This window comes from Streptococcus parasanguinis (assembly GCF_000963275.1).
GTDB classification, from domain to species: domain Bacteria; phylum Bacillota; class Bacilli; order Lactobacillales; family Streptococcaceae; genus Streptococcus; species Streptococcus parasanguinis_B.
Genome location: NZ_JYOW01000001.1, coordinates 1,556,296 through 1,613,966, shown reverse-complemented (window position 1 = coordinate 1,613,966; position 57,671 = coordinate 1,556,296). Strand labels below are relative to the sequence as shown.

59 protein-coding genes and 2 tRNA genes (2 of these 61 only partly in view) are annotated in these 57,671 nt (G+C 42.7%); 50 read left to right on the top strand and 11 right to left on the bottom strand.

The features are described from left to right. The 18 genes from asp1 to rsmA all read left to right on the top strand — a co-directional run. Nucleotides 1-95: the 3' portion of an accessory Sec system protein Asp1 gene (gene asp1 / locus TZ97_RS07810; protein ID WP_045759955.1), read on the top strand. It extends 1,495 nt beyond the left edge of the window; only the last 95 of its 1,590 coding nucleotides appear in the window; its start codon lies beyond the left edge, outside the window; the stop codon is at nt 93-95. Continuing rightward, nucleotides 88-1,632, top strand: a complete 1,545-nt coding sequence (gene asp2, locus TZ97_RS07805) for an accessory Sec system protein Asp2 (RefSeq protein ID WP_045759954.1) — start codon at nt 88-90, stop codon at nt 1,630-1,632. The genes asp1 and asp2 overlap by 8 nt, the downstream gene beginning before the upstream one ends. After that, nucleotides 1,629-2,099: an accessory Sec system protein Asp3 gene (gene asp3, locus TZ97_RS07800; protein ID WP_045759953.1), complete on the top strand. Its 471-nt coding sequence runs from the start codon at nt 1,629-1,631 to the stop codon at nt 2,097-2,099. Before asp2 ends, asp3 begins: the two co-directional genes overlap by 4 nt. A gap of 25 nt (nt 2,100-2,124) precedes the next feature. Then, complete coding sequence (secA2, locus tag TZ97_RS07795) at nt 2,125-4,509, top strand: accessory Sec system translocase SecA2 (protein ID WP_080934963.1); 2,385 nt, start codon at nt 2,125-2,127, stop codon at nt 4,507-4,509. Between the two features lie 11 nt (nt 4,510-4,520). Next, nucleotides 4,521-6,035, top strand: a complete 1,515-nt coding sequence (gtfA, locus tag TZ97_RS07790; protein ID WP_045759951.1) for an accessory Sec system glycosyltransferase GtfA — start codon at nt 4,521-4,523, stop codon at nt 6,033-6,035. After that, nucleotides 6,019-7,374, top strand: a complete 1,356-nt coding sequence (gene gtfB / locus TZ97_RS07785) for an accessory Sec system glycosylation chaperone GtfB (RefSeq protein ID WP_045759950.1) — start codon at nt 6,019-6,021, stop codon at nt 7,372-7,374. The genes gtfA and gtfB overlap by 17 nt, the downstream gene beginning before the upstream one ends. Continuing rightward, nucleotides 7,367-7,558: an accessory Sec system protein Asp4 gene (gene asp4, locus TZ97_RS07780; protein WP_003003066.1), complete on the top strand. Its 192-nt coding sequence runs from the start codon at nt 7,367-7,369 to the stop codon at nt 7,556-7,558. The genes gtfB and asp4 overlap by 8 nt, the downstream gene beginning before the upstream one ends. 1 nt (nt 7,559) lies before the next feature. Then, on the top strand, nt 7,560-7,784 hold the full coding sequence (gene asp5 / locus TZ97_RS07775) for an accessory Sec system protein Asp5 (RefSeq protein WP_003012425.1): 225 nt from the start codon (nt 7,560-7,562) through the stop codon (nt 7,782-7,784). Between the two features lie 367 nt (nt 7,785-8,151). Beyond that, nucleotides 8,152-9,045, top strand: coding sequence for a TDT family transporter (locus tag TZ97_RS07770; RefSeq protein WP_045759949.1), 894 nt, complete (start codon nt 8,152-8,154; stop codon nt 9,043-9,045). A gap of 85 nt (nt 9,046-9,130) precedes the next feature. Beyond that, on the top strand, nt 9,131-9,808 hold the full coding sequence (locus TZ97_RS07765) for a CPBP family intramembrane glutamic endopeptidase (protein WP_045759948.1): 678 nt from the start codon (nt 9,131-9,133) through the stop codon (nt 9,806-9,808). 78 nt (nt 9,809-9,886) lie between these two features. After that, complete coding sequence (gene rnpA / locus TZ97_RS07760) at nt 9,887-10,228, top strand: ribonuclease P protein component (protein WP_003002960.1); 342 nt, start codon at nt 9,887-9,889, stop codon at nt 10,226-10,228. Between the two features lies 1 nt (nt 10,229). Continuing rightward, the gene (locus tag TZ97_RS07755; RefSeq protein WP_037608124.1) at nt 10,230-11,045 is read left to right on the top strand and encodes a YidC/Oxa1 family membrane protein insertase; all 816 of its coding nucleotides are present in this window, start codon (nt 10,230-10,232) and stop codon (nt 11,043-11,045) included. A gap of 15 nt (nt 11,046-11,060) precedes the next feature. Further along, nucleotides 11,061-12,008, top strand: a complete 948-nt coding sequence (jag, locus tag TZ97_RS07750) for an RNA-binding cell elongation regulator Jag/EloR (RefSeq protein ID WP_003008903.1) — start codon at nt 11,061-11,063, stop codon at nt 12,006-12,008. 75 nt (nt 12,009-12,083) lie between these two features. Next, nucleotides 12,084-12,713, top strand: a complete 630-nt coding sequence (locus TZ97_RS07745; protein ID WP_003008901.1) for a hypothetical protein — start codon at nt 12,084-12,086, stop codon at nt 12,711-12,713. 147 nt (nt 12,714-12,860) lie between these two features. Beyond that, nucleotides 12,861-12,995 (top strand): 50S ribosomal protein L34, encoded by a 135-nt coding sequence (gene rpmH, locus TZ97_RS07740; RefSeq protein WP_003003086.1) that lies wholly within the window; start codon nt 12,861-12,863, stop codon nt 12,993-12,995. Between the two features lie 125 nt (nt 12,996-13,120). Then, nucleotides 13,121-13,891 carry a TatD family hydrolase gene (locus TZ97_RS07735; RefSeq protein ID WP_045759947.1) on the top strand — a complete coding sequence of 257 codons (771 nt, stop codon included), beginning with the start codon at nt 13,121-13,123 and terminating at the stop codon, nt 13,889-13,891. Beyond that, nucleotides 13,863-14,447 (top strand): ribonuclease M5, encoded by a 585-nt coding sequence (gene rnmV / locus TZ97_RS07730; RefSeq protein WP_176745535.1) that lies wholly within the window; start codon nt 13,863-13,865, stop codon nt 14,445-14,447. The genes TZ97_RS07735 and rnmV overlap by 29 nt, the downstream gene beginning before the upstream one ends. Nucleotides 14,448-14,500: 53 nt before the next feature. Then, on the top strand, nt 14,501-15,376 hold the full coding sequence (gene rsmA / locus TZ97_RS07725; RefSeq protein ID WP_045759945.1) for a 16S rRNA (adenine(1518)-N(6)/adenine(1519)-N(6))-dimethyltransferase RsmA: 876 nt from the start codon (nt 14,501-14,503) through the stop codon (nt 15,374-15,376). Nucleotides 15,377-15,421: 45 nt separating this feature from the next. Here rsmA and TZ97_RS07720 read toward each other — a convergent pair. Together TZ97_RS07720 and TZ97_RS07715 are read right to left on the bottom strand one after the other, a co-directional pair. Beyond that, nucleotides 15,422-15,511: transfer RNA gene (locus tag TZ97_RS07720), tRNA-Ser, on the bottom strand. Between the two features lie 4 nt (nt 15,512-15,515). Beyond that, nucleotides 15,516-15,598: transfer RNA gene (locus TZ97_RS07715), tRNA-Leu, on the bottom strand. A 247-nt stretch (nt 15,599-15,845) separates the two neighbouring features. On the opposite strand from TZ97_RS07715, the gene rsgA reads away from it, so the two are divergent. The 16 genes from rsgA (at nt 15,846) to glnA (ending at nt 35,684) form a co-directional block, all read left to right on the top strand. Next, the gene (gene rsgA, locus TZ97_RS07710) at nt 15,846-16,724 is read left to right on the top strand and encodes a ribosome small subunit-dependent GTPase A (protein ID WP_031573894.1); all 879 of its coding nucleotides are present in this window, start codon (nt 15,846-15,848) and stop codon (nt 16,722-16,724) included. Between the two features lie 14 nt (nt 16,725-16,738). Then, entirely contained in the window at nt 16,739-17,398 is a 660-nt protein-coding gene (gene rpe / locus TZ97_RS07705) for a ribulose-phosphate 3-epimerase (protein WP_045759944.1), read from the top strand. Further along, the gene (locus tag TZ97_RS07700; RefSeq protein WP_045759943.1) at nt 17,391-18,023 is read left to right on the top strand and encodes a thiamine diphosphokinase; all 633 of its coding nucleotides are present in this window, start codon (nt 17,391-17,393) and stop codon (nt 18,021-18,023) included. The genes rpe and TZ97_RS07700 overlap by 8 nt, the downstream gene beginning before the upstream one ends. A 1-nt stretch (nt 18,024) precedes the next feature. Next, nucleotides 18,025-19,275 carry a DNA recombination protein RmuC gene (locus tag TZ97_RS07695; RefSeq protein ID WP_003012406.1) on the top strand — a complete coding sequence of 417 codons (1,251 nt, stop codon included), beginning with the start codon at nt 18,025-18,027 and terminating at the stop codon, nt 19,273-19,275. Further along, entirely contained in the window at nt 19,262-20,206 is a 945-nt protein-coding gene (locus TZ97_RS07690; protein WP_045759942.1) for a 3'-5' exoribonuclease YhaM family protein, read from the top strand. Before TZ97_RS07695 ends, TZ97_RS07690 begins: the two co-directional genes overlap by 14 nt. A 135-nt stretch (nt 20,207-20,341) precedes the next feature. Continuing rightward, nucleotides 20,342-21,157: a pur operon repressor gene (gene purR / locus TZ97_RS07685; RefSeq protein ID WP_045759941.1), complete on the top strand. Its 816-nt coding sequence runs from the start codon at nt 20,342-20,344 to the stop codon at nt 21,155-21,157. A 23-nt stretch (nt 21,158-21,180) separates the two neighbouring features. Further along, on the top strand, nt 21,181-21,747 hold the full coding sequence (locus tag TZ97_RS07680; protein WP_045759940.1) for a hypothetical protein: 567 nt from the start codon (nt 21,181-21,183) through the stop codon (nt 21,745-21,747). A 205-nt stretch (nt 21,748-21,952) separates the two neighbouring features. After that, nucleotides 21,953-22,366: a 30S ribosomal protein S12 gene (gene rpsL, locus TZ97_RS07675; RefSeq protein WP_003003125.1), complete on the top strand. Its 414-nt coding sequence runs from the start codon at nt 21,953-21,955 to the stop codon at nt 22,364-22,366. A gap of 19 nt (nt 22,367-22,385) precedes the next feature. Beyond that, nucleotides 22,386-22,856 carry a 30S ribosomal protein S7 gene (gene rpsG / locus TZ97_RS07670; protein ID WP_003003105.1) on the top strand — a complete coding sequence of 157 codons (471 nt, stop codon included), beginning with the start codon at nt 22,386-22,388 and terminating at the stop codon, nt 22,854-22,856. Between the two features lie 412 nt (nt 22,857-23,268). After that, nucleotides 23,269-25,350 carry an elongation factor G gene (gene fusA, locus TZ97_RS07665; RefSeq protein ID WP_003003071.1) on the top strand — a complete coding sequence of 694 codons (2,082 nt, stop codon included), beginning with the start codon at nt 23,269-23,271 and terminating at the stop codon, nt 25,348-25,350. A 279-nt stretch (nt 25,351-25,629) separates the two neighbouring features. After that, nucleotides 25,630-26,640 carry a type I glyceraldehyde-3-phosphate dehydrogenase gene (gene gap / locus TZ97_RS07660; RefSeq protein WP_003003093.1) on the top strand — a complete coding sequence of 337 codons (1,011 nt, stop codon included), beginning with the start codon at nt 25,630-25,632 and terminating at the stop codon, nt 26,638-26,640. A 234-nt stretch (nt 26,641-26,874) separates the two neighbouring features. After that, entirely contained in the window at nt 26,875-31,665 is a 4,791-nt protein-coding gene (locus tag TZ97_RS07655) for an endo-beta-N-acetylglucosaminidase (RefSeq protein ID WP_045759939.1), read from the top strand. A 204-nt stretch (nt 31,666-31,869) separates the two neighbouring features. Further along, nucleotides 31,870-33,069, top strand: a complete 1,200-nt coding sequence (locus tag TZ97_RS07650) for a phosphoglycerate kinase (protein WP_003008876.1) — start codon at nt 31,870-31,872, stop codon at nt 33,067-33,069. Between the two features lie 268 nt (nt 33,070-33,337). After that, nucleotides 33,338-33,871 carry an FUSC family protein gene (locus TZ97_RS07645; RefSeq protein WP_003008874.1) on the top strand — a complete coding sequence of 178 codons (534 nt, stop codon included), beginning with the start codon at nt 33,338-33,340 and terminating at the stop codon, nt 33,869-33,871. Nucleotides 33,872-33,938: 67 nt separating this feature from the next. Then, nucleotides 33,939-34,298 (top strand): MerR family transcriptional regulator, encoded by a 360-nt coding sequence (locus TZ97_RS07640; RefSeq protein ID WP_003008872.1) that lies wholly within the window; start codon nt 33,939-33,941, stop codon nt 34,296-34,298. Between the two features lie 39 nt (nt 34,299-34,337). Next, nucleotides 34,338-35,684 carry a type I glutamate--ammonia ligase gene (gene glnA / locus TZ97_RS07635; protein ID WP_003016943.1) on the top strand — a complete coding sequence of 449 codons (1,347 nt, stop codon included), beginning with the start codon at nt 34,338-34,340 and terminating at the stop codon, nt 35,682-35,684. A gap of 252 nt (nt 35,685-35,936) precedes the next feature. Here glnA and rnjA read toward each other — a convergent pair whose 3' ends face one another. Continuing rightward, nucleotides 35,937-37,619 (bottom strand): ribonuclease J1, encoded by a 1,683-nt coding sequence (gene rnjA, locus TZ97_RS07630; protein WP_003003107.1) that lies wholly within the window; start codon nt 37,617-37,619, stop codon nt 35,937-35,939. A 3-nt stretch (nt 37,620-37,622) separates the two neighbouring features. Continuing rightward, nucleotides 37,623-37,853, bottom strand: a complete 231-nt coding sequence (locus TZ97_RS07625) for a DNA-directed RNA polymerase subunit epsilon (protein WP_003008866.1) — start codon at nt 37,851-37,853, stop codon at nt 37,623-37,625. A gap of 292 nt (nt 37,854-38,145) precedes the next feature. Between TZ97_RS07625 and tsaB the strand changes: the two genes are divergently transcribed. The 10 genes from tsaB (at nt 38,146) to TZ97_RS07575 (ending at nt 45,420) form a co-directional block, all read left to right on the top strand. Beyond that, the gene (gene tsaB, locus TZ97_RS07620; RefSeq protein WP_045759938.1) at nt 38,146-38,829 is read left to right on the top strand and encodes a tRNA (adenosine(37)-N6)-threonylcarbamoyltransferase complex dimerization subunit type 1 TsaB; all 684 of its coding nucleotides are present in this window, start codon (nt 38,146-38,148) and stop codon (nt 38,827-38,829) included. Continuing rightward, the gene (gene rimI / locus TZ97_RS07615) at nt 38,829-39,263 is read left to right on the top strand and encodes a ribosomal protein S18-alanine N-acetyltransferase (RefSeq protein ID WP_302852133.1); all 435 of its coding nucleotides are present in this window, start codon (nt 38,829-38,831) and stop codon (nt 39,261-39,263) included. Before tsaB ends, rimI begins: the two co-directional genes overlap by 1 nt. Beyond that, nucleotides 39,253-40,263, top strand: coding sequence for a tRNA (adenosine(37)-N6)-threonylcarbamoyltransferase complex transferase subunit TsaD (tsaD, locus tag TZ97_RS07610; RefSeq protein ID WP_045759937.1), 1,011 nt, complete (start codon nt 39,253-39,255; stop codon nt 40,261-40,263). The genes rimI and tsaD overlap by 11 nt, the downstream gene beginning before the upstream one ends. 138 nt (nt 40,264-40,401) lie before the next feature. Beyond that, complete coding sequence (locus TZ97_RS07605; RefSeq protein WP_045759936.1) at nt 40,402-41,367, top strand: hypothetical protein; 966 nt, start codon at nt 40,402-40,404, stop codon at nt 41,365-41,367. A gap of 19 nt (nt 41,368-41,386) precedes the next feature. Beyond that, nucleotides 41,387-42,334, top strand: a complete 948-nt coding sequence (locus TZ97_RS07600; protein WP_045759935.1) for a hypothetical protein — start codon at nt 41,387-41,389, stop codon at nt 42,332-42,334. 55 nt (nt 42,335-42,389) lie between these two features. Then, nucleotides 42,390-42,935 (top strand): hypothetical protein, encoded by a 546-nt coding sequence (locus TZ97_RS07595; RefSeq protein WP_045759934.1) that lies wholly within the window; start codon nt 42,390-42,392, stop codon nt 42,933-42,935. Between the two features lie 47 nt (nt 42,936-42,982). Continuing rightward, a complete protein-coding gene (locus TZ97_RS07590; RefSeq protein WP_052690154.1) occupies nt 42,983-43,396 on the top strand; it encodes a hypothetical protein in 414 nt (137 codons plus the stop codon). 251 nt (nt 43,397-43,647) lie between these two features. Continuing rightward, entirely contained in the window at nt 43,648-44,343 is a 696-nt protein-coding gene (locus TZ97_RS07585) for an AzlC family ABC transporter permease (RefSeq protein WP_045759933.1), read from the top strand. Next, nucleotides 44,330-44,656: an AzlD domain-containing protein gene (locus TZ97_RS07580; protein ID WP_235287923.1), complete on the top strand. Its 327-nt coding sequence runs from the start codon at nt 44,330-44,332 to the stop codon at nt 44,654-44,656. The genes TZ97_RS07585 and TZ97_RS07580 overlap by 14 nt, the downstream gene beginning before the upstream one ends. A 101-nt stretch (nt 44,657-44,757) precedes the next feature. Continuing rightward, nucleotides 44,758-45,420: a hypothetical protein gene (locus TZ97_RS07575; RefSeq protein WP_045759932.1), complete on the top strand. Its 663-nt coding sequence runs from the start codon at nt 44,758-44,760 to the stop codon at nt 45,418-45,420. 35 nt (nt 45,421-45,455) lie between these two features. Here the strand turns inward: TZ97_RS07575 and TZ97_RS07570 are convergent, their stop codons facing one another. The 5 genes from TZ97_RS07570 to larA form a co-directional block, all read right to left on the bottom strand. Then, nucleotides 45,456-46,628 carry a BaiN/RdsA family NAD(P)/FAD-dependent oxidoreductase gene (locus tag TZ97_RS07570; protein WP_045759931.1) on the bottom strand — a complete coding sequence of 391 codons (1,173 nt, stop codon included), beginning with the start codon at nt 46,626-46,628 and terminating at the stop codon, nt 45,456-45,458. Nucleotides 46,629-46,763: 135 nt separating this feature from the next. Then, complete coding sequence (gene larD / locus TZ97_RS07565; RefSeq protein WP_024056458.1) at nt 46,764-47,477, bottom strand: D/L-lactic acid transporter LarD; 714 nt, start codon at nt 47,475-47,477, stop codon at nt 46,764-46,766. Nucleotides 47,478-47,497: 20 nt separating this feature from the next. Beyond that, the gene (gene larC, locus TZ97_RS07560; RefSeq protein ID WP_045759930.1) at nt 47,498-48,817 is read right to left on the bottom strand and encodes a nickel pincer cofactor biosynthesis protein LarC; all 1,320 of its coding nucleotides are present in this window, start codon (nt 48,815-48,817) and stop codon (nt 47,498-47,500) included. Beyond that, complete coding sequence (gene larB / locus TZ97_RS07555; protein ID WP_045759929.1) at nt 48,814-49,584, bottom strand: nickel pincer cofactor biosynthesis protein LarB; 771 nt, start codon at nt 49,582-49,584, stop codon at nt 48,814-48,816. The genes larC and larB overlap by 4 nt, the downstream gene beginning before the upstream one ends. Nucleotides 49,585-49,592: 8 nt before the next feature. Further along, nucleotides 49,593-50,867 carry a nickel-dependent lactate racemase gene (gene larA, locus TZ97_RS07550; protein ID WP_045759928.1) on the bottom strand — a complete coding sequence of 425 codons (1,275 nt, stop codon included), beginning with the start codon at nt 50,865-50,867 and terminating at the stop codon, nt 49,593-49,595. Nucleotides 50,868-51,027: 160 nt separating this feature from the next. Between larA and TZ97_RS07545 the strand changes: the two genes are divergently transcribed. From TZ97_RS07545 to TZ97_RS07535, 3 genes are read left to right on the top strand one after another with little or no spacing between them, the layout of a single operon-like run. Then, entirely contained in the window at nt 51,028-51,693 is a 666-nt protein-coding gene (locus TZ97_RS07545) for a Crp/Fnr family transcriptional regulator (protein WP_045759927.1), read from the top strand. A gap of 1 nt (nt 51,694) precedes the next feature. After that, on the top strand, nt 51,695-52,543 hold the full coding sequence (gene larE / locus TZ97_RS07540; protein ID WP_045759926.1) for an ATP-dependent sacrificial sulfur transferase LarE: 849 nt from the start codon (nt 51,695-51,697) through the stop codon (nt 52,541-52,543). A 3-nt stretch (nt 52,544-52,546) separates the two neighbouring features. Then, nucleotides 52,547-53,071 carry a DUF924 family protein gene (locus TZ97_RS07535; RefSeq protein WP_045759925.1) on the top strand — a complete coding sequence of 175 codons (525 nt, stop codon included), beginning with the start codon at nt 52,547-52,549 and terminating at the stop codon, nt 53,069-53,071. Between the two features lie 455 nt (nt 53,072-53,526). On the opposite strand, the gene TZ97_RS07530 is transcribed toward TZ97_RS07535, so the two are convergent. Next, on the bottom strand, nt 53,527-53,892 hold the full coding sequence (locus TZ97_RS07530) for a hypothetical protein (RefSeq protein WP_045759924.1): 366 nt from the start codon (nt 53,890-53,892) through the stop codon (nt 53,527-53,529). An 11-nt stretch (nt 53,893-53,903) separates the two neighbouring features. Then, nucleotides 53,904-54,548, bottom strand: coding sequence for a hypothetical protein (locus TZ97_RS07525; protein WP_052690151.1), 645 nt, complete (start codon nt 54,546-54,548; stop codon nt 53,904-53,906). A gap of 813 nt (nt 54,549-55,361) precedes the next feature. Here TZ97_RS07525 and TZ97_RS07520 point away from each other — a divergent pair. From TZ97_RS07520 to TZ97_RS07510, 3 genes are all read left to right on the top strand, one after another. Next, nucleotides 55,362-56,216, top strand: a complete 855-nt coding sequence (locus TZ97_RS07520) for an Rgg/GadR/MutR family transcriptional regulator (RefSeq protein WP_045759923.1) — start codon at nt 55,362-55,364, stop codon at nt 56,214-56,216. 74 nt (nt 56,217-56,290) lie between these two features. Next, nucleotides 56,291-56,671, top strand: a complete 381-nt coding sequence (locus tag TZ97_RS07515; RefSeq protein WP_235287921.1) for a PqqD family peptide modification chaperone — start codon at nt 56,291-56,293, stop codon at nt 56,669-56,671. Beyond that, on the top strand, nt 56,661-57,671 hold the 5' portion of the coding sequence (locus TZ97_RS07510; protein ID WP_045759921.1) for a radical SAM/SPASM domain-containing protein. The gene runs 39 nt beyond the window's last position; 1,011 of the gene's 1,050 nt are visible here — the first part of the coding sequence; its start codon is at nt 56,661-56,663; its stop codon lies off the right edge, out of view. The genes TZ97_RS07515 and TZ97_RS07510 overlap by 11 nt, the downstream gene beginning before the upstream one ends.

Here is a 57,671-nt window from a genome sequence, read left to right as displayed (position 1 = left end):
AAGCCTTGGTCTACTCGATCGAAAAAATTCAAGAATACACCGGTCAACGCTTGATCGAGAAATGGGAAGGATGGATGAAAGAACGTCATGGATAAAAAATTACAAATACCCCATATTCTCCAAATCGGCTCAAGCAGTTGGCAGGATCAAGTGGAGCTTCCTGCTGGACTAGGCTGGCACTTTTTTCAAGCTACCACTCTTCCATCGCTCAAAGAGTATATGGAAGAAGAGGAAATCTCCAAATTCAAAGCCCTGATTCTGGAAAAGCCAGAAGATTTATTAGCTTTAGGAGAAGACCTGGCTTATTTCCAGCCGTATACTGTTTTTTATGATCAAAGCCATGAACTAGAGGCGCCTTCTGACGAATTGGCCCACCTCTTAAGACTCAAGCAAGCAAGACCCTGGGATTTCTCAAACAAGCATCAATTTCTCTATGTCTTAGAGCGCTTTTTATACGACAATCAATATGGAGATGCCTTTACGGTTCGTGACCTGCGAGTGAGACCTGATTTTGCTGGCCGGCAAACGGTGCTGGGGCAACATTTTCTTCAGCTAGATGGATCATACGGTGAAGAGTTTACACCGATTGCTCAGTGGGTCTACAACTACGTGTATGATGCTAGCCGTCCTATCAATTTTTGGTTGGAATATGAAAAAGATCCAAGCTGTCAGCTGCAATTGCGGATCCAATTTTACCGCTTTGGTGCTCTGGGAGAGTGGGTCAAAGATGCAGTCTTTTCAGAAGAAGAGATGGAGCAACCACTAGAATTGGATGGAGCAGAACCTTATTACCTAGCCTTTTCGCTGGAAGCAAAAGGAGAAGGGACGCTTACGATCGGAGCCCTACATAAGCGCTTGTCACATGGTCCTTTAGGAGAGATGACAGTAGGAGCTAAGACGCTACGGGACCACAAACGCCAAGAAATTTTTGCTTATTTCCATCCTGGCGATCTGAAGCCACCTTTAAACATTTACTTTTCTGGGTATCGTCCGGCCGAAGGATTTGAAGGGTTTGGGATGATGCGTGCGATGGGGAGTCCCTTTATTCTCTTTTCTGACCCAAGACTGGAAGGTGGATCCTTCTATATGGGCTCAGAAGAATTGGAAAGTCAAATCACTGCCTTTATTGATCAGCACTTGGACTTGCTCGGCTTTGAGCCAAAAGATATGAATTTCTCAGGCTTGTCCATGGGGACCTTTGGTGCCCTTTACTATGGTGCTCTTTATTCTCCTCATGCGATCTTGGTCGGAAAACCCATTGTCAACCTGGGGGATGTCGCTGCCAACCTGAAATTTAAACGTCCAGATGAGTTTGGAACATCCCTAGACATGATGCAGTTGATCATTGGTCAAGTGTCGCAAGAAGGGATCGGTCAGCTCAATCAACGCTTCTGGGACCGGTTTGACCAGGCAGATTTCAAGGATACGATTTTAGCCCTTGCCTATATGAGGGATGATGACTATGACCAGCAGGCTTATCCAGATATTTTAGAGGCCTTGTATGAATTGCCGGTTCGTATTATCAGTACTAGCCGCGCCGGTCGACACAATGATGCGAGTGGTCCGATCATTGAGTGGTTTGTGACCCAGTACAAAGAAATCATGGAAAGAGACTTTGGAAGAAACCAATGATAAAAATAAAAGAAAATGAAAGCAGACGAATCTACTGGGGCGATACCGTTCTGGCAGATTATCTTTGGGGGTCGACCATTCAAGCGACTGACCAAGGAAGCGTTCAGTTTCAGAACCCCCTCATGCCATCTGGTCAAGTACTGAAAACTTGGCATTCGCAGACAAATTTTGGCGCAACTCGTCAAATTCCTAGTCTGCCCCTGCTCAAAAGAGAGCAAGATTATGAATTGGTTATCACGATGGAAGCGACTCCGGCTCATACCGTTATGGTAGAAATCGTCTTCAAAGATCGCTTTGGAGAGGTCGTTGCCCGTCGAGTAACCGCAGAAGGTCGCTTGCTGTTTACCTATCCAGATCAAGCTTACGCCTATGAAGTACGCTTGCTCAGTGCAGGTTTGCAAGAGTTTACCTTCCACTATTTCACGATTCAACCAATATCGTCTGAGGGAGCAGAAGTTCTCGAATAGACGAACATCACTGCAAAAAAAGAGGATTACATTGGATTACGTTAAATTAAGAAACATCAAAAAAATCTTAAAAGAAGTCAATAGCTGGAAGGATGACATGGCCCGCTTGACGGATCGACAACTACAGGAGAAAACTGTGGAATTTCGGGAACGTCTAGCTAAGGGTGAGACCTTGGATGATCTCTTGCCGGAAGCATTTGCGGTTGCGCGTGAAGCTGATAAACGGGTCTTGGGCATGTTTCCTTATGACGTGCAAGTCATGGGAGGTATTGTCCTCCACCAAGGCAATGTCGCTGAAATGAATACTGGTGAAGGGAAGACCTTGACGGCAACTATGCCGGTTTATCTCAATGCCTTAGAGGGCAAAGGGGTCATGGTTATTACGACCAATACCTATCTGGCAACTCGGGATGCAGAAGAGATGGGACAGGTCTACCGCTTTTTGGGCTTGACTGTTGGAGTTCCCTTGAAACAATCAGAAGACGAAGAATTAGATCCAGAAGTCAAACGGGAGATTTACCGGTCAGATGTCATTTATACGACCAATACCAGTCTAGGCTTTGACTATCTCACAGAGAACTTGACGGCTTCGGCAGATGGCCAGTTTTTGGCAGACTTCAATTACGCCATTGTCGATGAGATTGATTCGGTGCTTCTAGATAGTGCTCAGACTCCCTTGATTATTTCTGGTTCTCCTCGGGTTCAGTCCAACCTTTATGGGATTATTGATACCCTGATCCAAACCTTCAAAGAAGGGGAAGACTTCAAGTTTGATGAAGAAAAGAAACGAGTTTGGTTGACTCGAAAAGGAGCTCATGCAGCAGAAGCTTTTCTTGCTATTCCCAACCTCTATGATCCCCAATACCGTGATTTGGTTCGCCATATCAGCTTAGCCCTGCAGGCCAATAAAAACTTTATTAAGGATAAGGACTATGTCATCCATCCCAATGTCGAAGGGCAACCGGAGATTGTCTTACTAGACCAGGCGACGGGTCGCTTGATGGAAATGACGCGCTTGCAAGGAGGACTCCACCAGGCGATTGAAGCTAAAGAGGGTCTCAAGCTGACCCAAGAAACACGGGCCATGGCTTCTATTACTTACCAAAACCTCTTTAAGATGTTTCGGAAGTTGGGTGGCATGACCGGGACTGGGAAGGTCGCTGAGGCAGAGTTTCTTGATACCTATGCCATGTCAGTGATCAAGATCCCAACCAATCGTAAGAAGATCCGCAAGGATTTACCGGATGAAATCTATCAGACCTTGCCGGAAAAAATCGTGGCTTCCCTGGATTATGTGAAGAAGGTCCACGAAAAGGGCAATCCGATCCTGGTCTTTGCCGGATCCGTTGAGATGTCGATTCTTTATTCGAATCTTCTTTTGCGGGAAGGGATTCCTCACAATCTTCTCAATGCTAACAATGCTCCTCGAGAGGCCCAGATCATTAAGGAGTCTGGTCGAAAAGGTGCTGTGACGGTTGCGACCTCAATGGCCGGTCGGGGAACCGATATCAAGTTGGGACCAGGAGTCGCTGAGTTAGGTGGCTTGGTGGTTGTCGGAACTGAGCGGATGATGAACCAGCGGATTGACCTTCAAATTCGGGGACGTTCAGGTCGCCAAGGAGATCCCGGTTTGACCAAGTTCTTCGTCTCATTGGAAGACGATTTGATGAAAAACTGGGGGCCAGACTGGATCCAGGATACCTATCAAGACTATGATGTGGATGAGCGGATTGGTTCAGCTAAAGCTCTGACCAAGCGCAAGTATAGAAACTTGGTGGAACGGGCTCAAAATGCTAGTGAAAGTTCTGGTCAGGCCAGTCGTCGGATGACGCTAGAATTTGCGGAAAGCATGAACATTCAGCGTGCCATCGTCTACGAAGAGCGCGACCGCTTGATTAAACAAGAAGGACGCTTGGACGACATCGTTGAAAAAGTTCTTCGTTCCGTCTTTTCAAGCGTAGCCCATAAAAAAGAATACAAGGAACCGGTAGCTTTTTATCGCTATATGTTAGACAATGTGAGCTACCAAGTAGATCCGGAAAAGGCCCACCAAACCTTCCGTAGCAAGAAAACCAAAGAGAATTTCTTATGGGAGATTGCTAAAAGCGAGTTGGAAGCTAAGTATGAGATCTTAGGCACCGATGAGGTGATCGCCCAATTCCAGCGCATGGCCATCCTAAAAGCTATCGATGAAAACTGGGTCGAGCAGGTAGACTATCTGCAACAATTGCGCATGGCGCTCTCTGGTCAGTACACCAGTCAGAAAAACCCTTTGGTAGAATTTTTCCAAGAAGCCTACCAATCCTTTGAACGAATGAAAGAGGCGGCCAAAGAACAAATGGTCCGCAATCTTTTACTGAGTCGAGTAGAAATCAATAAAAAAGGGGAAATTGTCTTGCATTTCCCATAAAAGAGGACATTATGACAGTATACAATATCAACCTTGGAATCGGTTGGGCCAGCAGTGGTGTTGAGTATGCCCAGGTCTACCGTGCCCAGTTGTTACGCAATATCCATCAACCAGCCAAGTTTGTCTTTATGGATATGATTCTAGCCGATAATATCCAGCATTTAACAGAAAATATCGGTTTTAAAAATGATGAAATCATCTGGCTCTATAGCTATTTTACAGATATAAAAATTGCGCCAACGACCTATACCATTGATCAGGTCTTAGCAGGATTTGCCGGAAAACCGACTCGTGAAGAAGTCGATGGTAAGATCAAGCGCTTCTTTTATGAGGACCAGGACAACTTTTTGACCTGCTACCTGCGCGAAGAAAACAGTCCCTATGTCGAACGCTGTGAGTACGTGTCTAGAGGGATTTTGGTGAGAAAGGATTATTTCTCCTATACCCGCTATTGTACCGAGTACTTTATTCCTAAGAACAACCAAGCCAACTTGATTGAGCGCCGCTTTTACAATGAAGACGGGACGGTTGCCTACAGCATGCAGATGGCGGATGGCCGCGAAATCTATCGTTTTCCAGATCGCTACCTGGTTGGTCGCCAAGAATTGATCCGCTACTTTATGCAAACCCTTCAATTGACCAAACAAGATCTGGTGATTTTGGATCGGGAAACCAATATCGGTCAGCCTATCTTTGAAGAAGCGCAAAAAGCCCGTCTAGGTGTAGTCGTCCATGCCGAGCACTTCAGCGCCAATAATGTCGATGATCAGTATATCCTGTGGAATAACTACTACGAGTACCAATTTACCAATGCAGACAAGGTAGACTTCTTTATTGTCGCGACTGACCGCCAAAAAGAAATCTTGGCCGAGCAGTTTGCCAAATACACCAACCATCAGCCGGCTATCTATACCATTCCAGTTGGAAGCCTTGCAAGCTTGCCACAAAACGAAAATCGCACCCCATTTTCTATGATTACTGCCTCTCGTTTGGCGACAGAAAAGCATATTGACTGGTTGGTGCGAGCAGTGGTTCGCGCCAAAAAAGAATTGCCAGAACTATCTTTTGACATCTATGGAAAAGGTGGAGAAGAAGGCAAGCTACGTTCTCTGATTGATGAATTGGGGGCGGCAGACTATATCCATCTCAAAGGGCATGCCAATCTAGAGGAAATTTATAAGAATTATGAGGTTTACCTGTCAGCGTCGACCAGTGAAGGCTTTGGATTGACCTTGATGGAAGCGATTGGTTCTGGACTTCCAATTATCGGTTTTGACGTTCCTTATGGCAACCAGACCTTTGTCACAGAAGGTAAAAATGGCTATCTCATTCCGCCTTCAGCAGATCAAGTGGTCGACCAGATTGCTTCTGCCTTTGCGGAGAAAATCATCCAGCTATACAAAAAGGATGATCTAGCCAGCATGCGTCAAGCATCTTATGCGCGTGCAGAAGACTTTTTGACCAGCCGAGTAGAAGAAGCTTGGGCACAATTGATAGAAGAGGTGACACATGCTGAACGTATTTGATAGTTATTCTCGTGAAAGCCAAGACTTGCTCCACTCTATGAAAGAGTCTGGCTTTGACCACCCGACCGTTGTTTTGGAGCCAAATGGTTTCTTACCAGACGGTGTCGAGTCTCCATTTATCTATTTCTTAGGACAAGCAAAAGGAGAGAAGCGCGGACGCTACTTTAATGAAGTTCCAGTGCCTGATTTCTGGGAAGTTTCTGGGGATAACAGTTCGGGAAAAGTGACCTACTATGGTCAGGAAAAAGCTCGAATTGTGTACCATGCTGCTTCCTATAAACGCATCGTTGAGCGCTTAGAGTGGTTAGATGACAAAGGGCAAGTGGTCATGGTTGAGCACTATGACCAATACGGTCGTAAGATTGCTGTAACGACTTGTGGTGATCAGGGACAGTATTTGGTGACTACTTATTTTGAAGGGGATACCGAGCGCTTGACAGAGAATCACCAAACAGGGGATTTGATCTTGACCTTGGATCATCAACCCATGCGGATTTTCAAGAATCGCTTAGATTACTTCGTCTTTTATCTAGAGTATCGTGGCTTTGATTTAGATGGTTTGGTCTACAATACCCTTGCTACCTCCTTTAGCATTAGTCTTCAGCTTGGAAATAAAGGCATCAAAGGGAGCGACGTCTTGGTGTGGCAAGAGCCTCTTCACGACAGCCTTCCAGGCAATATGCAGTTGATTCTAAAGAGCCCAGAAATCCGGACCAAGAAGATCTTGATTCCGCAAAACGCGACCTATCATCGTGCTCTCCAGTTGACCTCGCAAGATCAGCATAGCTATTTCGGTCCCCTTGGCTACCTGTATGATTTCAAGGTGAAAGATGATATCCGTAAAGACGCCTTTGTCTTGACCAATTCGGATCAGATCGAAGCCTTGACCTACCTAGTAGAGAACTTGCCAAATGTGACCTTCCGTGTAGCGGCTTTGACAGAGATGTCTGCTAGTCTTCTATCTATGGTTCGCTATCCAAATGTGGTCTTGTATCAAAATATCAGTCAAGAGCGGATCAAAGAGTTGCTTAAGGTCTCTAGTATTTATCTGGATATCAACCACTATGCAGAGGTGCAAGGCATTGTTCGCAAGGCCTTCGAACACCAGCAAGTTATCCTTGCCTTTAGCCATACCCTGCATGACCGCCACTTCCTCGCACAAGCCAATATCTTTGATCAAGGAAAAGAAGCAGATATGGTGTCCCGTATCCAGGAAATCTACCAATCTGTGGATAACTACAGAGAAGCCGTTGCGCAACAAATTGCCCAATCAAGTAGCGTTGAGCCAGCTGTTTTCAAAGCTCGCTTGCAAGAAGGGATAGGTGGACACAGTGAGTGATCGTAAGAAAGATTTATTTTATAAAGAAGTAGAAGGACGGATGGAGTCTCTCAAACGCCGTCCTGCCGAAAAAGAAAAGACGACACGTTCTGAAAAGATCAATGTCACTTTTAATGTGATCATTGGTTTGGTGATTCTGCTGGGAGTTATTTTTACCCTCTTCAGAGTGTTAGGAGGATCCTAAGATGGAAATGGTATTTGCAATCGGGATCTCGATCTTATCCCTCGCTCTTGTGGTTCTGATTACCCTGCAGCCTCGCCAACAACAATCGCTTTCAACAGATGCGACCAGTAACCTAGGAAAACCAAGTTACTGGCGGTCTCACCGTGGACTCAAGCTAGCGACCCTCGTTGTTAGTATCGTCTTTCTCCTATCCTTATTTCTTTATATGATGGTCGTACAGGCCTAGTCTTTAATAGAATGGATAAAAAAAGTAGTTGGTATTCTCCAACTTCTTTTAGAATGTAATCCATCTGTTTCTTACATAATGCAACCTAAATGATACTTAAAAAATTAAAGAGATATCTACAATTTGAAGAGGCTAGGACAAAAGTCCTAGCCTCTCAATTATTTTTGGATTGTCGATCAAGACGCAGTGGTTGAGTGGGCTCTACTACGCTGATTTCATCAGCTTTTACACCCCTACTCAACTGTGCGGAGGTGGGACGACGAAATCGAATTCTAACGTATTACCGATTTCTGTCCCACTCTCTTTTTTATCCTGCTTCCTTCTCTTTTATGGTATACTGAAAGCGACAACATGATTGGAGCTCCCGATGAAAAAGATCCCCTTAGTATTTTCAGGCTGTCTGTTAGGACTGGTTGGCGCTGGCAACCTTCTTGCAGACTCGCTACCCTTCCTTGCCCACGCCTTTAGTCTGACAGGTTTGTTCTTCTGGTTTTTCTTTGTCGTTTATCATGCGATTCGCTGGCAAGAAACCAAGATAGAACTCCAACAACCAGCCCTTTTATCTGGGATGGCGACTTTTCCCATGGCAGGGATGATTCTATCCACCTATCTTTTGCGCCTCTTTCCCGCCTTTGGAGGTCTATCACAGTTGGTCTGGTGGTCTGCCTTTCTCTTGGATCTGGGCTTAATTCTCTATTTTACCAAGACCCATGTCCTAGCGCGACCAAGAGCCAATGCCACTCCCAGTTGGACCGTTCTCTATGTGGGCATTGCAGTAGCAGCCTTGACTTATCCAGTTGTAGGAATCAGAGAGATTGCTTATCTCGCTTTAGTGATTGGTTTTGGTTTGACCTTTCTTCTTTATCCCCTTATCTATCATGATTTGAAGCAGTCCCCCTTGCCCAGTCATCTGTTGGGGCAAGAAGGCATCTATTGCGCTCCATTTTCCCTTCTTTTAGCAGCTCTGGTTCGTGTGGGTGGAGCAAGCCTTCCTGTCTGGTTCTTACTGATCATGGTAGTTGCCTCACAAGGTTTTTATTTCTTTGTTTTGACGCGCCTACCGAGAATGATCAAAGAAGGTTTTCAACCTGCTTTTTCAGCCCTGACCTTTCCAACGGTCATCACAGCGACCTCTTTGAAAATGGCCCAAGGCTTGTTGCAGTGGCCTTTCTTGACAGCTCTCGTATGGATGGAAACTCTTCTTTGTCTCTTGATTTTAGTCGCTGTTTTAGGAGGTTATGTGGTCTATCTCAGGGAGTAGGAAGTCATCCTTTTTCATTGAAACCTTGTCACGATTATGGTAAGATGCACTATACGATTTGTCATACTCTATAGGAAAGGTATCTATGAAATTCATTAAAGGAAAGATCTCGCTGCTTTATCCCCTTTTTCTGCTCTTGTTTTATTTTTATGTTCGGCCCCAATTTCGCCCTTTGGGCCAGTATGTCTCCAATAGTGTAGCAAGCGCCAATAGCTATTATTGGACCTTATTTGGCCTAGAAGGCCTCTATGCAGTCTTTACAGGATTTTTGGTCTACCGTTTTTCTAAAAAAGCGCAATTTAAGCTGGGGAAGAACCCTCTTCAAGCTCTGATAGAAGCCGTTTTTGCGGCCTGTTTGGTTTACTGGTTGGACTACTTCATCAGTGGTTTTGTTCAAGGACGGGCAGCCGTTTTGAGTCTGTTTCCACGGGAAATTAGCCCCACAGGGGTGCTTATCCTAGTGATTGCAATGGTTATTATCCGGCCGGTGACAGAAGAGCTGATCTTTCGTGGAGCCTTGGTGAATGCCTACTTCAAAGGCTGGAAACTCTATGCTGAGATTTGGCTTCCAGCCCTCATCTACAGTGGCCTACATTTTCTCCACAATCCCTTTTCGCTAGGAGCTTCTATCATCTATCTCCTGCCGAGTGTGATTTTTGGGATCCTGTATTATCGGAGTAAGACACTTCTTTCTCCTATTTTGGCTCATATCTTGCTCAATCTATACTACACCTTGCCTTTGCTTTTATCTGTATTCAAGTAGCAACCGATTTCCTGAGGGAGATTGGTTTTTTTTGAAAATATGGTATAATAGAATAAATTTAATAGAGGGAGTTGAGGTTTGAAAAAAAGCTACCGCGTCAAACGTGACAAAGATTTTAATGCTATTTTTAAAAGTGGTCAAAATGTTGCCAATCGGAAATTCGTTGTTTACCGCTTGCGCAAAGACCAACCACATTTTCGAGTCGGCCTGTCTGTTAGTAAGAAGCTGGGAAATGCTGTGACTAGAAATCGCATCAAACGTTTGATTCGCCATGTTTTGATCAAACACCAAGCCTTCCTTACGACCGATGATTTTGTTGTCATTGCTCGTAAAGGAGTGGAGGAGCTCGACTTCCATCAAGTTGAGAAAAATCTTGTACATGTCTTAAAATTAGCGCATGTCTACCAAGAAAGGGAATAATGTGAAAAAGAAACTGAAGTTAACTGGATTATTGGGAGCAGCCTTATTGGTCTTGACAGCTTGTGGGACCTCTCAAGTGACAGCTCAGTCGACAGGTGGTTGGGAACGCTTCGTCTACTTCTTTGCCGAAGCCATTCGCTTCTTGTCATTTGGCGGAAGTATCGGTGTGGGGATTATCGTCTTTACCATTGTGATCCGGACGGTCCTCTTGCCGCTTTTCCAATATCAAATGAATTCAACCCGCAAGATGCAGGAAATTCAACCCCTACTCAAGGAATTGCAAGCCAAGTATCCTGGAAAGGATCTAGATAGTCGGACCAAGCTTTCTGAAGAGATGCGGGCCCTTTACAAGGAAAAAGGCGTCAAAACATCTTCAGCCTTTCTTCCTCTCTTGATTCAGATGCCGGTTTTGATGGCCTTGTTCCAAGCGCTGAGCCGTGTCGAATTCCTTAAAGTCGGTCACTTCCTCTGGTTGGACCTTGGCGCGATCGACCCGACTTATATCTTGCCGGTTCTTGCTGCCCTCTTCACATTTTTCAGCAGTTGGTTGACCAATAAAGCCCTGCCAGAGCGTAACGGGAGTGCGACAACCATGATGTATGTGATGCCTGTGATGATCTTCTTCTTTGCCTTGTTCTCAGCCAGCGGGGTCGCACTATACTGGGTGACTTCCAATGCTTATCAAGTCGGGCAAACCTATCTCTTGAACAACCCCTTCAAGATTATCGCAGAGCGTGAAGCAAAAGAGCAAGCTTCACGCGACATGGAAAAACAAAAACGCCGTGCCCTAAACAAAGCACAGAAAAAGAAAAAATAAGAAAGAGGTGGACATATGGTCCTATATACTGGAGCAACTGTTGAAGAAGCGATTCAAAAAGGTCTGAACGATTTAGATATTCCTCGTATGAAGGCACATATTACGGTTGTAGCGCGTGAAAAGAAAGGTTTTCTTGGCTTGTTTGGGAAAAAACCAGCCCAAGTAGAGATTGAGCCCATTGCAGAAACAACTGTTGTGAAAGCTAATCAACAAGCTGTAAAGGGTGTACCAGAAGAAATTAACGCGCAGAACGAACCGGTTAAGACGGTGAGCGAAGCAACGGTCGATCTCGGACGCGTCGTTGCAGCGATCAAAAAGGTCGAAGAAGAAGGAGAAGTTGTCTCTGAAGAAATCAAGACAGAAATCCTGAAACATGACAAAGAAGCAGATACCGTTCTTGAAGAAAAAGGGCATGAACATATCCTTGAAAAAGTCAAAGAACCAGCGACAAAAGAATCAAGCGAATCTGATTTCTCAAACCTTGGTATCGAGGTAGAGGAAAACTACAACATCGAAGAAGTCGTAGATGATGTGACAGCCTATGTTCAAACAGTGGTCGATGAAATGGATGTGGATGCGACCATCTCAAGCAGTCACAACCGCCGTACGGTCAATATGCAAATTGATACCAATGAGCCTGGGCGCGTGATTGGTTACCACGGAAAAGTCTTGAAGGCTCTTCAACTTTTGGCGCAAAATTACCTCTATAACCGCTACTCAAAGAATTTTTACATTACTATTAATGTTAATGACTATGTAGAACACCGGGCAGAAGTTCTTCAAAGCTATGCTCAGAAGTTAGCAACGCGTGCCCTCGAAGATGGGCAAGCCCAACAGACAGATCCGATGTCAAACAGTGAACGCAAAATCATTCACCGGATCGTCTCTAAGATGGAAGGAGTCACTAGCTACTCTGAAGGGGAAGAACCAAACCGTTACGTAGTGGTAGACATCGAAGGATAATCTAGCTATTATTTCCCATAAGGGAGAGACGGGATTGAGCCGATCTCTCCTTTTTTAGGTTTAGAAAGGAAGCAGATGGCATTTGCAGCGATTCGAGAGTTTTTAAAGCTTCAAGGAATCCACTACCAGGCTCCAGCAAAAGCAGGCGTGCTAGCCTCGGAGATGGAGCAGTATCGTGCCCTAGCTCAAGCGGCTCGTAAGGAATTCACCGATTTAGTCTCAGCCTTTCAGAAGCGTCACCCTTACTTGGAGCAGGATCGGACCAGCCAGTGGATGAACCAGGCCCAGGTCTTGCGGCCTCATTTTTGGGTCTATCTAAAAGGAGAAGGGACGATGGCAGAGCCCATGTTTGCCTTGAGGCTTTATGGGGATGCAGCTGATTTTGGAGTTTCCTTAGAGGTGAGCTTTATCGAGCGAAAAAAAGACGAGCAGAGCCTTCAAAAACAACACAAGGTACTCACCCTTCCTATCTCTCGGCCAGTTTATTATTTCGCCCAGAAAAATGGAGAGAGTCAAAGGGTAGAAGGAACAGAAAAGAATCGCCATGATCTGTTACAAGCAGTAGCAGAAGGGGCGGTTCGTAAGGTCCTCGTCAAATACGATGTTTCTCTAGTTGAGGAGAGGTCCCTAGAGAATATCCTGGATCAGTTGCAAGAGGCGCTGGTGGCTCTGGAACCCTATTACTTGGCAACCCGTCAGGTGTAGAAAGGTGTTCTCCGACCTGTATTTGCAACAATTTTGCCATAGCTATTGACAAATAGAGTCGAATCCGATAGAATAGTAAAGTATGTTTAGTAACTGATCACAACTAGCCGGCTAAACGAATACAAAATCTATGAGGAGGTATTCATCGTGAAACGTACTTATCAACCAAGTAAACTTCGTCGTGCGCGCAAACATGGTTTCCGTCACCGTATGGCAACTAAAAATGGTCGTCGCGTATTGGCAGCTCGTCGTCGTAAAGGACGCAAAGTTTTGGCTGCGTAATTCAGATAAAAACCTAAAAACCAGTAGAAACTCGAGACTACTGGTTTTTGTTTTGTCCGAAAGTGAATTTAGAGGCGCTTTCTGCTATAATAGAAAGAAGAAAAACTCGGAAGAAAAGGAAGATCATGCAGATTTTTGATACCCACACCCATCTCAATGTGGAAGAATTCGCAGGAAAAGAACAAGAAGAGCTCGACTTGGCCAAGGAAATGGGTGTTGTAGCCCACAATATCGTTGGTTTTGACAAACCGACGATTGAGCGTGCCATGGAGTTGGCAGACCAGCATCCAGAACTCTATCTCACGCTTGGTTGGCACCCCACTGAGGCAGGCGATTATACTCCTGAAGTGGAGGCCTATTTACTTGAACAGCTAAAACATCCCAAAGTCGTCGCACTCGGAGAAATCGGTCTCGATTACCACTGGATGACAGCGCCAAAAGATGTTCAAGAAAAGGTTTTTCGTCGTCAGATTCAATTGTCTAAGGACTTGGACCTCCCCTTTGTGGTGCATACACGCGATGCTTTAGAAGATACTTATGCCATCATCAAGAGTGAAGGAGTTGGTCCTCGCGGTGGGATCATGCATTCTTTCTCAGGAAGTTTAGAAGAAGCGAAACGCTTCATGGATTTGGGAATGATGATTTCCTTTTCTGGAGTTGTGACCTTTAAGAAAGCCACAGATGTCCAAGAAGCGGCAGCTGGCCTTCCGTTAGACAAGATCTTGGTTGAAACAGATGCTCCTTATCTAGCACCAGTTCCCAAACGTGGTCGGGAAAATAAAACAGCCTACACTCGTTATGTGGTAGATTTTATTGCAGAACTACGTGGCTTAACAACAAAAGAAGTGGCTCAGGCAACCTATGACAATGCAAGAAAGGTATTTGGCCTTGACTGAGAAAAGAAAAATACCAGAAGTGATTGTCGTGGAGGGCAAGGACGACACAGCCAATCTCCGTCGTTTTTATGAGGTGGATACCTATGAAACACGAGGCTCTGCGATCGATCAGGATGACTTGGAACGAATTGCTACCTTGCAAGAGTTGCGTGGGGTCATTGTCTTTACCGATCCAGACTATAATGGTGAGCGAATTCGCAAGATCATTATGCAAGAGGTGCCCCAGGCCAAACATGCCTTTTTAAATCGTGGTGAAGCAGTGCCCAAATCCAAGACCAAGGGGCGTTCCTTGGGAGTGGAGCATGCCAGTTTTGAAGACTTAGAAAAAGCCCTAGCTGGGCTGGTGGGTTCCTATGAAGATGAAAATTTCTTTGATATTACCAAGTCAGATCTGATGCGACTCGGCCTGCTGATGGGCAGTGAAAGTCGCAAACGACGGGAATATTTAGGCGAAGCCTTGCGCATCGGCTACTGCAATGGCAAGCAATTGATCAAACGCTTGGAATTGTTTGGAATTTGTTTAGCACAAGTCGAAGAGGCGATGGCCAGTTATTAAGACGGAAGTAGAGGGGGATCCTTTACCCCTAAACTGATTAGAAAAGAGAAAAAATGAGAATTGCAGATTATAGCGTGACCAAGGCAGTGCTGGAGCGTCACGGTTTTACCTTTAAAAAATCCTTCGGCCAGAACTTCTTGACCGATACCAACATCCTTCAAAAAATTGTGGATACGGCTGAGATTGATAAGCAGGTCAATGTCATCGAAATCGGTCCTGGAATTGGAGCCCTCACTGAGTTCTTGGCGGAAAATGCGGCAGAAGTCATGGCTTTTGAGATCGATGACCGCTTGGTTCCCATTTTGGCGGATACCTTGCGTGATTTTGACAATGTCACGGTTGTCAACCAAGACATCCTCAAGGTAGACCTCAACCAGTACATCGCAGAGTTTAAAAATCCAGACCTTCCGATCAAGGTGGTGGCTAACCTTCCGTATTACATTACAACTCCCATCCTCATGCACTTGATCGAATCCAAGATTCCTTTCCAAGAATTTGTGGTCATGATGCAAAAAGAGGTGGCAGACCGCATCTCGGCTGAGCCCAACACCAAGGCTTATGGTTCTTTATCCATTGCAGTCCAATACTATATGACTGCTAAGGTAGCCTTTATCGTGCCCCGCACCGTCTTTGTGCCAGCACCAAACGTCGACTCTGCCATCCTCAAGATGGTGCGTCGCCCAGAACCAGCAGTAACCGTCAAGGACGAAGATTTCTTCTTCTCTGTCAGCAAGGCTAGCTTTGTCCACCGCCGGAAGACACTTTGGAACAACTTGACCAGTCGCTTTGGCAAGACCGAAGAAATCAAAGCAAAACTGGAAGCAGGAATCCAAGCTGCAGGCCTGCAACCTTCTGTACGAGGAGAAGCTCTTAGCCTAGAAGACTTCGCTCGCCTAGCAGATGGCCTTCTAGAAGCAGGAATAAAATAATAGAAAAGACATGAGCTTCGTAGCTCATGTCTTGTTTGTTGTAGAAGGAAAGGACGGGATTTGAACCCGCGCGTGAATAAAAATCCACTTGCCGGATTTCGAGTCCGGTGCCGTACCGAGCTGGGCCACCTTTCCAAGATGCGGAGAAAGGGATTTGAACCCTCACGCCCGAAGGGGCACATGCGCCTGAAGCATGCGTGTCTGCCGTTCCACCACCTCCGCATAGTTCTATTATACACTTTTTAGGAAAAATGCCAAGGAAAAAAAGGAAGGTGCCCTTTCCCGAATTCTGCTAAAAGACAAGTCATAACGGATACTCCGTCTTCTGTTTCTATCCGTTTAAACAACGAACCTATTCGTTTCTAAAAGCGTCCGGAGAGGTTCACTTTTCGTTTTTTCTTATCAAGCAATCCAGCCTTATTTCTCATTTTTTGGTATAATAGGAGTATTAATCTCAAAGGAGTGCGATTTGCAAGGAACAATCGTCAAGGCATTGGCTGGCTTTTACTACGTAGAGTCAGACGGTCACATTTACCAGACACGGGCTCGTGGAAATTTTAGAAAAAAAGGACAGACTCCTTATGTGGGGGATCAGGTGGAGTTCTCTGCAGAAGAGAATTCGGAAGGCTACATTTTGAGCATTGCCCCTCGAAAAAATAGCCTCGTGCGCCCTCCTATTGTCAATATTGATCAGGCAGTAGTGATCATGTCAGCTAAGGAACCTGATTTCAATGCCAACCTTTTAGACCGTTTTCTGGTTCTTTTGGAGCATAAGGGGATTCATCCCATTGTCTATATTTCAAAACTGGACTTGTTAGAAGATATGGAAGACATTCACTACTACCAAGGAATCTATCAGGCTATTGGCTATGATTTTGTCTTGTCAATTGAGGAACTCTTGCCCCTTTTGACCAATCAAACCACGGTCTTTATGGGACAGACCGGTGTAGGAAAATCGACCTTGCTCAATAAAATCGCTCCGGATTTGGAGCTTGAAACGGGTGAGATTTCAGATAGTCTGGGGCGCGGTCGACACACGACCCGAGCTGTCAGCTTTTACCATTTAAATGGAGGAAAGATCGCAGATACGCCGGGCTTCTCCTCCCTCGATTATGAAGTGACGACCAGTGAAGACTTAAATCAAGCCTTCCCGGAGATCGCCGATGTGAGCCACTCTTGTAAATTTCGTACCTGTACCCACACGCATGAGCCAGCTTGTGCGGTGAAACCAGCCGTTGAAAGAGAGGAAATTGCACCTTTCCGTTATGAGGATTACTTGCAATTTCTAAGTGAGATTGAAAACCGTCGCGAGACCTATAAAAAAGTTTCGAAAAAAATGCCAAAATAGGAGACACTACAACGATGAAAACAATGAAAATTGCACCCTCAATTTTGAGTGCAGATTATGCCAATTTTGAAAGTGAATTGAAACGCTTAGAAGCAGCTGGAGCTGACTATGCCCATATCGATGTCATGGATGGCCATTTTGTGCCCAATATCAGCTTTGGAGCTGGTGTCGTAGAGAGCATGCGACCGCATAGCAAGTTGGTCTTTGATTGCCACTTGATGGTCACCAATCCTGAACACCATATCGAAGAATTTGCCCGTGCAGGTGCTGATATCATCAGCATCCACGTAGAAGCGACTCCCCATATTCACGGAGCCCTTCAAAAGATCCGTCAAGCCGGTGTGAAGGCTAGTGTCGTGATCAACCCAGGGACTCCTGTAGACAGTATCAAACATGTCTTGAACTTGGTGGATCAAGTCTTGGTTATGACCGTTAATCCAGGATTCGGTGGCCAGGCCTTCTTGCCTGAAACCATGGACAAGGTGCGCGAATTAGCCGCTCTTCGTGAAGAAAAAGGTTTCGACTTTGATATCGAAGTCGATGGAGGAATTGATGGCCAAACTATTTCCCAAGCCAAAGAAGCTGGGGCCAATGTCTTTGTAGCAGGCTCTTATGTCTTTAATGGAGATGTTAATGAGCGCGTTCAAACGCTCCGAGATGCAGTAAATGGGTAACATCGCAATACTGGCGGGAGGTGACAGCACGCTCTTGCCAAAAGATCATGACGCTTATGTAGGCGTTGATGGTGGCTGTTTGAAGCTACTGGAACAAGGTCTGCCTTTAGATATAGCTGTGGGGGATTTCGATTCCGTCTCTGAGACCGATTTGCGCAAGATCCAAACCCAAGCCAAGCAAGTTGTTCAATCCGTCCCTGAAAAGAACGATACGGATTTGGAATTGGCCTTGAAAGCAGTCTTTGAAGCCTATCCAGAGACTGAAGTCACCGTTTATGGTGCTTTCGGTGGTCGTTTGGATCACTTCTTATCCAATATCTTTTTGCCGACCGATCCAGACCTAGCTCCCTACATGGAGCAGATCCAATTAGTCGATGGTCAAAATCGCTTAATCTACAGACCAGCCGGTTGCCATGAGATTCAGCCAGATCCAGCCATGTCCTATGTTGGTTTTATGCCTGTCGGACAAGGCCACTTAGAGATCACAGGGGCCAAGTATCCGCTCCATCGGGAGAATTATTTTTTGAAGGCCATGTATGGCTCCAATGAATTTTTGGGTCAACCGATTCAAGTGAGTCTTGACCGTGGCTATCTTGTCATTGTTTATAGTAAAGACAGAGGTTAATATGAATATCATTCTGCTTCTGATTGGCCTGCTCAATCTGGGCCTCCTCATCTATCTCTTGCAACGGTCAGATGACACCAGACCGGCTTTACGAGAGATGCTGGAAGACCATGAGGATCATTTGACAGACCAGTTGGACTATCGTTTTGAAAAAGAAAGACAAGCAAGCCAGATTGCCAATCAGCAGTTAGAGATCGCCCTGACAGATCGCTTAACCGAGATGAGAGTGGAGATCCACCAGCAGACGACGGCTCTGCGCGCTGAGATGAACGAGCACTTTACTAAAAATCGGGACAAAACAGATGAGCGCATGCGCCAGATCCAAGAGTCCAATGAAGTGCGGCTAGAACAGATGCGCCAAACGGTAGAAGAAAAATTGGAGAAAACCTTGCAGCACCGCTTGCAGACCTCCTTTGAGACGGTTTCAAAACAATTGGAGTCGGTCAACAAAGGGCTGGGAGAAATGCAGACAGTGGCGCGGGATGTCGGAACCCTTAATAAAGTTCTCTCCAATACCAAGACGCGTGGGATTATGGGCGAATTGCAGCTGGGTCAAATCATTGAAGATATCTTGACCCCAGCCCAGTATGAGCGGGAGTTTGTCACCGTTCCCCAATCCAGTGAGCGAGTGGAGTATGCTATTAAGCTTCCAGGACAAGGAGAGGAGCCAGTCTATCTGCCGATTGACTCTAAATTCCCACTGGAAGACTACTATCGTCTGGAAGAAGCTTATGAATCAGGAGAGAAAGAGGAGATCGAGCGTTACCGCAAGGCCCTTCTTGCTAGTATCAAGCGTTTTGCTAAGGATATCCAACAAAAATACCTCTTTCCACCAGCGACGACTAATTTCGGAATTCTCTTTTTGCCAACTGAAGGCCTCTATTCCGAAGTGGTTCGCAATCCAGAATTCTTCGATCGCTTGCGTCGGGACGAACAAATTTTAGTGGCTGGGCCAAGTACCTTATCAGCCCTCTTGAACTCCTTGTCTGTTGGCTTTAAAACGCTCAACATCCAAAAGAGTGCAGATGACATTAGCAAGGTGTTGGGATCGGTCAAATCAGAATTCCATAAGTTTGGAGGGATTCTGGCCAAGACTCAGCGCCATTTAAAGAATGCTTCCAATAATATTGATGATTTGCTAACCAGACGGACCAGTGCCATCGAGCGGACACTCCGCCAAATCGAAAGCGATGAGGACCTGCTGGGACTAGATGTATATATAGAAGATGGAGAAGATGATGGTCAAAATTAACCAAATGAAAAAAGATGAATTGTTCGAAGGATTCTATTTGATCAAGTCAGCAGAAGTGCGTCAAACGCGGGCCGGGAAAAACTACCTCGCCTTTGTCTTCCAGGATGAGACCGGTACAATCGAAGGTAAACTATGGGATGCCCAACCTCACAATGTAGAGAGTTTTATGGCTGGGCGCGTGGTCCATATGTCTGGACGTCGAGAAGTTTACAATAATACTCCGCAAGTCAATCAATTGAACATGCGCTTGCCCCAAGCAGGAGAGCCCAACAATCCAGCAGACTTTAAGGAAAAACCACCAGTAGATCCCAAGGAATTGCATGAATACCTGTCAAACATGATTTTCAAAATTGAAAATCCAGTCTGGCAACGGATTGTCCGGGCCCTCTATGGGAAATATGAGAAAGAGTTTTATAGCTATCCAGCTGCTAAGACCAACCACCATGCCTTTGAAGCAGGTCTCGCTTATCATACGGCGACCATGGTCCGCTTGGCAGATAGTATCGGTGATATCTATCCTCAGTTGAATAAGAGCTTGCTCTTTGCGGGGATTATGTTACACGATTTGGCCAAAGTGATCGAGTTGACGGGACCTGAAAATACAGAATACACTGTTCGAGGCAACCTCATCGGCCACATTGCACTGATCGATGAAGAAATCACCAAGGTCTTGCAAGACTTGAAGATTGATGACCAAAAAGAAGAAGTCATCGTCCTTCGCCATGTGATCTTGAGTCACCATGGCTTGCTCGAATACGGTAGTCCTGTTCGTCCAAAAATCATGGAAGCAGAGATTATTCATATGATCGATAATTTGGATGCAGAAATGATGATGATGACAACAGCACTTGGCTTAATTGCTCCTGGTGAAATGACCAATAAAATCTTCGCTATGGAAAATCGTTGCTTCTATAAACCGAATCTCGACTAGTAAAAACAGAGATAAATACGGGAATGATTCTGCCAAAAATGAAATAATCAGGAAAAAACGGCCTTCTGTAAATCAGAATGTTCGTTTTTTTCGCTTCTTATGGTATAATGATAGAAAAAACTACATGGTGAGAAAATGAAATTAAGAAGAAGTGAACGGATGGTCGTAATTTCTAATTACTTGATCAACCATCCCTATGAATTGACTAGCCTCAATACGTTTGCGGAAAAGTATGAGTCTGCCAAGTCTTCCATCTCAGAAGATATCGTGATCATTAAGCGTGCGTTTGAAGAGATGGAAATCGGAAATATTGAGACCATTACAGGCGCTGGTGGAGGTGTTATCTTTACACCGTCTATCTCAGATCAAGAATCCAAAGAAATCGTCGAGGATCTTTGCAAGCAACTGTCTGAAAGTGATCGCATCCTTCCTGGTGGCTACATTTACCTGTCTGATCTTTTGAGCAATCCAAAGATTTTGAATCGCATCGGACGCATCATTGCCAAAGCCTTCCGGGACAGGAAGATTGATGCTGTCATGACCGTAGCGACCAAGGGAGTTCCTCTAGCCAATGCAGTGGCCAATGTCTTGAATGTGCCATTCGTCATTGTCCGTCGTGATTTGAAAATCACAGAAGGGTCAACCGTTAGTGTCAACTATGTTTCAGGCTCAAGTGGAGATCGCATTGAGAAAATGTTCCTTTCAAAACGGAGCCTAAAAGCAGGAAGCCGGGTCTTGATTGTCGATGACTTCCTTAAAGGTGGCGGAACCATTAATGGAATGGTCAGTCTCTTGGCTGAATTCGATTCTGAATTAGCAGGGGTAGCTGTCTTTGCGGATAATGCTGCAACCGACCGTGAATTCTTTGAACACAAATCCTTATTGCGCGTGACCAACATCGATGTAAAAGAAAATAAATTGAGTGTCGAAGTTGGGAATATCTTTGATTAAGAGCAACAAAGGAGGATCAAAAAGTGAAAAGAATTTTAGATCGATTTGATAATAGTCCTTTGTGGATTCGCTTGGTGACAGTTCTGTCTCTATCCTTTATTTTGGTAGCTGGTTTGTATACCGTTAAAAAGAATACGGCTGCCCAGGTAACGACAGAAATTCAACCTGCTAAAAAAACAGGTTCCCTTCCAGTGAAAAAGGAAACAAAGGAAGAAAAAGAAAAGAAGGAAGAAAAGAAAAATACAGAAGCTGCTGAAAAAGCAGTCGTTCAAATGGAAACAACTCCAAGTCAAGATTCTGTGAACGCTGCCCAGGCTGCTGTGAAGAAAGTCAAAGATGCGACTCAAAAGCAATCGCTTGAGGCCCGTATCCAATACATCGCAAACTATTACGGTTTAACCTATGAGAGCGACACAGCGGCAACGCAGCAGACTCAAACAGACGCAAATGCTAATGCCAACGCGAACGCAAATGCTAATGCCAATGCTGGTGTAGCTGGAGCCAATGCGACAGTTCAACCACAACAGCAACAACAGTATGCTCCGGCTGCAGATGCAGGGGCAGAAGAACCTGCTGAAGCTGGACAATAATGAACTTTTTCGACTTCTTTAAAAAATGAAAAAACATCTTGCAATCAAAGTGCCGTCATGTTATAATAATAGACGGTACTTTTTACTTTTGGTCTCTCAAGAGTGTACAGGGACGTGCTGACAAATGTTGCAAAAGTACACACAGATGGTAGCTGTCACCAAGTGTACCATCACCAAAAATAAAAAATTTCACAGGAGAATGTAGATGCCTACAATTAACCAATTGGTTCGCAAACCGCGTAAATCAAAAGTAGAAAAATCTAAATCACCAGCTTTGAACGTTGGTTACAACAGTCATAAAAAAGTTCAAACAAACGTTTCTTCACCACAAAAACGTGGTGTTGCAACTCGTGTTGGAACAATGACACCTAAAAAACCTAACTCTGCCCTTCGTAAATTTGCCCGTGTACGTTTGAGCAACTTGATCGAAGTAACTGCTTATATCCCAGGTATCGGACACAACTTGCAAGAACACAGCGTGGTTCTTCTTCGTGGTGGACGTGTAAAAGACCTTCCAGGGGTACGTTACCATATCGTCCGTGGAGCACTTGATACTGCAGGTGTAAACGATCGTAAACAAGGCCGTTCTAAATACGGTACTAAAAAACCAAAAGCATAAGGAAAGGGGATAAAGAAAAATGAGTCGTAAAAACCGTGCGCCTAAACGCGATGTATTGCCAGATCCGCTTTACAATTCACAATTAGTTACTCGTCTTATCAACCGCGTTATGCTTGATGGTAAACGTGGTACAGCTGCTTCAATCGTTTACGGAGCTTTCGAACAAATTAAAGAAGCTACTGGAAACGATGCTCTTGAAGTATTCGAAACAGCTATGGAAAACATCATGCCTGTACTTGAAGTACGTGCTCGCCGTGTCGGTGGTTCTAACTACCAAGTCCCAGTTGAAGTTCGTCCAGAACGTCGTACAACACTTGGACTTCGTTGGTTGGTAACAATCGCTCGTCAACGTGGTGAACACACAATGGTTGATCGTCTTGCAAAAGAAATCTTGGATGCAGCGAACAACACTGGTGCAGCTGTTAAGAAACGTGAAGATACTCACCGTATGGCTGAAGCTAACCGTGCATTCGCACACTTCCGCTGGTAAGATTAAGATACTAAGGGCATTAAAAAAGCGACTGAAAATTAGGAAGCTTGACGAAGAATCGAAGATTCTAGGAAAGCTTATCTATTTTCCGAGCTTTTAGCCCGAGTTCAATTATGATGCTAGGAACGGCAAGGATGCAAAGTGAAAATAGGAAACTGACGCAGTATTCGATGAATACAAGGAAGTTTATCTTTTTCACACAGCATCCCGTTCCGGCTCAAATCGGCTAACTAACTTTAGCCCGAGTTCAATTAAGCTTCGTCAGCTCTTGAACCCAATTCAACTCTTCTTACAAGTTGGAACCAAAACTTAGCATGAAAACACTGAGAACGGGTAGGTCCTGCCTATCCGTTTTTATTAAATCATGTTATAATAGAATATAGAAATAAAAAATATAGGAGAAACAAACCTCATGGCACGCGAATTTTCACTTGAAAAAACTCGTAATATCGGTATCATGGCTCACGTCGATGCTGGTAAAACAACTACAACTGAGCGTATCCTTTACTACACTGGTAAGATTCACAAAATCGGTGAAACTCACGAAGGTGCGTCACAAATGGACTGGATGGAGCAAGAACAAGAACGTGGTATCACTATCACATCTGCCGCTACAACAGCTCAATGGAAAGACACTCGTGTAAACATCATCGACACACCAGGACACGTGGACTTCACTATCGAAGTTCAACGTTCACTCCGCGTTTTGGACGGTGCTGTAACCGTTCTTGACTCACAATCAGGTGTTGAGCCTCAAACTGAAACAGTTTGGCGTCAAGCAACTGAATACGGAGTTCCACGTATCGTATTCGCTAACAAGATGGATAAAATCGGTGCTGACTTCCTTTACTCAGTAAGCACACTTCATGACCGTCTTCAAGCAAACGCTCACCCAATTCAATTGCCAATCGGTGCTGAAGATGACTTCCGCGGAATCATTGACTTGATCAAGATGAAAGCTGAAATCTATACTAACGACCTTGGTACAGATATCCTTGAAGAAGATATTCCAGCTGAATACCTTGAACAAGCTCAAGAATACCGTGAAAAATTGGTTGAAGCAGTTGCTGAAACTGATGAAGACTTGATGATGAAATACCTTGAAGGGGAAGAAATTACTAACGAAGAATTGAAAGCTGGTATCCGTAAAGCTACAATCAACGTTGAATTCTACCCAGTACTTTGTGGTTCTGCCTTCAAGAACAAAGGGGTTCAATTGATGTTGGATGCAGTCCTTGACTACCTTCCAAGCCCACTTGATATCCCTGCAATCAAGGGTGTAAACCCAGATACAGACGAAGAAGAAGAACGTCCAGCATCTGATGAAGAGCCATTTGCAGCTCTTGCCTTCAAGATCATGACTGACCCATTCGTAGGTCGTTTGACATTCTTCCGTGTTTACTCAGGTGTCTTGAACTCAGGTTCATACGTATTGAACACTTCTAAAGGTAAACGTGAACGTATCGGACGTATCCTTCAAATGCACGCCAACACTCGTAAAGAAATCGAAACAGTTTACTCTGGAGATATCGCTGCTGCCGTTGGTTTGAAAGATACTACAACTGGTGACTCATTGACAGATGAAAAAGCAAAAATCATCCTTGAATCAATCGAAGTTCCAGAACCAGTTATCCAATTGATGGTTGAACCTAAATCTAAAGCAGACCAAGACAAGATGGGTATCGCCCTTCAAAAATTGGCTGAAGAAGATCCAACATTCCGCGTTGAAACAAACCCTGAAACTGGTGAAACAGTTATCTCTGGTATGGGTGAGTTGCACTTGGATGTCCTTGTTGACCGTATGAAACGTGAATTCAAGGTTGAAGCTAACGTTGGTGCCCCTCAAGTATCTTACCGTGAAACATTCCGCGCTTCTACACAAGCACGTGGATTCTTCAAACGTCAATCTGGTGGTAAAGGTCAGTTTGGTGATGTTTGGATCGAATTTACTCCAAACGAAGAAGGTAAAGGATTTGAGTTCGAAAATGCGATCGTCGGTGGTGTGGTTCCACGTGAATTCATCCCTGCAGTAGAAAAAGGACTTCAAGAATCTATGGCGAACGGTGTTCTTGCTGGTTACCCAATGGTTGACGTGAAAGCTAAGCTTTACGATGGTTCATACCACGATGTCGACTCTTCTGAAACTGCCTTCAAGATCGCTGCATCTCTTGCACTTAAAGAAGCTGCTAAGACTGCACAACCAGCTATCCTTGAACCAATGATGCTTGTAACCATCACAGTTCCTGAAGAAAACCTTGGGGATGTTATGGGTCACGTAACTGCTCGTCGTGGACGTGTAGATGGTATGGAAGCACACGGTGCAAGCCAAATCGTTCGTGCTTATGTGCCACTTGCTGAAATGTTCGGTTACGCTACTGTCCTTCGTTCTGCAACTCAAGGACGTGGTACCTTCATGATGGTATTTGACCACTACGAAGATGTACCAAAATCAGTACAAGAAGAAATCATTAAAAAAGCTAAAGGTGAAGCTTAATTTACCAAAGCTAAAAAACTCTTCCCGCTTTGGGAAGAGTTTTTCTTTGTTTCAAAAGTGAGGACAAGTAAAAAAGTGCTCTTCCGATCGAACAATACTTTGTGAAAAACTTTAATAAAAGAGGTGGTGATCTATGATAAATCTTGCTTTTCGTGGGGAAATAGTTGCTTTTTAATGCAATAAAGTATATAATAGAGACTGTTAAAAGATGTTTGGCGCTGTGTCAAGTTACTCTTTTCACAAAAAAATTTTTTGATTTTCATAAGGAGGAAATCACGAATGGTAGTTAAAGTTGGTATTAACGGTTTCGGTCGTATCGGTCGTCTTGCTTTCCGTCGTATCCAAAACGTAGAAGGTGTTGAAGTTACTCGCATCAACGACCTTACAGATCCAGTTATGCTTGCACACTTGTTGAAATACGATACAACTCAAGGTCGTTTCGACGGTACTGTGGAAGTTAAAGAAGGTGGATTCGAAGTTAACGGTAAATTCGTTAAAGTTTCTGCTGAACGCGATCCAGAACAAATCGACTGGGCTAACGACGGTGTAGAAATCGTTCTTGAAGCAACTGGTTTCTTTGCTACTAAAGCAGCTGCTGAAAAACACTTGCATGCTGGTGGTGCTAAGAAAGTTGTTATCACTGCTCCTGGTGGATCAGATGTTAAAACAGTCGTATTTAACACTAACCACGATATTCTTGATGGTACTGAAACAGTTATCTCAGGTGCTTCATGTACTACAAACTGCTTGGCTCCAATGGCTAAAGCTCTTCAAGATAACTTCGGTGTTGTTGAAGGATTGATGACTACTATCCACGCTTACACTGGTGACCAAATGATCCTTGACGGTCCACACCGTAAAGGTGACCTTCGTCGTGCACGCGCTGGTGCTGCTAACATCGTTCCTAACTCAACTGGTGCTGCTAAAGCAATCGGTTTGGTTATCCCTGAATTGAACGGTAAATTGGACGGAGCTGCACAACGTGTTCCTGTTCCAACTGGATCAGTTACTGAATTGGTAGTTGTTCTTGACAAGAATGTTACTGTTGATGAAGTGAACGCAGCTATGAAAGCAGCTTCAAACGAATCATACGGCTACACTGAAGATCCAATCGTTTCTTCAGACGTTGTAGGTATGTCTTACGGATCATTGTTTGACGCAACTCAAACTAAAGTTATTGACGTTGACGGTAAACAATTGGTTAAAGTTGTTTCATGGTATGACAACGAAATGTCTTACACTGCACAACTTGTTCGTACTCTTGAATACTTCGCAAAAATTGCTAAATAATTCATGCGTATGATGAGAGGAGGGAAACCTCCTCTTTTTTTGTACTTTTTTTAGGGCTTTCTCATCATATTATAGGAATTGCTAAAATAGATTGACAGTGCTAAATAGATTAGGGTATCCTATTCTTGATTGGAGATTTCTAATACAAGAAAATGAAAGCGATTACAGGTCGTAGAGGAAGGAGCCAATAGAAATCGCTCAAGAAAAAGAAAAAAACCATACAAGGAGGTCAAGATGAAAGGTCATCTATTTGAAAAGAAAGAACGATTTAGTATACGAAAATTCAGTGTGGGAGTTTGCTCCGCATTGATTGGGTTAGCATTTTTAGGAACAGGCGCTGTCTCTGCAGATGAGGCGGTTTCTACTAGTGAACAACCCTTGGAAACCTCTTCAGTAGCGACTGAAGATATCAATCATCTAGTGAGAGAAGCTGGCGTCTATACTGCAGATGCGGCCTTACCTGCTGCAGAAACGGAAAAACCAGCCGCAGAAGCGGTCGCTCCAGAGACTAGTCCGACAAGTACAGAAGTTAGCTCGGCGACTACAGATCATCCAGCTGTTTCAGAGACTGAAAAACCGAAAGCTGCTGCAGAAAAAGTGGCCGATTTACCAACCAATGAAGAAAAACAATTAAGACCCAAAGAAGTTAAGTTCGATACCTGGGACGATCTCTTGAAGTGGGAACCAGGAAAACGAGTGGATGACGATATGAACAGAGCAAGCGTCCCACTTGCGAGTCGTTTTCAAGGGAAACAAATTAATGAACAAGCTAACCCTGAAGCGAAGATCCAAGCACTGTCAAACATGAACTCCAAAGCCAAGGATCATGCGTCTGTCGGTGGGGAAGAATTTAAGGCCTATGCTTTTGATTACTGGCAATATTTGGATTCCATGGTCTTTTGGGAAGGACTGGTTCCATCAGCAGATGTGATCGATGCTGCCCACCGAAATGGGGTTCCTATTTATGGAACAATCTTTTATAACTGGTCTAGCAGTATCAAGGATCAAGAACATTTTGCAGAAACCTTGAAAGAAGATAGTGAAGGCTCTAAAACTTTCCCGATCGCCCGTAAATTAGTCGAACTTGCCAAGTACTATGGCTTTGATGGTTACTTTATCAACCAAGAAACAACCGGAAATCTTGTAGAACCATTGGGTCCAAAATTGAGAGATTTTCTTCTTTATACCAAGGAATATGCGAAAAGTCTGAACTATCCGATTAAGTATTCCTGGTATGATGCTATGACCTATGAATATGGCCGTTACCATGAGAATGCGCTGGGAGAATACAACTACAATTTCATGCAGCCAGAAAACGGGGAAAATCCTGTGGATACCTTCTTTGCTAACTTTAACTGGGGCAAATCAGAAGTGGATTATTCCATCAGTACAGCTAAATGGATTCATCGGAATCCTTATGATGTTCTAGCTGGACTCGAGCTCCAAAAAGGAGGCTCTTATAAGACTAATGTAGACTGGAATGCCATTTTAGATGAACATGGCAAGTTGCGTCTATCCCTTGGTCTTTATGCGCCAGATACGATTACAGGGCTAGGAAAGACTGGAGAAGGATACCATACCCATGAAGATCTATTCTGGACAGGTTTCCAAGGAGATCCGACTAAAGGAAAACCAGCAGACCAATCTTGGTACGGTATGTCCAATCTAGTAGTGGACAAAACCCCAATCACTAGTGAAGATTTCAATACTTCCTTTAATACTGGACACGGAAAATACTGGTTTGTGGATGGCAAGATTTCTAAAGAAGGGGAGTGGAACTACCGTTCTGTTTCTGGCTACCTTCCAACATGGCGTTGGTGGGTAGAGCATAGTGAGGATAGTGCGCCATTGAAAGGTCGTTATGATTTTGATCAAGCCTACAATGGAGGAAATTCTCTAGCCTTTGAAGGAGATTTAAAAGCCAATAGCAGTCAAAATGTCATGCTCTATTCGACCAAGATTCCTGTGACAGAAACGACAAAATTGAGCGTCAGTCATAAAGGTGGGATCGGAGCAGCTGCCTGGGTAGCTGTTGCCACCAAAGAAGACTACTCTGAATACGAATGGAAAGAATTGACACCGAGTGCGGATTGGTCTACTCAAACCTTTGATTTGGGAAGTTTGGCTGGCAAGACCATTTATGCTGTGAAGATGTTCTTTGACCATGATACGGATGTCAAAGACTACAAATTTAATCTCGGCCAATTGTCGATTACGTCGAACCAAGAGAAACCGGCGGCTCCAGCAGGAGTATCCGTTCGGGCAAAACGCCTACAAAATGCGCAAGAAGCAGAAGCAGTTCTCAATTTTAAAGGGGTAGCAGATGCGGATTATTATGAAGTCTATGAAAAAGATGGCGACAACTGGCGTCTCTTAACAGGGTCTTCTGCGACAACCGTCTATCTACCAAAAGTTAGCCGTTCAGCAAGTGCAGAAGGAACCACTCAGGAACTCAAGGTTGTAGCAGTTGGAAAAAATGGTCAACGTTCAGATGCGGGAACTGTAGCCTTTGATTGGGGTATGACCGTGTCAGATACCAGTCTACCAAAAGCTTTAGCGCCAAACGTAGTCATTGGAGCCAAAGTGATCGGTTCGAGCTTCCCAGATGCAGATGGTAGTGAAGGTATTGAAGGCATGTTAAATGGGACCATTACCAGTCTTTCAGATAAATGGTCTTCTGCTCAATTGAGTGGAACCGTCGATATCCGATTGACACAACCTCGGACCATTGTTCGTTGGGTCATGGACCATGCCGGTGCTGGTGGGGAATCTGTCGATGATGGCAAGATGAATACCCGTGACTTTGACCTTTACTACAAGGACGAAGCGGGTGAGTGGAAGCTCGCCAAGGAAGTTCGTGGCAATAAAGCCCATGTATCTGACATTACACTTGATCATCCGATCAAGGCTCAAGATTGGCGTCTCCACGTCATTACAGCAGATAACGGCACCCCATGGCAAGCCATCCGGATTTACAACTGGAAGATGTATGAAAGTCTAGATACTGAGACGGTCAACATTCCGATGAAACATGCTGCAGCGCAAAACTTAGGTAATCATTTTGTCCAAGTCGGCTTCAAAGATGTTCCGGCCAATACCACTCTGACTCTTTATGCCGATAAAGAAGCCACTAGTCCAATTGCGACCATGACAGCCGATCAAGCTGGCAATCTCATCTTTAAACCTCTGGCTTTTGAATCAACTCCATCTCTTCTTTACTATCGCGCACAAGTTCCTGGTAAAGATATCAGTAATGTTTTGGCGATCGAAGTTCCAAAGAATGATAAAGAAATTGCGGGACTTCAATTTGAAGATGGATTGACCAAGAAGGTCTACCGGGAAGGCGATCCCCTTTCCTTGAAAGGGGCGACTCTCCGCGTTCATTATAAAGATGGCCAAGCAGATCAACTGGTCAACCTCACCAACTCAGGTGTAGAGATTCATGGATTTGACAGTAGCAAGCTGGGAGAACAACACCTAGAAGTCTCTTACCTTGGTCAGAAATTGGATAAGACCCTCACTGTTTTTGTGGTCAGTGCAGAAGAAGCAGGTGAAAAAGCAGTTGCTGGTCTAGAATTGACCGACAAACCAAAAGTGGAATATATTGTCGGAGAATCATTGGAAAAAGAAGGTGGACGCTTTACAGTCGTCTTTGAAGATGAAACGACCGAAACGCATGCCTTGACAGATGAAGGTGTGGAAGTGACTGGCTTTGATACGACCAAGGAAGGTCGTCAAACCATCACTGTCCATTACAAAGGAGCTAGCACAAGCTTTGATGTCCTCGTCAATCCAAAACCAGCTCTCAACGATGAATACCTCAAGCAAAAATTGGCTGAAGCTGAAGCTGCAAAAGCCAAAGTAGACTTTACTTTTGCCACTCCTGAAGTCAAAGAAGCCTTGCTGGCTGGAATGGCTGCTTCTGAAAAAGTCTTGAAAGAGCATGATACCAGCACACAAGATCAAGTCAATGAGCAGTTGAACCAATTGACCGCTCTCTTGAAAGCCTTGGATGGTCAAGCCAATCTAACAAAAGAAAAAGAAGCTCTCTCTGCTCTGACAACAGAAGCGACTGCTCTATTAGCAAGCAAGCCAAATCACCCTTCTGGTGAGGCTTTGCAGGCACTGGTTGAGAAAAATAAAGAGCTCCTAGCTTCTTCAGAGCTCACTCCTGAAGCGCTTGAAACAGCTAAGACAGGTCTAGAGGCCTTGATTGGGCTCCTGAAAGAAGACAAGCCAGCGGTCTTTGTAGACCCTGCGACTGGAGTCGAAGTTCAATTCTCCAACTTAGAGCCAACCGTTGTCAAAGGACTAAAAGTCGCAAAAGTTGAAGCCAATCAGGCAGAAAAAGAAGAGCTGAAGGGCCGAGAAGGAATCGTCTTTGATATTGAAGGTGTGGATGCAAGCGGTCAGGATATCGATACCCACCATCCATCCCTTGTGAAAATCCCTGTGGATAAGGATAAAGAAGTGGAGCAAGTCCTCTTCTTCCCAGAAGGTCAAGCTCCTCAATCCTTGGCCTTTGAGAGAGTTGGAGATGTGGTCATCTTTACAGCTCCTCACTTTACTCGCTATGCGATTGTCTATAAGCCAGCAAAAACGGAAGGACCAGATCAACCGATCCAACCAGAGGAACCGGCTAAACCTGATCAGCCTGTTCAACCGGCTCAACCAAATCAACCAGTCCAACCAGCTACCCCAGTAACTCCAGAACCGGCTAATCCACTGAAGCCTACAGAGTCATCTCAAGTGGATCAGTTGGCCCCAATGACTGCTACTCAAGAGGGTCATCAAGAGGAAGAACACAAGGATATGGTCGATCAAGAGATCCATCAGTTGTTAAGTGCCCACCAAGGAGTGAACTTACAGCCAACGGTTCAGCAAGAAACAAAAGATGCAAGTAAAGAAAGTCAATCGGAACACTTGCCAAATACGGCAAGCCTAGAAGCTTCCTTTGCAGCTGAAGCTGTTCTCCTAGCAGCCTTAGGCGGCTTCCTCTTGGCTGGTAAGAAGAAAGAAGAGTAAGTCTTTCAAAAGATTCTTTTGTTCACTTAAAAAAGTCACTCTCAAAAAAACCTCTCTGGTGAAAACCAGAGAGGTTTGATCTTGTATCTAGAAGTGTCGTTCGGATCCTGTGAATTAGAGAGGAAAAGCATTGGATTTTTCTACCTCTTTTACAGCTTTTGTGATATAATTATCATGTATTAAAAAAAGAAGGAGTCATATCTAATGGCAAAATTGACTGTTAAAGACGTTGACTTGAAAGGGAAAAAAGTTCTCGTTCGTGTTGACTTCAACGTTCCTGTAAAAGATGGCGTGATCACTAACGATAACCGTATCACTGCAGCTCTTCCAACTATCAAGTACATCCTTGAACAAGGTGGACGTGCAATCCTCTTCTCTCACCTTGGACGTGTAAAAGAAGAAGCAGATAAAGAAGGTAAATCACTTGCTCCTGTAGCTGCTGACTTGGCTGCTAAATTGGGTCAAGAAGTGAAATTTATCCCAGGTGTTACTCGTGGTGCTGAATTGGAAGCAGCTGTTAACGCTCTTGAAGATGGACAAGTTCTCTTGGTTGAAAACACTCGTTTCGAAGATGTTGATGGCAAGAAAGAATCTAAAAACGATCCTGAACTTGGTAAATACTGGGCATCACTTGGAGATGGTATCTTCGTAAACGATGCATTTGGTACTGCTCACCGTGCACACGCATCTAACGTTGGTATCTCTGCAAACGTTGATAAAGCTGTTGCTGGATTCCTTCTTGAAAACGAAATTGCTTACATCAAAGAAGCAGTTGAAGCTCCAGAACGTCCATTCGTAGCTATCCTTGGTGGATCTAAAGTATCTGACAAGATCGGTGTTATCGAAAACTTGCTTGAAAAAGCTGATAAAGTTCTTATCGGTGGTGGGATGACTTACACATTCTACAAAGCTCAAGGTATCGAAATCGGTAACTCACTTGTAGAAGAAGACAAATTGGATGTGGCGAAAGCTCTTCTTGAAAAATCAAACGGCAAATTGATCTTGCCAGTTGACTCAAAAGAAGCAAACGCATTTGCTGACTACACTGAAGTGAAAGACACTGAAGGTGAAGCAGTAGACCCAGGTTTCCTTGGTTTGGATATCGGTCCTAAATCAATCGCTAAATTCGACCAAGAATTGACTGGTGCGAAAACAGTTGTATGGAACGGACCTATGGGTGTATTTGAAAACCCTGACTTCCAAGCTGGTACAATCGGTGTGATGGACGCTATCGTGAAACAACCAGGCGTTAAATCAATCATCGGTGGTGGTGACTCAGCTGCTGCTGCGATCAACCTTGGCCGTGCAGACAAATTCTCATGGATCTCTACTGGTGGTGGTGCTTCTATGGAACTCCTTGAAGGTAAAGAACTTCCAGGATTGGCTGCTCTTACAGACAAATAATCTAAATAGAATGAAAGAGGCTGGGACAAAAGTCCTAGCCTCTTAATTATTTTTGGATTGTCGAGCAAGACGCAGTGGTTGAGTGGGTTCTACTACGCTGATTTCATTAGCTTTTACAGCCCTACTCAACTGTGCGGAGGTGGGACAACGAAATCGAATTCTAACGAATTACCGATTTCTGTCCCGCTCTCTTTTTTCTTTCTATTGATATCTGTTCTCTCCTTTCTGAAAATATGGTAGAATAATAGAAATAGAAAGATAGGTGACCATGGATTACTTTAAACGACACAAATTTGATTGGTCCAAATTCCGTTTGGGGATGAGAACCTTTAAAACAGGGATTGCCGTTTTTATTGTGCTACTTATTTTTGGAATATTTGGCTGGCGCGGTCTTCAGATCGGGACCTTGACAGCTGTTTTTAGTTTGAGGGAAGACTTTGATAAGAGTGTCCACTTTGGGGCTTCGCGTGTCATGGGCAACAGTATCGGAGGTTTTTATGCCGTATTGTTCTTCCTTTTAAAAACGCTCTTTCATGGGGCGTATTGGGTGACTCTTATTTTTGTACCCATTGCGACCATGTTAACCATTATGACAAATGTCGCTATGAATAACAAAGCAGGAATTATCGGAGGAGTTTCGGCAATGCTGATCATTACCCTCTCGATTCCTAACGGTGAAACCTTCTTGTATGTTTTTGCCCGAATATTTGAGACCTTTATTGGCGTTTTCGTTGCGATTTTGGTCAATTCGGATGTGGATCGCATTCGCGATTTTCTCAAGAAACACAAAAAACCTATGTAAGATTATATAACATTTAATCTTGACATAGATTTTTTTTTCGATATAATAGAATAGAAAGAGGAATGGTATGAAGGAAAAGGAATTACGACGCTCGCTGGCAGTCTTTCCGATTGGAAGTGTTATGAAGCTGACCGACTTGACAGCTCGCCAGATTCGTTATTATGAAGATCAGGGATTGATTTCTCCTGATCGGACAGAAGGCAATCGCCGCATGTATTCGTTGGACGATATGGACCGCCTGCTTGAGATCAAAGATTATATCTCAGATGGCTTCAATATTGCGGATATTAAGAAGAAATATGCGGAAAAAGAGCAAGAGCAAACCAAGGTTGTCAGTCAAGAAGAGATCCGTAAGGCTCTTCATCGTGACATTCTTCAGCAAAGTCGCTTCACATCTTCCCCATCGCCATATGGTCAATTTCGTTGATCATTTCATAAGCTTGTAATCTATTTTAAGGAGACAAAAATGTCAATTACTGCTGCAGATATTCGCCGTGAAGTAAAAGAAAAAAATGTTACTTTTATTCGCTTGATGTTCTCTGATATTTTGGGAACCATGAAGAACGTCGAAATTCCAGCTACCGATGAGCAACTGGACAAGGTTCTTTCAAACAAAGCCATGTTTGATGGTTCTTCTATCGAAGGATTTGTCCGTATCAACGAGTCAGATATGTATCTTTACCCAGATTTGGATACATGGACAGTCTTCCCTTGGGGAGATGAAAATGGTAGCGTAGCTGGCTTGATCTGTGATGTCTATACGACAGAAGGAGAACCATTTGCAGGAGACCCACGTGGCAACTTGAAACGGGCCCTTCGTCATATGGAAGAACTTGGCTTCAAATCCTTTAACCTTGGACCAGAACCAGAATTCTTCCTCTTTAAGTTGGACGAAAATGGAGATCCAACTCTGGAAGTAAACGACAAAGGTGGCTATTTTGACTTGGCTCCAACAGATCTTGCAGATAATACTCGTCGTGAAATCGTAAATGTCTTGACCAAGATGGGTTTTGAAGTAGAAGCCAGTCACCACGAAGTAGCCGTTGGTCAGCATGAAATCGACTTTAAGTATGACGAAGTTCTCCGCGCTTGTGACAAGATCCAAATCTTTAAACTCGTTGTGAAGACTATCGCTCGTAAACACGGCTTGTATGCAACCTTTATGGCCAAACCAAAATTTGGAATTGCCGGATCAGGTATGCACTGTAATATGTCTCTCTTTGACCAAGATGGCAACAATGCCTTCTTTGATCCAGAAGATCCAAAGGGCATGCAATTGTCAGAAACAGCTTATCACTTCTTGGGTGGTTTGATCAAGCATGCCTATAACTTTACAGCCGTGACTAACCCAACCGTCAACTCTTATAAACGTTTGGTTCCTGGATATGAAGCACCTGTTTATATCGCTTGGGCAGGTCGCAACCGTTCCCCATTGGTACGTGTGCCAGCATCACGTGGTATGGGAACTCGTTTGGAATTGCGCTCCGTAGACCCAATGGCCAATCCTTATGTAGCTTTGGCAGTCTTGCTTGAAGTCGGCCTTCACGGGATTGAAAATAAAATCGAAGCACCTGCTCCGATCGAAGAAAATATCTATGTGATGACACCGGAAGAACGTAGAGCAGCTGGAATCACAGATCTTCCTTCTACCCTTCACAATGCCTTGAAAGCCTTGACAGAAGACGAAGTGGTGAAAGCTGCCTTGGGTGAACACATCTACACCAGCTTCCTTGAAGCCAAACGAATCGAATGGGCAAGCTATGCGACCTTCGTATCCCAATGGGAAGTAGACAACTATTTAGATCTTTATTAAGAAACAAGAGTAAAGAGGCTAGGACAAAAGTCCTAGCCTCTCAATTATTTTTGGATTGTCGAGTAAGACGCAGTGGTTGAGTAGGGCTCTACTACGCTGATTTCATCAGCTTTTACAGCCCTACTCAACTGTGCAGAGGTGGGACGACGTAATCGAATTCTAACGAATTACCGATTTCTGTCCCACTCTCTTTTTGATCCTCAAAAAGTCACTATAAAACCAGTTGAAACAGAGGTTTCAACTGGTTGTTTTTTAATTTTCGTCATCTGGTGTGAGAATCATTGGGATAATGATCGGTTCACGTTCCGTGCTCTCGTATAAGAATGGGCGAAGGGCATTGACAATTGCACCATTGACAGTTTGGATATTGGCATCTTTGTTCTTCAAGGCGATACGAATAGCGTTGAAGAGGATGCGTTGGCTTTCACGGATCAGATCCCCTGATTCACGCATGTAGATAAAACCACGGCTCAAGATGTCTGGTCCAGCCAGGATCATCTTCGATTTGAAGTCAACAGTCGCAACAGCAAGCACGACACCATCTTCGGAAAGGTCTCTCCGGTCACGAAGGACAGCAGCCCCGATTTCACCGATACGATTTCCATCGACATAGATGTCTTGAGCGTTGAAGCTTCCTGCGATCCGAGCAGAGTTGGCTGTAAGGGCAAGGACATCACCATTACTCATGATGAAGATATTGTCTTTTTCTACTCCACAATCACGCGCAAGTCCTGCGTGGATCTTCTGCATCCGGTATTCACCATGGACAGGCATGAAGTATTTTGGTTTGATCAAGCGGAGCATAAGTTTTTGTTCTTGTTGCCCCCCGTGTCCAGAGGTATGGATATTGTTGATCTTCCCGTGAATGACCTCTACACCCGCTTCGGAAATCGTATTGATCAATTTATTCACACTGGTTGTATTTCCAGGAATTGGACTAGAAGAGAAGATCACGGTATCTCCTGGTTGGAGTTGCACTTGGCGGTGTGTTCCGTTGGCAATCCGAGAGAGGGCTGCCATTGGCTCTCCTTGGCTTCCTGTACACATGATCAGGATTTCATTGGCTGCATAGTCTTTGATCTCATTTGGCTCGATAATGGTTCCAGCAGGGACCTTGATGTAGCCAAGCTCGATTCCATTGACGATGGCTTTTTCCATCGAGCGTCCAAAGACGACGATCTTACGACCGGTCTTAACAGCGGCCTCAGCAGCTTGTTGGAGACGGAAGATATTCGAAGCAAAGGAGGCAAAAATGATGCGCCCATGGATGCCTTCGATGATCTTCATGATGGATTGGCCAACCACTTTTTCAGAGTTAGTAAAGGTTGGGATTTCCGCGTTGGTTGAGTCTGAAAGCAGACAGAGAACGCCTTCTTCCCCAAGGGCCGCCATACGATGGAGGTCAGCCGGTTCCCCAACAGGTGTGAAGTCAAATTTGAAGTCTCCGGTACAGACAATCTTTCCTTGAGGGGTGTGAATCACAATTCCCAAAGGTTCTGGAATCGAGTGAGTCGTACGGAAGAAGGTTGCTTTAAGATTTTTAAATTGAAGCTCAGTGTTTTGGTTGATTTCGTAGAGTTTGGCATCACGAAGAAGCCCGTGCTCTTCTAATTTTCCACGGATTAAGGCAAGCGCCAAAGGCCCAGCATAGATAGGGACATTGGCTTGCTTCAAAAGGAAAGGAATCCCACCAATGTGGTCCTCGTGCCCGTGGGTAATGAGGACCGCTTTGACGCGATCGATATTGTCAACGATATAAGAGTAATCTGGGATGACATAGTCGATCCCAAGGAGGTCATCTTCTGGAAATTTGATCCCGGCATCGACAATGATGATTTCATCTTGGTATTCGATCCCGTAGGTATTTTTTCCGATTTCTCCAAGTCCACCAATGGCAAATACACCAACTTCTTCAGGTTTTAAGGTATAAGCCATGGATTAGTACTCCGTTAGTTCAAAAGCACCTGACTCTTTCTCGTAAGCAAGGTGTTGCTCAGAAAGTGGTGTGATAAATTCAATGTTGAAATCTGTGTTTGCTTCAACCAATTGACGTGCTTGGATGCGTCCTTCGCGTTCGTTTGGTGCATCAATATCGAGATAAAGTGCATGCGTTGTTTCACGACGAGGGTTGCGGTCTTTTGTTTCCTGATAAAAAACTTTGTAAATCATGAAGTAATTTTCCTTTCATTATTTCGGTCCATTTGTTAGCTGCGAAGGAGTGCAATCACTAGAGTTTCCTACTCGCAACCAGTGGACCTGATTCGATACAATTAATTATCATTATATCATAAATTCGCCTGTAAGTAAAAGATAGACTGGAAAAGTCAGAGAGGCAAAGACCTATAATAGAGAAGCTTTTGAGCGGTTTTGGATAGGAAAATCCTGCGCTCTAGAGGAGAGTTTCGCTGGGATTTGAAGGGAATTTGTAGTATAATATAATCCAGTTCAAGAGGAGTAGGAAATGAAATTATTAGCATTTGATACCTCGAGTAAGGCTCTTTCTGTAGCGATTTTAGAAGATGAGACTCTACTTGCAGAAACAACATTAACTATTAAAAAAAATCATAGTATCACCTTGATGCCGGTCATCGATTTTTTGATGCAACAAATTGACTTGACACCCAAGGACTTGGACCGCATCGTGGTGGCAGAAGGTCCTGGGAGCTACACTGGACTGCGCATTGCGGTCGCAACCGCAAAGACTTTAGCTCATACCTTAGGGATTGAATTGGTCGGGGTTTCGAGCCTCTTGGCCCTAGTGCCAGATGATCTAGAAGGTTTGGTAGTGCCTGTCATGGATGCCCGTCGAAACAACGTTTATGCAGGTTTTTACCAAGATGATCAGCTGGTCGCACCAGAAGGGCATTTTCCATTTGAGGAAGTCCTAGAGCGTGCAGCGACAAGTGAGCAGGTCACCTTTGTCGGAGAAGTCACTGCCTTTAAGGAGCAGATTGCCTCTAGCCTGCCAAGGGCTACTTACTATGAAACCTTGCCAGATGCAGTGAAAATCGGACGTCTCGGTCTCAAACAAGCGCCTGCTAGCCTCCATGATTTTGTCCCTCATTATCTCAAACGGGTCGAAGCAGAGGAAAATTGGCTGAAAGACCACACGGAAACAACGACCTCTTACATCAAGCGCCTATAATGAAAGGAACAATCAGGAAAGGGAGCAGCCAGGATGCGGCCGCTATTCTCGCTGTCATGGAAGATGTCTATGAAGCTAGCCCTTGGAAGTTGGAGCAGATTGAAGCCGATTTAGAGCAGGAATTGACCTCCTATTTCCTAGCTGTGGATGGGGGGCAAGTCCTTGGATTTGTCGCCATTCAAGAGACTCTCTATGAAGTAGAGGTTTTACAGATTGCGGTCAAGCGCGCCTTTCAAGGCCAAGGTCTAGCTCAGCAGTTACTCGCGCAGTTGCCGGACCAAAAAGAAATTTTCTTAGAAGTGCGCGTGTCCAATCAACCGGCCCAAGGCTTATACAAAAAAATGCATTTTGAAGAAATTGCACGGAGGAAAAACTACTATCACGATCCCATAGAGGATGCTGTGATCATGAAGAGGAACCCGAATGAAAGATAGATATATTTTGGCTTTTGAGACATCTTGTGATGAGACCAGTGTGGCTGTCTTGAAAAATGACGACCAACTCTTGTCCAATGTCATTGCCAGTCAAATCGAAAGTCACAAGCGTTTTGGTGGGGTAGTGCCTGAGGTAGCCTCCCGTCACCATGTGGAAGTCATCACCGCTTGTATTGAAGAAGCCCTGGAAGAAGCTGGCATCACAGAAGCCGATGTCACAGCTGTGGCTGTCACCTACGGTCCAGGCCTAGTTGGAGCTCTTTTAGTCGGCCTAGCTGCAGCCAAGGCCTTTGCCTGGGCGCATGGACTTCCTTTGATTCCTGTCAATCATATGGCAGGGCACTTGATGGCCGCTCAAAGTGTCGAGCCCTTAGAATTTCCACTTTTGGCCTTGCTGGTGAGTGGAGGACATACCGAGCTAGTCTACGTCAGTGAAGCAGGTGATTATAAGATCGTCGGAGAGACCCGTGATGATGCTGTCGGAGAGGCTTATGACAAGGTTGGGCGCGTGATGGGCTTGACCTATCCAGCAGGACGTGAGATTGATCAGCTGGCCCACCAAGGGGCTGATATCTACGATTTCCCTCGGGCCATGATCAAGGAAGACAATCTGGAATTCTCTTTTTCAGGGCTCAAATCAGCCTTTATCAATCTGCACCATAATGCGCAGCAAAAAGGAGAAAGCCTATCCAATGCAGACTTGTCAGCGAGTTTCCAAGCAGCCGTATTAGACATTCTCATGGCCAAGACCAAGAAGGCTTTGGAGAAATATCCAGTCAAGACTCTAGTCGTCGCTGGTGGCGTCGCAGCCAACCAAGGCCTTCGTGAACGCTTGGCTTCTGAGATCACCGATGTTAAGGTCATCATTCCGCCACTGCGCCTCTGCGGGGACAATGCAGGGATGATCGCCTATGCCAGCGTCAGTGAGTGGAACAAAGAAAACTTCGCAGGCTGGGATCTTAATGCCAAACCAAGCCTAGCCTTTGAAGGAATTGAATAAGAAAAAGGAGCCAATTGGATGTGCGATTCCAATGGCTTTTTTGCTGGGATCTCACCAACTAGCAGCGGATTTGCGAGGTGAAAGAAAATTCGGTATGATAGAAGGAATAAAAGATTGGCGAGTGAAGGAAGCGAGAAAATGGTAAAGGTACTGAATAGAGTCAAAAAACTAATCTTTGTAATGATTGGTGTTGGCTTTTTATTGATTTTGTCTTATAGGACTTATATCTCTATTTATATAAAACCATATACGTTTATTGATTTGAAAGAAAAAATTGTCGATTATGATTTTATTGAAAATGGGAAGGTTATCATTACAAAATGGGATTATGAAAATAAACTCGATTATTATATGACAAAGAATAATGGGGGTGTGTTACGATCTTATCCAATTGTTGGGAAAACGAAAATTGTTAAAGAATACCACAAACTAAAGGATATTAATGATATGAAACATAATATTCCGAATGGGAAAGAGTATTGGGGTATTACTATATACAATATAAAAAATAAGAAATTAACTCCTAAGGATTATGATCTTTTTAAAATGACTCGTGAATACAACAAATCATATGTACCAGATAGAATTGACAATGTTATCTATATTAGTAATGGCAAAGAATTGTTGGATATATACTTAAAAAGTCCTAAGGATCATTATAAGAAGGACATTATTAAATCCATTGATTTACAATCAGGGAAGGTAATTGATCAAGGTGATACAACGGAAAAAGAGGTTGTGAATGATTCAACCAACTATATTTCATTTTTACCTATTCATGAGCAGCTAACAATGGCTGATCGTAGGATCTCATTAGATAAAACCAAAAAATTTCCTGAACCCGATGCTGTAATGTTTGATAAGTACCCAAATACTAAAGATTTATTTTCCGAAAATCATTCTATGATAGGGATTTTGGTAGATAGACCTAGTGTGGATACGAACATTCCTATACTTCAAATTTTAGTGAATCCAAAAACGAATTTATTTAAAAATGTTACAATACCAGCTGAGTATTCTATAGATGGTCAAGAACATAAGATTCATTCCTATGATGAGTTTAAACAATACTACAACGGACAAGGTGGGGAATCGGCTGAATGAAACGAAAGGTGAAATAATTGTGAAAAAGATATTTTATTTACAAATAATAACCATTTTATTAATTGTTACAGGTTGTAGTACGAATCATAAGGAATTAAAAGCGTCAAATAAACATTTTGATGACTACTATTTATATAATCCCAAAGCAGATATTAAAGATTTTCAATTTTTCAATGATAAAAACGGGCTTGTGGTGGAATGGAAGTTTGATGAAAATGAACAGAAGGAATCTCTATCTGCAACAGGAAATGTGGAAAGAATTAGAGCAAATTCAAATTTTTTGATTAGACAAAGGGAAAGAGTAAGAGATTTAACTGCTAATAAAAAAATGAAATCAGATGAATATTTTTATTTAGATATTTATGATTTAAAAAATAAGAAACTCTCAAAAAAAGAAGTAAATTTATGGAAGATTCTGGTGGATTATATTGGTAATGATGATTTTGAACTTGTGAGTACGTTACCAACTATTCAAAAAATAAATGGGAATGACTATTCTATTATTAAAACCCAAAAACAAAAGAAATATCACTTTTTCATTTTAAATCTTAAAACGTTAAAAATTGATGGAGAAAAAACGGAACAAGAATTGAAAGAAAAAAATAGAGTTTATTTGACTATTAGCACAAGTGATAGTGGTGATGCAGGTGTCTATCCTTATGATAATAGTTTTTGGAAGGATAAATCTTATAAAGGAAATATCAATTTAAAAGAATCAAATCTTACTGCATTTGAACTCTTTTCAAAACCAGATGCTTTTGCGTATAAAGTGATCAATTCTGAGAATGGTGCCATTACGAATGGGAAAGAACTGATTGACCTTGAAACAGGATTTTTAAAACAAGGTGTTTCTGTATACGATCATGCACATCTACCTGGAAAATTTAGTATTGAAGGAAAAGAAACGAAAATTTCCCATTTCGATGATATCCAAAAATATTATAACGGATTACTAGATCCGAATTGATTTCTGAGAGTATTTTGATAAAAAATAATAGAAGGAAAGTGAGAAAAAGATCGTTATGCCATTAATGATTAATTTAGGAATATGGGAGAACAAGAATTACCATTTTGATTTGGAGGAAAAAGTCATACTAGAAGAGACATCTTCTCCTAACTACTGGTCTTATGTACTGCTCCCTATTACATTATTTATTATTAACAAAATTTCGGATGAATTAGCGGAGGCTGGAATATTTGACAATCAGTTGGTCCGACTTGGAACGATTCCGATTTTAGGTGTCTTCTCCTACTTCTTAGCTGCGTGGATTATTCGATATTACCATGCAAGCCTGAAATTACAGCCATCCAAGTTGGATGAGGATCAGTGCAAGAAGTTAATCAAGTCATTAAAGAGACGGAAGGTGTACTTTACATTTCTGGTCAATCTTTTTAGGTTCCTAACTGTAGCCGCTATTCTTTTGTTTGTCATCGGAAATGAAACTATTGCAGCACTCTTTTTGATGATTAGTTTTATAGTGATATTTATGTTCAAATTTGATTACCAACTTCATAAATGGAATGATATGATAGAGACTATCTCCCAAGAAGTGGAAAATGGTGAGTAAGAAAGATTTGATAGCTTTTAATATTCTTAAAAATAGGAGGTAGAAAAATGCCAGTATATATCATACTTCTTTTTGCAATAGGAGGCGGGTCTATCTTTTTCCTGACTGTTTTTTTCATCTACTCCTACATTTCTAAGCGTTTTGCAAGAAGGAAAAATCTAGCAACAGAACGGGTTGATGGTATTGTTGTTGGGTATGCATATGCAAAACAGGTGATTCCACCAATTGTAGAATATATTGTTGATGGAGTAGCATATAAGAGACAATTAGAATACCGTTGGACCGTGGTGAAATCGGCCCCGTGGATGAGTCGGAAGGCGGTAGCTAATACACCGGATCTTTTAAGTGAAAATTTAGTAATTTCTAGAAATTCAATGGTCTCCTATACAAACGTTTTAGAAGAAGCCTTTCCTAAAGGATCCACCATGACTGTCTGGTATAATCCTCAAAATCCAGAATAATCTTATGTTGAACGTTTTTGTAATAAAGATAAACTGTATAAAAAGTTAGCTCTTCTCTTTCTTGTTCTCTACATCATTTTTATGATCGTTTTTGTGACACTTACTATTTTATCTATAATATACAATTGGAAGGCTAATTAAGATTTTAAAATATAAGGGCAGTAGGAATCGTTTGAGTCTTTCATTGGTCCTTTTTCAACCTTTTTTCTTGTGTTATAATAGAGGTCAATGATTCAGAAAGGAGTGAGAGAGTGGAAAAAGATTTTTGGCAGGGGGTGAGAGACGCGCTTCCGACGGCTTTGGGCTATATCAGTATTGGCCTGGCTTGCGGTGTGGTGGCGTCTCCCTATCTTTCTCCTTTGGAGATGGCCTTGATGAGTATCTTGGTCTATGCTGGGGCGGCCCAGTTTGCGATGATCTCTCTGATTGCGGCTCATTCTTCAATATTGAATATGGCTTTGATGGTGTGTTTGATCAATCTCCGTAATATGTTGATGAGTCTGCATACGTCGTCTGACTTTAAGGATGCTAGCCTTGCTCATACCATCGGGATTGGAAGTCTCCTGACCGATGAGAGTTATGGGGTCTACTTGAGTGAGAAGTTAAAAACGGACACCATTACAGTTCCTTGGATGCATGGGAACAATCTAGTAGGCTATGTGGCCTGGATCAGTGCGACAGTTATCGGAACAGCTCTAGGATCTCTCCTACCTGATCCAAAGGCTTTTGGGCTTGATTTTGCTTTAGTGGCTATGTTTATTGGGATTTTTGCAGCCCAGTTTCAAGGAATGCAACTGACAGAAAAGACCAAGACCATGCTCATGGTGCTGTTAGCAGTAGCAGTGAGTTTCTTTCTCTTACTCTTTTTTGTTTCGCAACCACTAGCAGTGCTAGCTGCGACCTTGATCGGCTGTTTTGTGGGGGTGGTCTGTGATGCGCGTGAATAGTTCTATCTTCATGGCCATTCTGGCCTCAGCACTCGTTACCTGGATTCCTCGGATCTTGCCCTTCCTCTTGGTCAAATACAAGGGACTGCCGGCTCCTGTGACCCGCTTTCTCAAATACCTGCCCATTTCCATTATCTTTGCCTTGGTTTTATCAAGCTTAGTAGATGGGAAAATTGGAAGCCTCCCGCAGTTTCACTGGTTGGATCTAGTAGTGACCATTCCCAGTCTCTTTGTAGCCTTTCGTTACAAAAACCTTATGGGAACCGTTTTGTTTGGAATTGTCTTGATCGCCCTATTACGATTGGTGTTTTAAATGGAAAAATATGTTACAAAAAAATTACAATTGTTACAAAAAACTTGATTTTTGTAATAATTGGAGTATAATGGGAGTCAGAAAGATAAAGAGGTGATCGTATGAAAAAATCAATCTTCCGTTGGAGTGCCGCTGTTCTGGTGGCTGCTTCACTTGGTCTAGCTCTCGGTGGTTGTGGTGCTAAGGATAAAAAGACAGCTACCTCATCCGCAAAAGCATCTACCAGCAAGGTAGAGAAAAAAGCCAAAAGTAATAGCAAAAAGAGTGCAGCATCTTCCTCTCAGGCAAACAATACAGCTAGCTCTTCGACTCAAGCCAGTAGCGCGACAGCTTCAAAAGACTCTGGTAAGACTGAGAATGCGTCTACTACGACGCAAGCTACTGTCCCTGCAGAATTGGTGGGAACTTGGGTAGGATCTAGCCCACAAGCAGATGCGATTAAAATGACAGTGGATGCCAATGGAAATGTGACAACAGTGGTTAGCTTCAAAAATGATAGCGAACCGACTCGGACAGCGACCTATACAGCAAGAGCTGTCAAAGCAACTGGAAATATCTACTATTGGGATTCAGAAGGATTGGATGGAGCTGATGCCTTGCTTCCTGGGATCACAGGTCTAGGTGTAGCTGACTTCCGACTCGAACCTGGTTTTATCTTGGAAGAAGGACACTATACACCGATTGTTTTCACAACGGCTACCAATACACCATTTGACTACAACAAATACAATGATTTCCGTTTTTCATTAACCAAAGAACAATAAAAAGACGAACTCGATGGAAAATCGAGTTCGTTTTTTTAGTAATGAGGGCTCCCTGCTACCCAACCAGTGCAGAGGGCGGATGTAATATTAAAACCGCCTGTATGGGCATTGATATCGAGGACTTCTCCTGCAAAGTGGAGTCCAGGGACGAGCTTACTTTCTAGGGTTTTCGGATTGATTTCTTTGAGGCTGACACCGCCCTTGGTCACAAAGGACTTGGCTAGAGACATCTTCCCGGTGACGGGGATAGGCAACTCTTTGATCTTTTGAATGAGCTCTTCTGTCTGAGGAGGAGTGAGTTGCTTGGCTTTTTCAGGGAATCCTTGCGCCAAGAAATCAGCTAACCGTTCAGGAAGTAGGGCTTTGAGGCTATTTTTAATGGCCTTTTCTCGATGCTCTTCTAGAAAGTCTTTTAACTCTTGGGAAGAAGTGATCGGAAGGAGGTCCAGAGATAAGATTTCCCCGCCTTTAACAAAGCTGGACATCCGAAGGGCTGCAGGGCCAGAAAGTCCAAAATGGGTAAAGAGAAGGTCGTGTGTGATGATGTGTTTGCCGTAGCTGAGGGTCACATCTGTCAGAGAGATCCCTTGGAGGGCCTTGTGTGGAAAATCTGTCAAAAGAGGGCTTTCTGCCGCTTCTAGATCTGTAATGCTATGTTTGAAGTGGCGGGCAATTTCGTGTCCGTAGCCAGTAGAGCCGGTAGAAGGGTAAGATTTTCCTCCAGTCGTAACGATCAGCTTATCAGCTGTCCAAGTGTTTTCAGATGATTTGACGATGAAGACGTCTTCTGGCTTGGTGACAGAGACCACTTCACAGTTGGTGGCAATGCTAGCACCAAGCTCAAGAATCTTATTTTCTAAGGCTTGAATAATGGTGCGGGATTGATCACTAGCAGGAAAGACCCGGCCATGATCTTCGACTTTTAGCTCGACGCCATTATCGGTGAAAAATTGGATGATATCATGATTATCAAATTGGGAAAACACACTGTAAAGGAAACGGCCATTTCCAGGGATACCGGCCATCAAATCGTCTAAGGTCCCGTTGTTCGTGACATTACAGCGACCTCCTCCGGTACCTGCAAGTTTTTTACCCAGCTTTTTATTTTTTTCGATCAGCAGCGTAGGTTGGCCATAAGAGGCGCTGGCAATGGTCGCCATCATACCTGCTGGGCCACCACCGATGACAATGGTGTGAAAATGAGTCATGTCGTTCTTCCTTCTCTTGTTTTTTCATGATTTGCTTTGTCCATTATATCATTTTATGGACGGCTTCGGAAATGAAGGAATCAAAAAACAAGCACCTTTCGATGCTTGTTTTTGAATGATTCTTTGATCAACTCATTACATGATTCCAAGGAAGTAACGGATGAAGAAGAAGGCAAGGACAGCACCAACAAATGGAGCAGTACCTGGTACAAGAAGACCATATTGCCAGTCGTTGTTTACTTTATCTTTGATTGGCAAGATTTGGTAAGCGAAACGAGGTCCAAGGTCACGCGCTTGGTTCATCGCGAAACCTGTAGTACCACCAAGACCCATACCGATAGCCCAAACGATCAAACCAACAGTGAATGGAAGCATTGCTTCGTTGGCATGTTCAGCAGCCATGATAGATGTCAAGAAGATAAATGTTGCGAACGCTTCGACGAAGTAGTTACGTGGAAGGTTACGGCAGTTAGGGTTTGTAGAGAAGATGTTACGGATAGCAACACCATCAATTTGACCTTCAGAAATCTTGAAGTGGTCAGCATACATAAAGTAAGCAATCAAAGCTCCAAGGAAGGCACCGATCATTTCAGCGATTGCAATTGGGAAGAATTGAGCGATTGTCAATTTACCAAGAAGGACTTTAAGCAAAGCCATTGCAGGGTTCATTGAAACGCCGCCAAAGACAAACAAGCAGACAGTGATACCGAATGCCCATGTAGTAATCGCAAATAAGTGTCCAGTTCCAGCATATTTTGTTTTCTTCAAAACGTCGTCACAGTGTACGCCAACCCCGAAGATAATCATCAAAGCTGTACTCATAACTTCTGCAAGTAATTGATGTGTCATGTTAATAAATGTCTCCTAAATTAATAAATATATTTTTGTAATTGGTGATAAACTTCTTGAATCGGCAACTGCATCTCCTTAGCAATACGCTGACAGTCTTCGTATTCAAGAGTCTTCTTAGTGATGGATCCGTACTGATTGATTTTAACCGTAACGGTACCAAATTCTGTATCGATTTGTTCAAATCGACGTTGCATGACCTTGCGGTCAACTTGTTGGTATCGAAAACCAATGGTACTGGTTTCTTTGAACAAGAGGGTTGAAAAATCTTCTAGCTGGCTAGTTTGAATCAAAAGTGTTAACTCAAAACCAGGACGATTCTTTTTCATAACGATGCTACGATAGTAGATATCCAAAGCGCCAGCATCCAAGAACCGATTTAGAATATAAGCCAGTTGTTCTGGTGTTTGATCATCAATCGTTGTAGTTATTTCAACGATGCGATCATCGGTGTGATGGACGATGGTCGTGCTATGTGAGGAGTCTTCCATCAATAGCGAACCGCGTAAAGCATTGAATTTTCCGGTATCTCTTTTACCAAAGCCATAGCCGACACTTTGGATGGCAAAGTGGGATGGGATCGGTTCAAAGATCGGGTCCATTGCTTTCAAGAGAGCTAACCCTGTTGGGGTGATCAACTCTGTTTTGACGGTGAAGTCTTGAGTGATCGGAATGGTGGTTCCCTTTCTCAACTGCATGACAGCAGGAACTGGAACCGGCATTTCCCCATGGGCAACTGAGATCGTCCCACTTCCCTCCGTGAGAGGAGTGGAGTAGACTGTGTCGATCCCGAGCGATTCCACTAGGATGAAAAAGCTAACGATATCGACGATCGAGTCAATGGCACCGATCTCGTGGAAATGGATCTGCTCAACAGGCATGTTGTGCACAGCTGCTTCAGCCTTTGCAATGTCAAGAAAGACTGCAAGGCTCCTATCTTTCACAAAAGGGCTCAACTGAGAAGCGACAATCAAGTCGTGGATGTCTGCATAACTGCGGGCATCCACATGGGAATGTTCATGTTCATGATCGTGATGGTGTTCATGATCGTGATGGTGTTCATGATCGGGATGATGTTCGTGATCGTGATGATGTTCGTGATCATGATCGAAATCGCCTTCAATCCCCGTATCTTTCTCCCCGTGGTGAAGGTGAACATCAAAATCAGTTCCCCAGATAGCGCTTTTTGCGATACGATCAACATGGAGGTGGAAACCATCGACTCCCAGTTTTTCGAGTTCGGAGCGAAGCAAGGTGACGTCTCCCCCAAGGTCAACCAATAGACCATTGAGCATATCGCCACTTATTCCAGAAAAAGGTTCTAAAAATAGACTGGTCATTCGTTTTCCTTTCGATTGTGGTTGAGTCGGTTGATCATACAAGCCGAATAAGCTGCGCCAAATCCATTGTCAATATTGACGACGGTGACTCCAGAAGCACAGGAAGTCAGCATACTCATCAAAGTCGTAAGTCCTTGAAGATTGCTTCCGTATCCGATACTAGTCGGCACGGCAATCACAGGCACATCCACAAGCCCTCCAACAACGCTGACAAGAGCTCCTTCCATTCCAGCGATGACAATGACCACGCTGGCTTTTTGGATCTCATCTAAGCGTCTAAAGAGGCGATGAATACCGGCAACCCCTACGTCATAGATCCGGTGGACCGCGTGGCCAAAAGTCTCTGCAGTTACAGCAGCCTCTTCGGCAACAGGGACATCACTAGTCCCTGCCGTCACAACGGCAATGTAGTGCTCCGCATCCACCTCTTCTTTTTTAGAGTTGAGAACGAAGCAGCGAGCTTCTGGATAATAATGGCCGTTAGGAAAGAGCTGAGAAAGAGCCTCTCCCTTTTGGAGAGAGACCCTAGTTGCAAGGATCGGCAATTCTTTTTGTAAGAGGAATTGCATGATGCCTTCCATTTGCTCAACTGTCTTTCCTTCGCCGAAGATGACTTCAGGGAAGCCATTGCGACGTTGCCGGTCAGTATCAATTGCTGCATACCCTAGTTCTTTCACACCGTTAATTTGCTCCAGTGCATCCTCTACAGAGAGATGGCCAGCTTGCAAGTCACGGAGTGTTTGTTCTAGATTTGGTTGAAAATCCATGGTAGATTCTATTCAACAACGACAGAAAGTCCGTCGCGGATAACTGTTACTTTCGCATCTTTTCCTTCACGAGCGAAGGCTTTTTCAAGCGCTTCGTCAAATGAAGTTGCAAGTTCCATGTGCATACCTGTGATCAAAGCAGGATCGACAAGGTCAGATACAAAGATAACATGGTGGTGTACCAAAATACGAGCCAAGATTTGAGAAGTCCATTGGTCTGGAACAGTTTCCAAACGAGGTGTATTGATAGCTTGTTCCAAGAAATCTTTTGGATCTTTGACGTCAGCAAGGTTACGATAGAATCCTTCTCCACCGTGACCATCTGCACATCCAGCTACCATGATGATTGTTCCGCCTTCTTTGTTAGAAGCTTCGGCTGCAGTCATCCCTTTAACAGCTTGGTAGATGTTTTGGTCAAGTGGGAAACCACCGTTTGTTGAAATTGTGATGTCGCTTTCGATCTTAGACACACGTGCCAAGTCTGCAACGAAGTCACAACCAACTTTGTGGGCTTCAACCATGTCCCCAGCGAAAGATCCGATGATGTGTTTTTCGCCGTCCAATACAACGTTGACGATGAAGGCCAAGTTTGCAGTACGAGCAGCGTAAAGCATATCTTCGTGGATTGGGTTGTGGTCAAGGTTACCAGTACGTGCCTTATCAGAATTGATGAAGTCACCTGAGTGGTTCGCCATGATAGTTTTGTATGATGCGATACCTGGAAGGACTGATTTACGTCCGCCTGAGAATCCAGCAAAGAAGTGAGATTCGATGAATCCTTCTGCTAGCAACAAGTCAGCTTCAGCAGCGATCTTGTTGATGATACAATCACCACCTGAAGGAAGTTGACCGATTTTAACCATGTCGTCGTCGTTTGTTGAAATGTGCATAACGATTTCTTCATTGTCAACGATTTCTTGGCCGTATTTGTTGATCAATTCTTCACGAGTTGAAGGACGGTGGAAACCAGTAGCAACCAAGATACGCACGCGTGCATCAGGGTTAACTGAGCGAATACGACGCAAAATGATTGGAGTGATGATGTGAGAAGGAACGGGACGAGTGTGGTCAGAACTGATCAACACGATGTCTTTTTTGCCTTTAGCAAGTTCTTCCAAAGTAGGGCTGCCGATAGGGTTGTCCATTGAACGTTCAACAGTTTCTTCTTCAGACAGTGGGTTATGGAAGTTTTCCGCCTTAGACTCTAACAATCCTGCAAAGTTTTCGTCTGGAATCTTTGCAACAATCGATTTTTTGTCGTACGGTAATTTAATTTCTACCATTATTTGCGATCTCCTTTATTAATACTGATACTTATAGTATAATTCTTTTTTAAAAGAGGTGTGTGCCATTTGTTGTCAACAAATGATGACATAAAAAAACAAGAACAGGTGTATCATTAGTGTGATTTCAAGAAAGAGCAGATGGGGAGGAAAAACCGTCGTGAATTCAGAATTTTTAGTGAAATTTTTGGAAGAGAGGCGAACGCCGATCGTCAAGAAAAAATACCATAGTTACCTCTCCTATCGTGGGATCAAAGAGGATTACATCTACATCTTGAAAGAAGGTGTGGTCAAGACAAGTGTCATCATGCGTGATGGGCGTGAGTTTAACTTTTCCTATCTAAAAGCCATTGACATTGTCTCTTTGATTCGTGATGAGGTGTCCAACTATACAGACTCACCTTTCAATGTGCGAGTGGAGACAGAAGAAGCAAGTTTTTATCGTATTCCTCGGGTCAAGTTTTGGAATTTTGTCAAAGAGCATAAAGAGCTGCAGGACTATGTGAGGGACTATTATCGTAATAAACTGTCTGAAAGTATGGAGTCTCAGCAGTATATGATGATGAATGGTAAAAAAGGGGCGGTTTGTTTTCATTTGCAAAAACTAAGCAGTTTGTTTGGTGTGGAGCAAGAAGACGGCGTCTTGATTGATTTCAACATTACCAATGAAGATATTGCCGGTTTTTGTGGGATTTCGACGCGAAACAGTGTCAATCGCATTCTCAATGAATTAAAACGAGAAGGTGTTTTGGATATTCGACAGCAAAAGATCGTGATTTTGGATAATGAACGGATTGAAGAATTTATCGGAAGGGAGCTATTCTAAGATGGCAACAGAAGCACAAACCAGAAAAGAAAAAGAAGAAAAATTACAAGATATTTTACGAAAAATCGGAAAGGTAGCCGTTACCTATTCAGGTGGGATTGACAGTTCTTATCTCTTGAAGGTGGCCTTAGATACCTTGGGACCTGACAATGTTATTGCGGCCGTCGTGAACTCTGAGATGTTTTCAAATGAAGAGTTCGATCTAGCGCTCGACTTGGCTGATCAGCTAGGAGCACCTGTGCTTGGTCTGGAAATGAGAGAATTGAGTGATCCACGGATTGCTGCCAATACGCCCAATATTTGGTATTACACCAAACAATTGATGTACCAAACTATTAAGGATTCAGTTACAGAACTGGGCTTTAAGCAATTGGTGGACGGCAATATTATGGATGATATCGACGATTTTCGCCCTGGTATCAAGGCTCGGGACGAAGCGGGTGTCCGCAGTGTCTTGCAAGAAGCCGGCCTCTATAAGACAGAAATTCGTCAATTGGCCAAGGAAAGAGGGGTCTCCAATTGGAATAAGGTGCCATCTTGTAGCGTTGCCTCACGCTTCCCATACGGAGTGAAAATCACTTCAGAAAATGTACAACGGGTTTTTGAAGGGGAAGAGTTCCTTGTAGGACTTGGCTTTGAGCAAGCCCGTGTGCGTGTGCATGGAGACTTGGCGCGCATCGAAGTGGAAAAAGACCACCTGCTTAAAGCCATCCAACTGCATGACAAGATCAATGACTACATGAAAAAAATCGGATTTACCTATGTAGCCTTGGATTTGGCTGGATATAAGTACGGCCGGATGAATGATGCATTGGATGAAAAAACAAAAGAAAAAATTATGGCAGGTTAAGCAATGAAGGAAGTGATAAGGTTCTGGTTTGAAGAGTTGAAGCCAGAGGATTGGTTCAAAAAATCAGACGCACTGGATCAAGAAATGCGCGTGCGCTTTGAAGAACTTTACTGGAAGGCCAGTCGTGGAGAATTGTTCAGCTGGCGCACTTCCGCCCAAGGGCGCTTGGCAGAGATTTTGCTTTTGGACCAAATTCCTCGGAATATTTTTCGAGGGACGGCCCAAGCCTTTATGACCGATTCGCTTGCCTTGGTCTTGGCCCAAGAAGGCCTAACACAAGCTCAAGAATTACCAGTTGTACAAAGAGGCTTTTTCTACATGCCCTTTATGCATTCGGAATCTTTAACCATTCATGAAGAAGCTCTGCGCCTATTTGATCAACCGGGCTTAGAAAAGCGTTTGAAGTATGAGAAGATGCACATGGACATTCTTCAACAATTTGGGCGTTATCCACATCGGAATGCCATCTTAGGACGGCCTTCGACCAAGGAAGAAGAGGAGTATTTGAAAGAACATTCTGGCTTTTAAGGGAAGATGAGGCCCACAGATTTCAAAACTCTTTTCTCTCTTCATGAAATTGCCTGAAACAGCAGGCATGATGTCAGAGTTCCCTCACCTAGGCTTTTCCAAGCGTCTAAAAAATGGTATAATGAACTGTAAATTTCACAATTTGGAAGGAATGTTATTGCTATGATGAATATGCAAGACTTAATTTAAGATTCTTTAAGCCTTGTTATCCATAGAAATGTTGATTTTAAAGGATTTAGTCTGCGACATAATTAACAATTTTTAGATGTATTACACTATATTGGACAGTAAATGGACAGTGACAGAGTGTTTGAAGGAGAGAAGAAGAGGCCTAAGGGTCTCTTTTATGTAATTTCTTTGTATAGGAAAGTAAGGCGAATCATTAATAAGAATTGGAAAGTCAAATAACCGACCTATTTAATAATAGGCCGGTTATATTTATTTATATCAGTTTATTACTTGTTTTGAATCGCTTCCTTTACTTGGGCAATAGTGACAGGTTGAGAGTCTTTATAAATGACTTTTTCCCCTTTAGTATCAAGAATTTCTCCGACTAGAGGTTCGCTACTATCTGCAGATTTAACAGAAAACCCGCCACCCATGTTTTCAGGATAGGCAATGATAGTATCCTGATCTGAAAATTGATTTAACGTTTCCAAGAGAGTAGAATCTTTAGAAGCTTGTTTTACCATTATCTCTAGAGTTGGTGGTTTCGCTTGGATATCCTCGCCTTTATCATTTGCAAATATTATGTTACTTCCGATAAGGATAGAAGAAATTAGAATAACGATAAAAGCACAAGTAGTGAATTTCTTGAGCATGTTGAGTCTCCTTATCTGTTTTCTACAATGTATCGAGTTCCTGGAACAGGATTGTAAGTGTAATAATAAAGCCAATCACTTCGTGTATCTACATACCGAGCTCTTCCTACCTCTAACTCTACTCCGTATAATCCTCTACCACTGTATGTACTTTGGGCAGAATCATAATTTCCTACTCGACCTCCATCATAAATTGAAGTCCATTTTAACCATCTACCTGTACCGTTAGCTGCAATAAACTTTAAATTAGAAAAACGCCATCCACTTCCTGAAAAAGGCTGAGATACATAAATCTCTTTATCGGCTAAAACTTTACCTTTTTGACTAAAAGGATCCGCTGATAAAAGCTCTGGAGATGATTCAAAAAGAGTAAGAGGAGAACTCTGGAGAGAATATTCTATATGTTCTTTATATTCTTGATAAGTCATTAACTGACTGTTATTGTGTTGAATCATCTCTTCATTATAATCAGATGTTCCATTAGAATTATAAATGAATTCCCCCTCTGGTAATACTTGAATTATTTGAGAGTCTTCAATTTGTATTGTCGTGGGCTCTGTAATATCTTTGTAAGTAGCAGCTAAAGCTACTGAACTAAAAACTAGTGAACTTGAAATAACTGAACCTATTATAATTGCTTTTAAACTTATTTTCATAATAAACCTAGCCTTTAGTAGTTATTAGTGTAGTGTAAAAATGCGAAAAGATATATCGTTTAGTTCTAACACATTAAACCAGAGAAATATAGTTTCCTAATTTTTTCCTTTCTATCTCTGTTTAAGCGGTAGTCCTTCCAATATTATTGTACGTTCTTTTTTTTGAAATGCAAGAAAAGAGAATTCTCAATTTGAAAAATTAAGCTTGACAAAAAAGCATCCCGTATTAGACGAAATGCTTTCAATAAGTGTAAATAAGTTTTAACGTTTACTAAATTGTGACGCTTTACGAGCTTTTTTTAAGCCTGGTTGGAAACACTTCTATTTGAATAAGTTTCAAGATGCGCTTAAAATCAATGTTTTCTCACGTTTTCAGAAAGAAATATTTCATCTAATTTGAATAACTTTCAGTTGAATGGTGTGAATTTTACCCTAAAAATACATGAATTGAGCTAGATTTTACCAAAAAGTTCACACCATTTAAGTTTTTATTGAGAACGGTCAAAACTTCCATGTGAAAAAATAAATCAGTAAGCCTTTACTTAATCAAAATTATTTTACAAAGAAAGTAGAACCTTATTTATCAAACATAGAATTACTATCCCTTGATTCCAATTTTTATCTGAATTATAAGGCAATGATGATAATAATTTCCAGCAAAATCATTATAAATTTTTTTATTGGAAAATCCATGAGCAACCTCCTTCAATAAATTATTAACTAATTTTAATTATATGCTATAATTTAATCATATTTTATCTTATAACAAAGTTCCTTTGAATTTTGTCCCATATTTGCTTGCGGAGGTATGAAATGTTAAAAAAGTTTGGAGAAATATACAAGTTATATAGGGAATCAAAAAAAATTACCCTTAGAGATATAGAGCGAAAAGGAATTTCACGTTCACAATTGTCTAGATTCGAAAAGGGAGAGACAGATTTAACCATTTCAAAATCTTTATTAGCTCTTGAACAAATAAATGTACCAATAGAAGAATTTATGTATGCAGCTAATGATTATAAAAGAGACCGTTTCTACCAAATAGTAGATGAAGTTAAGCAATGTTTTCTCAGTAGAAATGTAACAAGATTACATAAATTGTTGATTGAACGTATAGAGAATAGCAACTCTTCTACTTTCTCGAAAATGGAGATTATTTTTCTAAAAATAAAATTACAAGAGTTATCTAATAAAGAATACTTCAATGATACTGATATAAAAAGAATAACTGATTACTTATTTAGTGTTGATTTTTGGGGTATGTTTGAGATTTTGTTATTTGGAAATATTATGTATGTTTTTAACCACGAAACCTTCCTACTTTTGTCTAAAGAAATGTTGCACAGAACAGAATTTTATCATGATATACCAAGTTATAGACGAGTAATTGCTAGTATGGCTCTAAATTCTTTTATTATTTGCACTGAAAGAAATTATTTGGTAGATGCAAAATACTTTGAAATGCAGATTTCTCATTTTAATTTTGATGAATCTGAAATTTATGAACGATTGATTTTTAGATACGCAAGCTCTTTTTATGAATTTAAAAAAAATTATTCTAAACAGTCAATCTTAAAAATGCGAAAAGTAATAGGTTTTATGCGCGCAGCAGAATGTGAAAAGCTTGCAGAACGATATGAAGAGCATTTGAATAATATTTTGTATTAACAATAAAATAATAGCTAAAAGTGCAAATCCGAGACAAATCTAGAATTAGAGATATATACTGATATACTATTTTTGTGCAGTTCTTATTACAATTGAAAGAGAGAAGAAATAGAATGACTAGTATAGAGGAACATAAAGTCGTCGAAACTGAACTGACTAAAACTGATGTATCAATCCCTTCATCATCAAAAAAATATTACTATTGCAAACACTTGGCTTGGCAAATGGAGCCGACTACAGAGGTAGTATACATTTTAGATAAAAAGGTAAACAAAATGTTTCTTCTTGAGGATTCATCAAAAGATATATGGTTATCTTTTTCAAAAGATAGAACATATAAGCAGGTTTTACAGAATATTTCTGAAATATATAACTGTAATATTACTGAAATTAAATATTTGGTAGACAATTTTGTACTAGAACTTTTGGATAATGGACTGATTTATGAATTATAATTTCTATGAAAATGACATATACTCTCTAGCTTCAAAAAACAAAACACTATTATCTGTTACAATTGAATTGACAACAAGATGTAATTGGCGTTGTAAACATTGTTATCTTCCATTATATATAAATAAAGGTCTCTCAAGAGAATGTCTCTATAATTTGTTTCAAGATTTAAGAAAAATGGGAACGTTTGAACTACTCTTTACGGGTGGTGAAATATTTACGAGACCTGATATAATAGATATTATCAGAGATGCTAGAGAAATGTTTTTTGATGTTAAATTATTCACTAATGTTTCGCTGTTAAATGAAAATCAAATTAAAGCATTGAGTGAATTGAATATTTCGCAAGTATCTTGTACTGTGTTTTCAATGAGTGAAAGCATTCATGATCAAATTACTTCAGTTAAGGGCTCTCTGAAAAGGACTGTAAACAATTTACATTTGCTAAAGAAGTATAATATTCCCGTAGAAGTTAAGCAGATCATTCTTACTACGAATCAAAATTGTATCGATGAAGTATCTATATTTTGTAAAAATATGAACTTTAAACATCTAGTTACCACAAATATATTTTATAAAACTAATGGCAACTCAACTCCATCTACATTCCGTGTAAGTGACCAATTTTTGAATGAAAATATAGTAAAGATAGACCAAATTAGAAATTTTAAATGTTTTGAAAATAATTCCACTATGTATGTCTGTAATGCAACCAGATATAGTTGTACTATCGAATCGAACGGGAATTTTTTAGCTTGTAACAATTTAAATTTACCACTTGGAAATATCTTAACCACTCCAATTGAGGAAATTTGGCTAAACTCAACTACATTACATCAAATCCAGAATAAAAAATTTAGTGATTTGGAAAAGTGTACAAGTTGTCCTCTTAATAAATATTGCAACAGATGTAGTGGGATAGCATTACTTGAAGATAAATCACTATGGGGGTGCTTAAAATCTGAACGTCAAGTAGCAAGAGCAAGACTAGTCAACCAAGAT

Excerpts from the sequence above, each read along its gene's own strand:
- TZ97_RS07625 (WP_003008866.1), bottom strand. The coding sequence starts at position 37,853 with ATGATTTACAAAGTTTTTTATCAGGAAACAAAAGACCGCAACCCTCGT.
- TZ97_RS07735 (WP_045759947.1), top strand. The coding sequence starts at position 13,121 with ATGCAGATTTTTGATACCCACACCCATCTCAATGTGGAAGAATTCGCA.
- TZ97_RS07580 (WP_235287923.1), top strand. The coding sequence starts at position 44,330 with ATGCGCGTGAATAGTTCTATCTTCATGGCCATTCTGGCCTCAGCACTC.
- TZ97_RS07590 (WP_052690154.1), top strand. The coding sequence starts at position 42,983 with ATGCCAGTATATATCATACTTCTTTTTGCAATAGGAGGCGGGTCTATC.
- rpsG (WP_003003105.1), top strand. The coding sequence starts at position 22,386 with ATGAGTCGTAAAAACCGTGCGCCTAAACGCGATGTATTGCCAGATCCG.
- purR (WP_045759941.1), top strand. The coding sequence starts at position 20,342 with ATGAAATTAAGAAGAAGTGAACGGATGGTCGTAATTTCTAATTACTTG.
- TZ97_RS07650 (WP_003008876.1), top strand. The coding sequence starts at position 31,870 with ATGGCAAAATTGACTGTTAAAGACGTTGACTTGAAAGGGAAAAAAGTT.
- larD (WP_024056458.1), bottom strand. The coding sequence starts at position 47,477 with ATGACACATCAATTACTTGCAGAAGTTATGAGTACAGCTTTGATGATT.
- tsaD (WP_045759937.1), top strand. The coding sequence starts at position 39,253 with ATGAAAGATAGATATATTTTGGCTTTTGAGACATCTTGTGATGAGACC.
- TZ97_RS07525 (WP_052690151.1), bottom strand. The coding sequence starts at position 54,548 with ATGAAAATAAGTTTAAAAGCAATTATAATAGGTTCAGTTATTTCAAGT.
- TZ97_RS07700 (WP_045759943.1), top strand. The coding sequence starts at position 17,391 with ATGGGTAACATCGCAATACTGGCGGGAGGTGACAGCACGCTCTTGCCA.
- TZ97_RS07535 (WP_045759925.1), top strand. The coding sequence starts at position 52,547 with ATGAAGGAAGTGATAAGGTTCTGGTTTGAAGAGTTGAAGCCAGAGGAT.
- TZ97_RS07605 (WP_045759936.1), top strand. The coding sequence starts at position 40,402 with ATGGTAAAGGTACTGAATAGAGTCAAAAAACTAATCTTTGTAATGATT.
- asp2 (WP_045759954.1), top strand. The coding sequence starts at position 88 with ATGGATAAAAAATTACAAATACCCCATATTCTCCAAATCGGCTCAAGC.
- larA (WP_045759928.1), bottom strand. The coding sequence starts at position 50,867 with ATGGTAGAAATTAAATTACCGTACGACAAAAAATCGATTGTTGCAAAG.
- fusA (WP_003003071.1), top strand. The coding sequence starts at position 23,269 with ATGGCACGCGAATTTTCACTTGAAAAAACTCGTAATATCGGTATCATG.
- TZ97_RS07645 (WP_003008874.1), top strand. The coding sequence starts at position 33,338 with ATGGATTACTTTAAACGACACAAATTTGATTGGTCCAAATTCCGTTTG.
- TZ97_RS07595 (WP_045759934.1), top strand. The coding sequence starts at position 42,390 with ATGCCATTAATGATTAATTTAGGAATATGGGAGAACAAGAATTACCAT.
- larB (WP_045759929.1), bottom strand. The coding sequence starts at position 49,584 with ATGGATTTTCAACCAAATCTAGAACAAACACTCCGTGACTTGCAAGCT.
- TZ97_RS07575 (WP_045759932.1), top strand. The coding sequence starts at position 44,758 with ATGAAAAAATCAATCTTCCGTTGGAGTGCCGCTGTTCTGGTGGCTGCT.
- gtfA (WP_045759951.1), top strand. The coding sequence starts at position 4,521 with ATGACAGTATACAATATCAACCTTGGAATCGGTTGGGCCAGCAGTGGT.
- TZ97_RS07520 (WP_045759923.1), top strand. The coding sequence starts at position 55,362 with ATGTTAAAAAAGTTTGGAGAAATATACAAGTTATATAGGGAATCAAAA.
- rpsL (WP_003003125.1), top strand. The coding sequence starts at position 21,953 with ATGCCTACAATTAACCAATTGGTTCGCAAACCGCGTAAATCAAAAGTA.
- larC (WP_045759930.1), bottom strand. The coding sequence starts at position 48,817 with ATGACCAGTCTATTTTTAGAACCTTTTTCTGGAATAAGTGGCGATATG.
- larE (WP_045759926.1), top strand. The coding sequence starts at position 51,695 with ATGGCAACAGAAGCACAAACCAGAAAAGAAAAAGAAGAAAAATTACAA.
- glnA (WP_003016943.1), top strand. The coding sequence starts at position 34,338 with ATGTCAATTACTGCTGCAGATATTCGCCGTGAAGTAAAAGAAAAAAAT.
- rnmV (WP_176745535.1), top strand. The coding sequence starts at position 13,863 with ATGCAAGAAAGGTATTTGGCCTTGACTGAGAAAAGAAAAATACCAGAA.
- rnjA (WP_003003107.1), bottom strand. The coding sequence starts at position 37,619 with ATGGCTTATACCTTAAAACCTGAAGAAGTTGGTGTATTTGCCATTGGT.
- TZ97_RS07770 (WP_045759949.1), top strand. The coding sequence starts at position 8,152 with ATGAAAAAGATCCCCTTAGTATTTTCAGGCTGTCTGTTAGGACTGGTT.
- rimI (WP_302852133.1), top strand. The coding sequence starts at position 38,829 with ATGAAAGGAACAATCAGGAAAGGGAGCAGCCAGGATGCGGCCGCTATT.
- asp5 (WP_003012425.1), top strand. The coding sequence starts at position 7,560 with ATGGAAATGGTATTTGCAATCGGGATCTCGATCTTATCCCTCGCTCTT.
- TZ97_RS07530 (WP_045759924.1), bottom strand. The coding sequence starts at position 53,892 with ATGCTCAAGAAATTCACTACTTGTGCTTTTATCGTTATTCTAATTTCT.
- rsmA (WP_045759945.1), top strand. The coding sequence starts at position 14,501 with ATGAGAATTGCAGATTATAGCGTGACCAAGGCAGTGCTGGAGCGTCAC.
- TZ97_RS07655 (WP_045759939.1), top strand. The coding sequence starts at position 26,875 with ATGAAAGGTCATCTATTTGAAAAGAAAGAACGATTTAGTATACGAAAA.
- TZ97_RS07690 (WP_045759942.1), top strand. The coding sequence starts at position 19,262 with ATGGTCAAAATTAACCAAATGAAAAAAGATGAATTGTTCGAAGGATTC.
- asp3 (WP_045759953.1), top strand. The coding sequence starts at position 1,629 with ATGATAAAAATAAAAGAAAATGAAAGCAGACGAATCTACTGGGGCGAT.
- TZ97_RS07695 (WP_003012406.1), top strand. The coding sequence starts at position 18,025 with ATGAATATCATTCTGCTTCTGATTGGCCTGCTCAATCTGGGCCTCCTC.
- TZ97_RS07570 (WP_045759931.1), bottom strand. The coding sequence starts at position 46,628 with ATGACTCATTTTCACACCATTGTCATCGGTGGTGGCCCAGCAGGTATG.
- jag (WP_003008903.1), top strand. The coding sequence starts at position 11,061 with ATGGTCCTATATACTGGAGCAACTGTTGAAGAAGCGATTCAAAAAGGT.
- tsaB (WP_045759938.1), top strand. The coding sequence starts at position 38,146 with ATGAAATTATTAGCATTTGATACCTCGAGTAAGGCTCTTTCTGTAGCG.
- gap (WP_003003093.1), top strand. The coding sequence starts at position 25,630 with ATGGTAGTTAAAGTTGGTATTAACGGTTTCGGTCGTATCGGTCGTCTT.
- TZ97_RS07765 (WP_045759948.1), top strand. The coding sequence starts at position 9,131 with ATGAAATTCATTAAAGGAAAGATCTCGCTGCTTTATCCCCTTTTTCTG.
- gtfB (WP_045759950.1), top strand. The coding sequence starts at position 6,019 with ATGCTGAACGTATTTGATAGTTATTCTCGTGAAAGCCAAGACTTGCTC.
- TZ97_RS07640 (WP_003008872.1), top strand. The coding sequence starts at position 33,939 with ATGAAGGAAAAGGAATTACGACGCTCGCTGGCAGTCTTTCCGATTGGA.
- rpe (WP_045759944.1), top strand. The coding sequence starts at position 16,739 with ATGAAAACAATGAAAATTGCACCCTCAATTTTGAGTGCAGATTATGCC.
- TZ97_RS07745 (WP_003008901.1), top strand. The coding sequence starts at position 12,084 with ATGGCATTTGCAGCGATTCGAGAGTTTTTAAAGCTTCAAGGAATCCAC.